General features: G+C 63.6%; 46 protein-coding genes and 3 pseudogenes (1 of these 49 running past the window's edge). 22 read left to right on the top strand and 27 right to left on the bottom strand.

What is annotated here, in order from left to right:
- The 16 genes in view from PQR08_RS30580 to PQR08_RS30505 are tightly spaced (at most 20 nt apart) and all read right to left on the bottom strand, a layout consistent with a single transcriptional unit that may run on beyond the window.
- A protein-coding gene (locus PQR08_RS30580; RefSeq protein ID WP_250487214.1) for a beta-ketoacyl-[acyl-carrier-protein] synthase family protein crosses the window boundary here: on the bottom strand, positions 1 to 127 show its 5' end (the start). It extends 1,109 nt beyond the left edge of the window; 127 of the gene's 1,236 nt are visible here — the first part of the coding sequence; the start codon lies at positions 125 to 127; the stop codon falls past the left edge of the window.
- Entirely contained in the window at positions 124 to 1,350 is a 1,227-nt protein-coding gene (locus PQR08_RS30575; RefSeq protein WP_250487213.1) for a beta-ketoacyl-ACP synthase, read from the bottom strand. Before PQR08_RS30575 ends, PQR08_RS30580 begins: the two co-directional genes overlap by 4 nt.
- Positions 1,350 to 2,075 (bottom strand): 3-ketoacyl-ACP reductase FabG2, encoded by a 726-nt coding sequence (locus PQR08_RS30570; protein ID WP_250487212.1) that lies wholly within the window; start codon positions 2,073 to 2,075, stop codon positions 1,350 to 1,352. Before PQR08_RS30570 ends, PQR08_RS30575 begins: the two co-directional genes overlap by 1 nt.
- Positions 2,072 to 2,554: a hotdog family protein gene (locus PQR08_RS30565; protein WP_250487211.1), complete on the bottom strand. Its 483-nt coding sequence runs from the start codon at positions 2,552 to 2,554 to the stop codon at positions 2,072 to 2,074. Before PQR08_RS30565 ends, PQR08_RS30570 begins: the two co-directional genes overlap by 4 nt.
- 20 nt (positions 2,555 to 2,574) lie before the next feature.
- On the bottom strand, positions 2,575 to 3,759 hold the full coding sequence (locus PQR08_RS30560; protein ID WP_250487210.1) for a beta-ketoacyl-[acyl-carrier-protein] synthase family protein: 1,185 nt from the start codon (positions 3,757 to 3,759) through the stop codon (positions 2,575 to 2,577).
- Positions 3,756 to 6,176, bottom strand: a complete 2,421-nt coding sequence (locus tag PQR08_RS30555) for an MMPL family transporter (RefSeq protein WP_408163385.1) — start codon at positions 6,174 to 6,176, stop codon at positions 3,756 to 3,758. Before PQR08_RS30555 ends, PQR08_RS30560 begins: the two co-directional genes overlap by 4 nt.
- A complete protein-coding gene (locus PQR08_RS30550; RefSeq protein WP_250487208.1) occupies positions 6,173 to 6,808 on the bottom strand; it encodes a LolA family protein in 636 nt (211 codons plus the stop codon). The genes PQR08_RS30555 and PQR08_RS30550 overlap by 4 nt, the downstream gene beginning before the upstream one ends.
- Positions 6,796 to 7,233 (bottom strand): acyl-CoA thioesterase, encoded by a 438-nt coding sequence (locus PQR08_RS30545; protein ID WP_250487207.1) that lies wholly within the window; start codon positions 7,231 to 7,233, stop codon positions 6,796 to 6,798. Before PQR08_RS30545 ends, PQR08_RS30550 begins: the two co-directional genes overlap by 13 nt.
- Positions 7,226 to 8,818 (bottom strand): HAL/PAL/TAL family ammonia-lyase, encoded by a 1,593-nt coding sequence (locus PQR08_RS30540; protein ID WP_250487206.1) that lies wholly within the window; start codon positions 8,816 to 8,818, stop codon positions 7,226 to 7,228. Before PQR08_RS30540 ends, PQR08_RS30545 begins: the two co-directional genes overlap by 8 nt.
- Entirely contained in the window at positions 8,805 to 10,568 is a 1,764-nt protein-coding gene (locus PQR08_RS30535) for a glycosyltransferase family 2 protein (RefSeq protein ID WP_250487205.1), read from the bottom strand. The genes PQR08_RS30540 and PQR08_RS30535 overlap by 14 nt, the downstream gene beginning before the upstream one ends.
- Positions 10,565 to 12,292: an ApeI family dehydratase gene (locus PQR08_RS30530; RefSeq protein ID WP_250487204.1), complete on the bottom strand. Its 1,728-nt coding sequence runs from the start codon at positions 12,290 to 12,292 to the stop codon at positions 10,565 to 10,567. The genes PQR08_RS30535 and PQR08_RS30530 overlap by 4 nt, the downstream gene beginning before the upstream one ends.
- Positions 12,289 to 12,939: a COG4648 family protein gene (locus tag PQR08_RS30525; protein WP_250487203.1), complete on the bottom strand. Its 651-nt coding sequence runs from the start codon at positions 12,937 to 12,939 to the stop codon at positions 12,289 to 12,291. Before PQR08_RS30525 ends, PQR08_RS30530 begins: the two co-directional genes overlap by 4 nt.
- Positions 12,936 to 13,187, bottom strand: a complete 252-nt coding sequence (locus PQR08_RS30520) for an acyl carrier protein (protein ID WP_238211965.1) — start codon at positions 13,185 to 13,187, stop codon at positions 12,936 to 12,938. Before PQR08_RS30520 ends, PQR08_RS30525 begins: the two co-directional genes overlap by 4 nt.
- Positions 13,188 to 13,189: 2 nt before the next feature.
- Positions 13,190 to 13,489 carry a phosphopantetheine-binding protein gene (locus tag PQR08_RS30515; RefSeq protein WP_238211916.1) on the bottom strand — a complete coding sequence of 100 codons (300 nt, stop codon included), beginning with the start codon at positions 13,487 to 13,489 and terminating at the stop codon, positions 13,190 to 13,192.
- On the bottom strand, positions 13,470 to 14,261 hold the full coding sequence (locus PQR08_RS30510) for a lysophospholipid acyltransferase family protein (protein ID WP_250487202.1): 792 nt from the start codon (positions 14,259 to 14,261) through the stop codon (positions 13,470 to 13,472). Before PQR08_RS30510 ends, PQR08_RS30515 begins: the two co-directional genes overlap by 20 nt.
- The gene (locus PQR08_RS30505) at positions 14,248 to 14,949 is read right to left on the bottom strand and encodes a beta-ketoacyl synthase chain length factor (protein WP_250487201.1); all 702 of its coding nucleotides are present in this window, start codon (positions 14,947 to 14,949) and stop codon (positions 14,248 to 14,250) included. The genes PQR08_RS30510 and PQR08_RS30505 overlap by 14 nt, the downstream gene beginning before the upstream one ends.
- A gap of 333 nt (positions 14,950 to 15,282) precedes the next feature.
- Between PQR08_RS30505 and PQR08_RS30500 the strand changes: the two are divergent.
- Positions 15,283 to 15,563, top strand: a pseudogene (locus PQR08_RS30500) (tyrosine-type recombinase/integrase); the annotation flags it as partial.
- A 291-nt stretch (positions 15,564 to 15,854) separates the two neighbouring features.
- Here the strand turns inward: PQR08_RS30500 and PQR08_RS30495 are convergent.
- The 4 genes and pseudogenes from PQR08_RS30495 to PQR08_RS30480 all read right to left on the bottom strand — a co-directional run bounded on the left by PQR08_RS30495 (position 15,855) and on the right by PQR08_RS30480 (position 18,024).
- The gene (locus tag PQR08_RS30495; RefSeq protein ID WP_250487200.1) at positions 15,855 to 16,358 is read right to left on the bottom strand and encodes a hypothetical protein; all 504 of its coding nucleotides are present in this window, start codon (positions 16,356 to 16,358) and stop codon (positions 15,855 to 15,857) included.
- 56 nt (positions 16,359 to 16,414) lie between these two features.
- Entirely contained in the window at positions 16,415 to 16,609 is a 195-nt protein-coding gene (locus PQR08_RS30490) for a CPBP family glutamic-type intramembrane protease (protein ID WP_284509212.1), read from the bottom strand.
- A 69-nt stretch (positions 16,610 to 16,678) separates the two neighbouring features.
- Positions 16,679 to 17,113 (bottom strand): annotated as a pseudogene (locus PQR08_RS30485) (LysE family translocator); the annotation flags it as partial.
- A 128-nt stretch (positions 17,114 to 17,241) separates the two neighbouring features.
- The gene (locus tag PQR08_RS30480) at positions 17,242 to 18,024 is read right to left on the bottom strand and encodes a hypothetical protein (protein ID WP_250487198.1); all 783 of its coding nucleotides are present in this window, start codon (positions 18,022 to 18,024) and stop codon (positions 17,242 to 17,244) included.
- 205 nt (positions 18,025 to 18,229) lie between these two features.
- Here PQR08_RS30480 and PQR08_RS30475 point away from each other — a divergent pair, with 205 nt between their 5' ends.
- From PQR08_RS30475 to PQR08_RS30440, 8 genes are all read left to right on the top strand, one after another.
- Complete coding sequence (locus PQR08_RS30475; RefSeq protein ID WP_250487197.1) at positions 18,230 to 18,715, top strand: hypothetical protein; 486 nt, start codon at positions 18,230 to 18,232, stop codon at positions 18,713 to 18,715.
- 367 nt (positions 18,716 to 19,082) lie between these two features.
- Positions 19,083 to 19,472 (top strand): hypothetical protein, encoded by a 390-nt coding sequence (locus PQR08_RS38840; RefSeq protein ID WP_456264723.1) that lies wholly within the window; start codon positions 19,083 to 19,085, stop codon positions 19,470 to 19,472.
- A gap of 48 nt (positions 19,473 to 19,520) precedes the next feature.
- A complete protein-coding gene (locus PQR08_RS30465; RefSeq protein ID WP_250487195.1) occupies positions 19,521 to 19,877 on the top strand; it encodes a hypothetical protein in 357 nt (118 codons plus the stop codon).
- A 92-nt stretch (positions 19,878 to 19,969) separates the two neighbouring features.
- Positions 19,970 to 21,277, top strand: a complete 1,308-nt coding sequence (locus PQR08_RS30460; protein ID WP_250487194.1) for a TolC family protein — start codon at positions 19,970 to 19,972, stop codon at positions 21,275 to 21,277.
- Between the two features lie 11 nt (positions 21,278 to 21,288).
- Entirely contained in the window at positions 21,289 to 22,839 is a 1,551-nt protein-coding gene (locus tag PQR08_RS30455; protein WP_250487193.1) for an efflux RND transporter periplasmic adaptor subunit, read from the top strand.
- Positions 22,836 to 26,042, top strand: coding sequence for an efflux RND transporter permease subunit (locus PQR08_RS30450; protein WP_250487192.1), 3,207 nt, complete (start codon positions 22,836 to 22,838; stop codon positions 26,040 to 26,042). The genes PQR08_RS30455 and PQR08_RS30450 overlap by 4 nt, the downstream gene beginning before the upstream one ends.
- Complete coding sequence (locus tag PQR08_RS30445; RefSeq protein WP_250487191.1) at positions 26,039 to 26,389, top strand: copper-binding protein; 351 nt, start codon at positions 26,039 to 26,041, stop codon at positions 26,387 to 26,389. The genes PQR08_RS30450 and PQR08_RS30445 overlap by 4 nt, the downstream gene beginning before the upstream one ends.
- A gap of 346 nt (positions 26,390 to 26,735) precedes the next feature.
- Positions 26,736 to 28,400 (top strand): alpha-amylase family protein, encoded by a 1,665-nt coding sequence (locus PQR08_RS30440; protein WP_250487190.1) that lies wholly within the window; start codon positions 26,736 to 26,738, stop codon positions 28,398 to 28,400.
- Between the two features lie 6 nt (positions 28,401 to 28,406).
- Here PQR08_RS30440 and PQR08_RS30435 read toward each other — a convergent pair whose 3' ends face one another.
- The 4 genes from PQR08_RS30435 to PQR08_RS30420 form a co-directional block, all read right to left on the bottom strand.
- Positions 28,407 to 28,838 carry an RDD family protein gene (locus PQR08_RS30435; protein WP_250487189.1) on the bottom strand — a complete coding sequence of 144 codons (432 nt, stop codon included), beginning with the start codon at positions 28,836 to 28,838 and terminating at the stop codon, positions 28,407 to 28,409.
- Between the two features lie 52 nt (positions 28,839 to 28,890).
- Positions 28,891 to 29,103 (bottom strand): Sec-independent protein translocase subunit TatA, encoded by a 213-nt coding sequence (gene tatA / locus PQR08_RS30430; RefSeq protein WP_187603725.1) that lies wholly within the window; start codon positions 29,101 to 29,103, stop codon positions 28,891 to 28,893.
- 194 nt (positions 29,104 to 29,297) lie between these two features.
- A complete protein-coding gene (locus PQR08_RS30425; RefSeq protein ID WP_250487188.1) occupies positions 29,298 to 30,026 on the bottom strand; it encodes an SIR2 family NAD-dependent protein deacylase in 729 nt (242 codons plus the stop codon).
- A 106-nt stretch (positions 30,027 to 30,132) separates the two neighbouring features.
- Positions 30,133 to 30,513, bottom strand: coding sequence for a nuclear transport factor 2 family protein (locus tag PQR08_RS30420; protein ID WP_250487187.1), 381 nt, complete (start codon positions 30,511 to 30,513; stop codon positions 30,133 to 30,135).
- A gap of 339 nt (positions 30,514 to 30,852) precedes the next feature.
- Here PQR08_RS30420 and PQR08_RS30415 point away from each other — a divergent pair, with 339 nt between their 5' ends.
- Positions 30,853 to 32,844: an AAA family ATPase gene (locus tag PQR08_RS30415; RefSeq protein WP_250487186.1), complete on the top strand. Its 1,992-nt coding sequence runs from the start codon at positions 30,853 to 30,855 to the stop codon at positions 32,842 to 32,844.
- On the opposite strand, the gene PQR08_RS30410 is transcribed toward PQR08_RS30415, so the two are convergent.
- Entirely contained in the window at positions 32,828 to 39,034 is a 6,207-nt protein-coding gene (locus tag PQR08_RS30410) for an autotransporter outer membrane beta-barrel domain-containing protein (protein WP_313761217.1), read from the bottom strand. The two genes, PQR08_RS30415 and PQR08_RS30410, sit on opposite strands and share 17 nt — an antisense overlap.
- A 648-nt stretch (positions 39,035 to 39,682) precedes the next feature.
- On the opposite strand from PQR08_RS30410, the gene PQR08_RS30405 reads away from it, so the two are divergent.
- Entirely contained in the window at positions 39,683 to 39,862 is a 180-nt protein-coding gene (locus PQR08_RS30405) for an antitoxin PaaA2 family protein (RefSeq protein WP_408163377.1), read from the top strand.
- A 119-nt stretch (positions 39,863 to 39,981) separates the two neighbouring features.
- Here PQR08_RS30405 and PQR08_RS30400 read toward each other — a convergent pair whose 3' ends face one another.
- On the bottom strand, positions 39,982 to 40,941 hold the full coding sequence (locus PQR08_RS30400) for an alpha/beta hydrolase (RefSeq protein WP_250487185.1): 960 nt from the start codon (positions 40,939 to 40,941) through the stop codon (positions 39,982 to 39,984).
- 191 nt (positions 40,942 to 41,132) lie between these two features.
- Here PQR08_RS30400 and PQR08_RS30395 point away from each other — a divergent pair, with 191 nt between their 5' ends.
- The 6 genes from PQR08_RS30395 (at position 41,133) to PQR08_RS30370 (ending at position 49,179) form a co-directional block, all read left to right on the top strand.
- Positions 41,133 to 43,502, top strand: coding sequence for an ATP-binding protein (locus tag PQR08_RS30395; protein ID WP_250487184.1), 2,370 nt, complete (start codon positions 41,133 to 41,135; stop codon positions 43,500 to 43,502).
- Between the two features lie 90 nt (positions 43,503 to 43,592).
- Positions 43,593 to 44,870: an acetyl-CoA hydrolase/transferase family protein gene (locus tag PQR08_RS30390; RefSeq protein WP_250487183.1), complete on the top strand. Its 1,278-nt coding sequence runs from the start codon at positions 43,593 to 43,595 to the stop codon at positions 44,868 to 44,870.
- Positions 44,871 to 44,929: 59 nt separating this feature from the next.
- Positions 44,930 to 46,201, top strand: a complete 1,272-nt coding sequence (locus tag PQR08_RS30385) for a CaiB/BaiF CoA transferase family protein (RefSeq protein ID WP_250487182.1) — start codon at positions 44,930 to 44,932, stop codon at positions 46,199 to 46,201.
- On the top strand, positions 46,198 to 47,307 hold the full coding sequence (locus PQR08_RS30380; protein ID WP_250487181.1) for an NAD-dependent epimerase/dehydratase family protein: 1,110 nt from the start codon (positions 46,198 to 46,200) through the stop codon (positions 47,305 to 47,307). The genes PQR08_RS30385 and PQR08_RS30380 overlap by 4 nt, the downstream gene beginning before the upstream one ends.
- Before the next feature lie 209 nt (positions 47,308 to 47,516).
- Complete coding sequence (locus PQR08_RS30375) at positions 47,517 to 48,272, top strand: DUF4118 domain-containing protein (RefSeq protein WP_250487180.1); 756 nt, start codon at positions 47,517 to 47,519, stop codon at positions 48,270 to 48,272.
- Positions 48,273 to 48,342: 70 nt separating this feature from the next.
- A complete protein-coding gene (locus PQR08_RS30370; RefSeq protein ID WP_284509214.1) occupies positions 48,343 to 49,179 on the top strand; it encodes an alpha/beta hydrolase in 837 nt (278 codons plus the stop codon).
- Positions 49,180 to 49,245: 66 nt separating this feature from the next.
- Here PQR08_RS30370 and PQR08_RS30365 read toward each other — a convergent pair.
- Positions 49,246 to 49,338: pseudogene (locus PQR08_RS30365) on the bottom strand (H-NS family nucleoid-associated regulatory protein); the annotation flags it as partial.
- Between the two features lie 118 nt (positions 49,339 to 49,456).
- On the opposite strand from PQR08_RS30365, the gene PQR08_RS30360 reads away from it, so the two are divergent.
- The 5 genes from PQR08_RS30360 (at position 49,457) to PQR08_RS30340 (ending at position 57,654) form a co-directional block, all read left to right on the top strand.
- A complete protein-coding gene (locus PQR08_RS30360; RefSeq protein WP_250487178.1) occupies positions 49,457 to 49,858 on the top strand; it encodes a hypothetical protein in 402 nt (133 codons plus the stop codon).
- 1,047 nt (positions 49,859 to 50,905) lie between these two features.
- Positions 50,906 to 52,285: a DUF1329 domain-containing protein gene (locus PQR08_RS30355; RefSeq protein ID WP_238211883.1), complete on the top strand. Its 1,380-nt coding sequence runs from the start codon at positions 50,906 to 50,908 to the stop codon at positions 52,283 to 52,285.
- Between the two features lie 115 nt (positions 52,286 to 52,400).
- On the top strand, positions 52,401 to 54,218 hold the full coding sequence (locus tag PQR08_RS30350) for a DUF1302 domain-containing protein (RefSeq protein WP_250487940.1): 1,818 nt from the start codon (positions 52,401 to 52,403) through the stop codon (positions 54,216 to 54,218).
- A gap of 67 nt (positions 54,219 to 54,285) precedes the next feature.
- A complete protein-coding gene (locus tag PQR08_RS30345; protein ID WP_250486553.1) occupies positions 54,286 to 56,646 on the top strand; it encodes an efflux RND transporter permease subunit in 2,361 nt (786 codons plus the stop codon).
- Positions 56,647 to 56,658: 12 nt separating this feature from the next.
- Positions 56,659 to 57,654, top strand: a complete 996-nt coding sequence (locus PQR08_RS30340) for a WD40/YVTN/BNR-like repeat-containing protein (RefSeq protein ID WP_250486552.1) — start codon at positions 56,659 to 56,661, stop codon at positions 57,652 to 57,654.
- Positions 57,655 to 57,671 lie beyond the last annotated feature (17 nt).

The following is a 57,671-nucleotide window of genomic DNA, read 5'->3' as shown; positions in this document are numbered from 1 at the left end:
CGATACGCGTCACGCCGCTCCTGCCTTCGCGAAGGGCACGGCTCACCGCATCGAGCGAATTGCCGAGACACGAGACGATACCCATGCCCGTCACGACGACGCGCTGCATGACCCGCGCTGCGTTCATCGAACGTTCCGGAAAATCAGCGACGTATTGATGCCGCCGAACGCGAAGTTGTTGCTCATCACGTATTCGGCGTCGATAGCGCGCGCATCGCCGATGATGTAATCGAGCGGCGCGCACGCGGGATCGACCTCGGTGAGATTGAGTGTCGGCGCATACCAGTTGCGCTTCATCATCTCGATGGTCCACCACGCCTCGATCGCGCCGCACGCACCGAGCGTGTGGCCGATGTAGCTCTTGAGCGAACTGATCGGCATGCGCTCGCCGAAGGTCTGCGCGGTCGCCTGACTTTCCGCGACGTCGCCGCGATCCGTCGATGTGCCGTGCGCATTCACGTAGGCGATGGCCTGCGGGTCGAGCCGTGCATCATCGAGTGCAAGCTGCATCGCGCGCGCCATCGTGCTCGCGGTCGGTTGCGTGATATGCGCGCCGTCCGAGTTGCAGCTGAAGCCGACGATCTCCGCGTGAATCGTCGCGCCGCGCGCCTTCGCGTGTTCATACTCTTCGAGCACGAGCGTGGCTGCGCCCTCGCCGACCACGAGACCGTCGCGCTTCGCATCGAACGGGCGCGGCGTGAGCTGCGGCTCGTCATTGCGCGTGCTCGTCGCGTAGAGCGTGTCGAACACGGCGACGGCCGGCCCCGAGAGCTCTTCCGCGCCGCCCGCGAGCATCATCGTCTGCTTGCCTGTCGCGATGGCTTCGTACGCGAAGCCGATCGCCTGGCTGCCCGACGCGCACGCCGACGACGCCGGAATCACGCGTCCCTTCAGATCCCAGAACAGGCTCACGTTGACGGCGGTCGTGTGCGGCATCATCTGCACATAGCTGTTCGATGTGACCTCGGTCATCGAGCCGGTGTTGAGCATCGTGCCGAACGCGCGAATAGGCTCGACGGAACCCGACGACGATCCGTACGCCACGCCCATGCGTCCGTCGCCGATCGATGTGTCGCCGGCAAGCCCTGCATCCGCGAGTGCGAGTTCGCTCGCGCGCACGGCGTACATCGAGACGATGCCCATCGAACGCGTCTTCTTGCGCGGCCAGCCGGCGGGCTGTTCGAACGCGGGCAGCGGACACGCGAGACGCGTATGCAGCGCCTGAAAGAAGTCCCATTCGTCGATGCGGCGCACCGCGTTGCGGCCCGTCTTCAGCGCGGTCTCGACATCGCTCCAGCGATCGCCGAGCGCCGTGACGCCGCCCATGCCTGTAATGACGACTCGTTTCATCAGATCATCCCGCCGTTCACGCCGATCACCTGACGCGTCACATACGACGCCGCATCGGACATCAGGAAGCTGACGACCGCGGCCACTTCGCCCGGCTGACCGACGCGGTTCATCGGAATGGTCTTCAGCGCATGCTCGACGGGCGCGTTATCCAGCATGCCCGTCTCGATCAGCCCCGGCGCCACGCAGTTCACCGTGACGTTGCGCGACGCCAGCTCGACGGCGAGCGCCTTGGTCGCGCCGATCAGTCCGGCCTTCGCGGCGCTGTAGTTCACCTGCCCGCGATTGCCGATCACACCCGACACCGATGCGATCGTCACGATGCGGCCGCCCTGCTTCGCGCGGACCATCGGCATCGTCAGCGGATGGATCACGTTGTAGAACGCGTCGAGACCGGTTTCGATCACGACGTCCCAGTCTTCTTCCGTGAGCGCTGGGAACGCGGCGTCGCGCGTGACGCCGGCGCTGCACACGACGCCGTAGTAAGGGCCGTGCGCGGCGACATCGGTTTCGAGCTCCCCGCGGCACGCGGCGCGGTCGCGCACGTCGAACTGGATGACGCGCGCCGAACCGCCCTGTGCGGCGATGCCCGCGGTCACGGCTTCGGCTTCCGTGCGGCCCGTGCGGCAATGCACGGAAACAGCGAAGCCGTCTGCGGCAAGTTGATACGCAATGGCGCGGCCGATGCCGCGGCTTGCGCCCGTTACGAGAACTCGACGGTTCATGCGCTCACGCTCCCTTCGATGAACGTCTGAAAATCATGGGGTTGATATACCTTGATGATGGCCTCGGCATAACGTTCGCCGTTATGCCCGATCGTGCATTCGTACGCGCCGTGGCCCTCTTCGCCGCGCAGCACTTCGCGCACGCCGATGTCGAGTTGCGCATCACGCGCGAACGCGCTCACGTGCGCCTGATAGCTGCGCGAGCCGAGCAGCACGCCGGGGCGCGCCTGCTCGCCCGCGCGCATCGCGAGCAGCGAGATATGCGCCGCGATGCACTGCGCCATCAACTCGATGCCGATCCACGCGGGCATCGCGCCGTGCTCGTCCGCGTACCACGCGCCGGGGCGCACGCTCGCGCGGGCCGTCAGCGTTTCGTCGTCGCACGATGTCACCGCGTCGATCAGCAGCATCGTGCCGCGATGAGGAATGATCGATTCGATTGCTGGAAAGGTGCCGGTTAGCGCGTCGCTGAGGTACATGGTTTCGCCGTTCATCGTCGTCAGCCCGCCAGAATCAGGCTGACATTGCTGCCGCCGAATGCGAACGAATTGCTCATGACATGGCGCGCGCCCGCTGCGCGGGAAAGGTGGCGCTTCGTCTGCACGAGATCGAGCGCGGGCAACGCGGTGTCGGCTTCGCCGTCCCACGCATGCAGCGGCAACGGGACGTCGTCGCGTGCGAGCGTGAGCCATGCAAAGCCGAGTTCCGTCGCGCCCGCCGCGCCGAGCAGATGCCCGGTGAACGGCTTGGTGCCGCTCGCGGGCACGCCGTCCGGGAATACGCGTTCCATCAGACGCGCTTCCATTTCATCGTTCTTGCGCGTGGCGGTCGCGTGCATGTTCACATAGCCGATGTCGCCGGGCATCACGCCGGCATCCGCAAACGCCGCACGCAGCGCCATTTCGCCACCGACGCCTTGCGGATCGGGCGCCGATACATGATGCGCGTCGCTGGATTCGCCCACGCCGGCGAGACGCACGGCGCTTTCGTCGCGCGTCATCAGAAACACGGCCGCACCTTCGCCGATGTTGATCCCGTTGCGGTTGCGGCTCATCGGATTGGTGCGCACGGGGCTGACCGAATCGAGCGACGCGAAGCCCTGCACGGTCAGTTCGCATAACGTATCGATGCCGCCAACGATCAGCGCGTCGCACAGATTCAGTTGCAGCAGACGCCGCGCCGACGCGAATGCTTTCGCGCTCGACGTGCAGGCCGTCGAGATCGTGAACGCCGGGCCTTGCAGGTTCAGCGCGGCCGCCGCGAACGGCGCGGCCGTGCCGATCTCCATCTGCCGGTAGTCGAAGTGCGCCGGCAACGCACCCGTTTTCGTGCGATGCGCGAACGCTTCTTCCGCTGCACCGACGCCCGACGTGCTCGTGCCGAGCACCACGCCGATGCGCGCCGAGCCATAGCGTTCGCGAGCCGTTTCGATCTCCGGTCGAATCCGTTCGAGTGCCGCGAGCAGCAAGCGGTTGTTGCGGCAATCGAAGCGTTCGAGCGCGGCGGGCGGCGCGATATCGAGCGGCGCGAGCACACGGCCGACGAACGCATCGCCGTTTTTCATGGACACAGGTCCCATGCCGGGCGATTGCGATTCCGCGAGCGCGGACGCGATTGCAGCGGTCTCGTCGCCGAGTGCGTTGATCATGCCGAGCGCATGCAGATAAACAGGCGGCAGCGTCATGCGTGTTGTCTCCCTTCGTTTGGCATGGCGATGGGCGCGAGCAGCACCGCCACCAGAATGCCGAGCGTGAGCGTGACGCCGAAGCTCTTCAGCGCGGGCATGCCGCTCATGCCGAGCATGCCGAACGACAGTAGCGTCGTCGCCGCCGACAGCAGCACGCCGGTCCAGACCGCGCCGAGATCGGCGCCGTCGCGCAGGCATCCCTCGCGCAGGAACACCGCGTAATTCGCGCCGACGCCGAGCACCAGCATCAGCGCGAGGCAGTTGAACAGATTGAGCGGCACGCGCGCATAGCCGAACGCCGCGAGCGTCACGCCGACCGCCAGCAGCACGGGCAACGTCGTCGCGATACCGCCGCGCAGCCGATAGCGCGTCATCACCAGCACGAGCACGAGCAGCAGCGCGCCGGCGAGCCAGATGGCGCTATCGACGCGATATTCGCCGAACAGCTTCGACACGCTCGCGGCCTTGTCGACGAACACGACGCCTTCGGTCGCGCTCGCCGTTGCGATCAGCGCGTGCAGGTTCTGCGGCGTCACGCGGCGCGGCATCACGATGGCCGCGTAGCCGCGCTGACCGTTGGCATCGACGGCGCCGAGCCACAAATGAGAAAACGGCTTCGACCAGTTCGTCGCGAGCCAGCGCTCGACCGTCAGCGGTTGCGTTTGCGCTTGCGCGAACGAGTCGATCCACGCATCGGCGATGTCGTCACGGAAGCCCGCTTGCAGCAGCGTTGCGCGCAACGCGGCGGGATCGGCGAAGACATGTCGCGCGAGCAGTGCGCGGTCATCGGCCTGACGCCGCGCCGACGGCACGAACTGCGTGATCGAGCGCCATCCGTCCACCGACTGATCGCCCGAAAGCGCATCGAGTTTCGCGCCCAGCGCTTCGGCACGTTCCAGCACGACGTCCTGCGTCGCGCCCTGTACCACGAAAAACTGCGCGGTATTGTCGATGCCGACCGCGTCGCGCACCTGATTCTCCTGCGCGACGAGCGCCGGATCGCGCTGGATCAGCAAGTGGATATCGTCGTCGCTCCTGAGCAGCAGCCAGCCCGGCGCGCAAACGACGACCAGCGCGACGACGACGGCCCACGAACGCTTCCCGCCGATCGCACGCTGCCAGCGTTGCAGCAGCACGGCCGCGCGCGCAAAGAGACGCCGCTGAGTGGCCTTCGGCCCGTTCGACAACATCGCGGGCAGCAGCCACATGACCGACGCGAAGGCGACGCAGATACCCGTCATCGCGAAGCACGCGATCTGCTTGAGCGCGGGAAACGGCGCCCACGCGAGAATCGCATAGCCGAGCAGGCTCGTCGCGAGCGCCACGGAAAGCGCGGGCCGCACCGAACGCGCGCCTTCTTTCGCATCCCAGTTGCGCGGCGCGCCGAGATAGACGACGAAGTACTGAATCGAATAATCGACGGCCTCTCCGATCAGGCTTGCGCCGAACACGAGCGTCAGCAGATGCAGCTTGCCGAACACGGCCATCGTGACGGCCAGTGCGACAACGATGCCGAGCGCAGTCGACATGAATCCGAGCAGCAACAGACGCGGCGAGCGAAACACCCACAGCATCAGCAACGCGATGCCGCATGCGGACGCGATGCCGATCAGATGCACTTCGCGCTCCGACGCACGCCGCGCCGATTCCGCGTAGAACACGGCGCCCGCGCGCGCGACGGACGCATCGGGCCATGCGGCGTGCAACGACGTTTCCGCCTGCGCCGCCGCCGACAGCACCGCACGCTGCACGCGCGATTCGTAGGCGGAGCCGTTGAGCGTCGTGACGACGAGCACGCTCGTCGTGTCGCCGCGATGCGCGACGAGCATGTTGTCTTCGAGATCGAGGTTCGACGTCGCGAGCGGCAGGTCGGACAGCCAGTGTTCGAGCCACCCGAACGGATCGACGGCGAGCTGCGTTGCGAGTGGGCCGCGCACGGGATTGTAGATGCGCTGCATCAGCGCGTCGTGCAGCGATGCAGCGCTTTTTTTGGACGAGTGCGTGAGAGCATCGCGGTCGTCGCGTGTCAGCATGCCGAAGCGATACGGCGTGTAGAGCGCGCCGATCCGCCCGATATCGAATGGCGGCAGCTCCGCCGTCACCGACGCGAACGCGCCGCTCGCCTGCAGCGTCGCGCCGAGCCTTTTCGCGGCGGCCTTCGCGTGCTCCGCGTCGCGGCTCGACACGAGGAACACGGTGCGATCGCCGAGCGCGTTCGCGAGCTGATCGACGGCCTTTTCGGCGACGGGATTCGCTTCGGTCGCGGGCAGCAGTGCGAGCAGATTCGTCTCCAGCGGCGACGGCCCGCTGAAACGATGCACGCAATACAGCACCGCGACGAGCGCGAGCGCGATCCATGCGGCGCGGACGCGCCATAGCGACGTCGTCGTGCGAGGCCAGTGCGCCAGGCTCATGGCGCGCTCAACAAGGTACGTTCCGCGGAAGGCAGATCGTCGGCCGCTTCGCTCTTCGTGAACTCGATGCGCGTAGTATCGCCGTTCGCAAGATCGATCCGCAGGCTGCGCAGAAACGCGCCGCCCGTCATGTGCAGGCCGCGAATCGCCTGCGCGAGTTGCGGCTGGTTCGGCGTGAGGTCGAGCGTCCAGTCCGGTGCCGAGCCGTGCGCATCGACATCGAACTGCGAGTACAGCGCGGAGAGATCGCCGCCGAGCATCGCGCGCATCATCTTCGAGACCTGCGCCAGGCCGCGCATGCCTTGCGAGCTCTTCGTGCGGATAGGCTTGCCGTTCGCGTCGACTTCAGTGACGCCTGCATCGGTGATGACGAACGTCGCCGCATAAGGCGTTTCCACGCGCCAGATCACGCCGCGATCGCGCATGAACACTAGCGTGCCCGTGCTCACGAGCGGCTGCTTCATCGCGGAGAGCGTCTGCGTCTGCGTGAACTGTGCGCGCACGCCTTTCATCTGCGCGAGCCGCGATGTCACCTGCGCGACGAGCGCCTGATTGCCGGATGCAGCATGCAATGGCGCTGCCGTGCACAGCAACACAACAAGCAGCGCACGAAACATGCTCAACGCGCCCATACGCGCTCCAGCTTTTCGAACAAGACAGGCGGCGACACGAACTGCAATTCCTGCGTGGCCGCATCGACGGCGACCTGAATCGTATAGCCCTTGGTCAGACGCTGGCCGGTTTCGCAATCGACGATTTCATAGCCGATCTTCAGGCGGTTCTCGTATTCGAGCAGTTCCGTGCGCACTTCGATGCGCTGTCCGTAGGTCGCGGGCCGCACGTACTTCAGATGCGCCTCGACGACCGGCCACACATAGCCCGACGCCTGCATCTCGCGATAGTCGTAGTCGAACGCGCGCTGCAGCGTCGAGCGTCCCGCTTCGAAATACTTCAGATAGTGGCCGTGCCAGCACACGTTCATCGCATCGACATCGTGAAACGGCACTTCGATGATCGCGCTCGCCTTGAGCGTGCGAGCCTGCGCGACTTCAGCCATGACGCGGTTCCTTTGCATCGGCATCGACCAGAGCGCACGCCGCGATGCGCGCCGTCAACGCGCGCAGATCGCGCTCCAGCGCACGGTCTTCGGCGACGAACCGCGAAACCGATGCGATCGTCGTTGCGAACTCGCGCAGCGGCGCGGGCACGGGCGTTTCCGGATCGAGACGCAGACGCAGATTCAACGCCTGCACGGCGGCGAGCGTGTGCGCGGCCGCGACCTGCTCCGTCAGTTCGAGCACGCGCAGACAGTCGCGCGCGGCGATCGTGCCCATGCTGACCTTGTCCTGGTTGTGCGCTTCGGTCGAGCGCGAGAACACGCTCGCGGGCATCGTGTGCTTGAGCGCCTCGGCGGTCCACGCGGACGCCGAAATCTGCACGGCCTTGAAGCCGTGATTGATCGGCGCGCGCCCATGCGTTGCGCCGGTCAGATTGCGCGGCAGGCCGTTGTTGAACTTGTCGTCGACGATCAGCGCGAGCTGGCGATCCATCAAATCCGCGAGATTGGCGACGGCGGTCTTCAGTGCGTCCATCGCGAACGCGATATGGCCGCCGTAGAAGTTGCCGCCGTGCAGCACGCGCTCCTCGTCCGGATCGATCAGCGGGTTGTCGTTCGCGCTGTTGAGCTCGTTCTCGATGTCGCGGCGCATCCACGTGAGCGCGTCGGCCGCTACGCCGATCACGTGCGGCGCGCAACGGATCGAATAGCGATCCTGCAGACGATGCCCCGGCGTGTCGTTGCGGCCCGCGAGATCGGCGCGGATCCACGCGGCGGCTTCGGCCTGGCCGGCGTGCGGCTTGACTGTGAAGATCGTCGCGTCGAAGTGCGCGGCGCGGCCGTCGAGCGCAACCGTGGAGAGCGCCGTGAGACGCGCGGCAAGACGCGTCAGATGACGCGCGCGCGCGAACGCGAGGCATGCGAGGCCGGTCATCACGGCCGTGCCGTTCATCAGTGCGAGCCCTTCCTTCGGCGCGAGCGTGAGCGGCGTCACGCCGAGCGCGGACCACACGCCGGCGGCATCGCGCAAGGTACCGTCGAACATCACTTCGCGTTCACCGACCAAAGCCGCCGCCACATACGACAGCGGCGTCAGATCGCCGCTCGCGCCAACCGAGCCTTCCGACGGAATGCGCGGCAGCACGCGATGATTGATCAGGTCCGCGAGCCGTTCGAGCAGCACGAGACGCACGCCGGAAAACCCGTACGCCAGCGAATTCAGACGCGCGGCGATCACGGCGAGCGTCGCTTCGTCATCGAGATACGCGCCCATGCCGCAGCCGTGATAGCGCGTGAGTTGCAGCGGCAGCGCCTCGACGAGTTCCATCGGCACATCGACGACGCATGCATCGCCATAGCCGGTGTTCACGCCATACACGGTCTTGCCGGCCGCGAGATGGCGGCGCAGAAAGTCCGCGCCGCGCTCGATGCGCGCGCGCCAGCCGGCGTCGCCGTTCAGGGCCACGGGCGTGCGGCGCGTCGCGATCGATACGACCTCTTCGATCGTCAGATGCCGCCCGCCGAAGGTTACTGCGGACGCCGTGCGCGGCGCGCGCACGGCGTCGATCAGATCATGCTCGGACATCGTTTCCTCTGGGCGTGGAGCCTTCCGTCATCGTTTTGCCGGGGCGCGCCCAGAAATCGAAGAAATTGAACCATTGATAAGGAGCCTTGCGGCAATAGTGTTCGAGCCGCGACGCGTAGCGCTGCGCCCATGTCGCGATGTGCTGTGCGCGTTCACGTCGCGGCAATGCGATGCGTTCCGCGAACGGCTCGAAATACAGCCGATGGCGCGTGCCGCCTTCCGCGCCGCGCTCTTTCAGGCAGAAAAACAGATAGACGGGACAGCGGAGCGCGTGCGCGAGCACATACGGCCCTTGCGCGAACGGCGCTGTCGCACCGAGGAAGCGCGCGTCCGTCGTGCGGCCCGACTCGTGCGCGGGCACGCGATCGCCGACGATCACGAGCAATTCGCCCGCGTCGATGCGTTGCTTCATCATCATCGACGTCTCGGGACCGAAGTCGCTCACCTGCATGAGCCGGCTGGCGAAGTCGGCGTTGGCCGTCGACAACACGCTGTTGAAGCGCTTCGCGTGCTCCGTATAGATGACGGCCGTTACTTTTGCGCGGCCATTGCGCACCGCGAGCGCGCGCGTCATTTCGAGATTGCCGAGATGCGCGCCGATGACGAGCGCGCCACGCCCGCTCTCGACGAGCGCTTCGAACGCGGCGGAATCGTCGAATACGACGTCGTCTTCGGCGATCCGGCCCGACCACGCGGCGAACCGGTCCAGCCCCGACTGCGCGAACGCGAGCATCTGCCGATACGCGGAACGCCAGCCAGGACGCGGCGTGCCCTCGCCCGGAGCGGCGTGCTCCAGATGCGCGAAGTATCGATGCGATGCGGCGCGCGCATCGCGTCCCGTCAGCAGAAAATAGCCGACGACGGGATGCAGCCACAGCCCCGTGAAGCGCACGCCGAACAGACGGCAACTGAGCGCGAGCAGTGCCATGCCGAGCCGGCTGCCGCGCTCGGCGACGCGCCACCAGCCGCCCTCGGCGCGCGTGGCGGCGGAGGTCTTGCGCGGCATCGCTTTGTGCGCGAGGAGCATCGGCAGACGCAGCAGCATGCCGCACACGAGCCGCGTATGACTCGCGCTGATGCGCACGTTGTCCCACAGCACGTCGAAGTGCGACACGCCATCCGTCGCGTAGACGACGCGCGTCGGCACGGTACGGAACGCGAGACGCCGCCAGTACAGGCGCACCAGAATTTCGATGTCGAAGTCCATGCGCGTGCCGAGCCGCACGCTGTCGATGAGCGCGCAGACCGGATCGAGCGGATACAGGCGAAAGCCGCACATCGAATCGCGAATCGTGAAGGAGAGCGTCTCGATCCACACCCACACGTGCGTCAGGTAGCGGCCATAGAGGCGCGACTTCGGCACGCTTTCGTCGTAGACGGGACGCCCGAGAATCACCGCGCCGGGTTCGGCGCGCGCGGCTGAGAGAAAGCGCGGGACGTCGTTCGCGTCGTGCTGGCCGTCGGCATCGATCTGCAACGCGTGCGTATGGCCCGCGCGCCGCGCCGCCCGCAAACCCGCCATCACGGCCGCGCCCTTGCCGCCGTTGACGGGCAAGCGCAGCAGCGTCATCTGTTCGACGTACTGCCGGCCGAGCCGCGCGAGGACGGCTTGCGTGGCCTCGTCGCTGCCGTCGTCGACGACGAACATCGGCAGGCCGTGCACGGCGAGGCGCGCGACGGTGCCGCCGATCGCGTCCTTGTGGTTGTAGATCGGAATGACGATGCATGTCCGCAGGTTCGCATCGCTCATGCACGCTCCCGGTACACGACCACGCCCGACGAACAGTCGCGGCCATTCAGCCGATAGGCGAACTGCACGCGGCGGCGCGCCGCATCGTGCGCGAGCCGCAGATCGAGCAGCGCGCCGGGCGGCACGGGCGCCATGAACTTGAGACGATCGACGGATGCCGCGTCGCGCGTGCCCGCGATGTGCTCCGACGCGAGCCGGATCGCCCAGTCGACCTGCACGACGCCTGGCAGGATCGGCAGATTCGGGAAATGTCCGTCGAAGTGAACGAGCGTGGAAGGCACGCGCAACTCGTAGTGCAGATTGTCGCCGTCGCGCGTTTCGGAGAGCACTTCGAAGCCTTCGGCGCGCGTGCCGAACGACGCCGCGACCGTCGCGACGGGCAGCTTGCCGCGCGCATCGAACGGCAGTGCGATGCGAAAGCGCCAGCGGCGCGGCAAGAGAACGACGTCGAAATACGCGGCGAGATGACGGCGCAGCGCTTTCGCGAGCGCGACGCGGCCTTCGTTGCGCAACACTGCGCTGCCTGCATCGCTCAGCGCGACGACGGCGCCCACGCGCTCCCGCGACGCACCCGCGAGCGGCACGACGCACGCCTGCGTCACATACGGATGCAGCGCGAGCCGCGCTTCCATTTCCGGCAGCGACACGCGCTTGCCGTCGAGCTTGATCACGCGGTCGAGACGGCCTTGCAGGCTGAAGCGGCCGTCATCGTCGAAGGCAATCGCATCGTCGGTGCGATGCCAGTCGCCGTGGCCCAGATGCGGCGAGCGCACTTCGAGCGCGCCGTCGTCTGCGCGACGCACATCGACGCCGGAGAGCGGCTGCCACGCCGGCGTTACGTTCTGCCTGCGCCACGCGATGCCGCCGGTTTCCGTGCTGCCGTAGATTTCGACGGGCGCGTCGCCGAACACGCGCGCGTAGTCGTACGCGGCGTCCGCCGCGAGCGGCCCGCCCGACGAAAAGAACACGCGCGGCGCGGGCGTCAGTTCATCGAAACCGGTCAGCGCGGCCCAGCGCGCGAGTTGCGCCGGCGACGACACCATCACGGTCGCGCCGCAGCACGCGATGCGCAACTGCACTTGCCGCGGTTCGGCGCACAACGCGCGATCGAATGCGCGGCCCGCTGCGAGCGGCCACATCACGCGAAACAGCAGCCCGTAAATGTGCCGGTGTGCCACGCTCGCGAGCATCGTCGCATCGCCGATGAGCGCGCCCCATTCGCGTTCGAGCGTGCGCACTTCGGCATCGAACTGTGCAAGGGTCTTGTGGATCGGCTTCGGGCTACCGCTGCTGCCCGACGTGTAGAGCGTGAGCGGTGCGTGCGGGTCGATCGGCATCGGCATCGGCATCGGCATCGGCATCGGCGGCGCGGCGGCCCTGATCGATTCCGTCGCGGCCAGCGCGCGAATGTCGTCATCGGTCAGCATGGCGTCGTACGCGTGGGCGAGATCGGCGAGATAGCCGGGCGCCGAGCTCGCGGGAATTACCGGCTCCTTGCCGCACGCGAACAGCGCGAAGAGCGCGCAGGCGAAGTCGTACGGATCGTCGATGCACAGCGCGTAGCGGCGCGCCGACTGCTCGCGCAGCCACCACGCGAGGACCGCCACGCGCGTACGGAAAGCCGCGTGCGTGATGATCGCGTTCGCGCTTGCCGCGCGATCGTCGCGGCAGACGGGTCTCTGCGCATCGCTCGCCGCGCACAGCAAATCGTGCAGCGCGATCATGCCGCCTCCGCTCGCCGCGCGCGCGGCAGGATCACGAGATAGCGCCACACGATTTCACCCACGAGCAGCACACCGACGAGTCCATACGAGATCGCGCCGTTGTACAGCGACCATGCCTCGCGCTGCCAGTACAACGCCGTATAGAGCGCGAACAGGCCGTTCGCGGCGAAGAACACGCACCAGATTTGCGTGACGCGGTGCGTGTGACGCACGGCGGCGGCGCTCAGATCGGGCGTGCCGATGCGCGCGAATTTTTCGATCATCGACGGGCCGCGCACGAGCGTCGCACCGAACGCGATCAGCAAGCCGAGGTTCACGAGCGACGGATAGATATGCAACAGGCGTTCGCTATCGGTCCACACGATCGCGGCGGACGCGGCGCTCAGCATGAAGGCGACGATCCAGTCGACGCGCGTGAGCCTGCGCAGCGACACGCTGACGACACCCGTGCCAATGCAGCGCTGCAGCCAGATCAGCGCGAACAGCACGCAGCCGGCGTAGCGCGGCGCGTTCCAGAACCACGCGGCCAGGATCACGGCCGGATAGGCGAGCTTGAACGCGACGTTCAGCGCGAATCCGGCCCAGCCGCGCGCCTTTGCATCGGTGGCCTGCCCGCCTGGCGCGTGCGCGGTCTGCGGCTGCATCATTCCTGCTCGACGAGCAATGACTCGACGGCGGCGACCACGTCCGCGACCGTGCGCACCGACTTGAATTCTTCCGGCTTGATACGGCGGCCCGTCATTTCCTGCAGCTTGATCGCGAGATCGACGGCGTCGATGCTGTCCAGATCGAGCTCTTCGAACAGGGACGCCTCGGGCGTCACGCGCTCCGGCGCAATGCCGAAGTTCTCTTCGAAGATGGCGCGGATGCGCTCAAGGATTTCATTCTCGGTCACGGTCATTCCCCTTCTTTCGTGGCTTCGTCCGCAGCATGCGCAAGCTCGCGCTGGCTCGCCACCAGCGCGACGAGCGTGTTGATCGAACGGAAATGTTCTCGCGCATGCTCGTCATTGGCCGCGATGTTCAGTTGGTAGTGTTCGCGCAGCACGATGCCGATTTCGAGCGCATCGATCGAATCGAGACCGACGCCGTCGGTCTCGAAAAGCGGCGCGTCGTCGTCGATGTCATCGGGCTGCATGTCTTCGAGATCAAGCGCTTCGATCAGAAGCCGTTTGATTTCAAGCTTTAAAGAATCCATAGTCGATCAGATGCCGGGTAATGTGGGCTTCGATCGCGCTCGTCACCGTGCGTGCGGCGAGCGCGGGTGTCTCGTCGCGTGCGGCGAGTTCGTCGGCACGCAGGGGCTCGAGCACGTTCACCTGCATGTGGAATGCACGTTCGGGTATGTCGTGCCAGCGCATGTCTTTCGTGAACGCGGGTGGATCGCAGTCCATCAGCACGGGCAGAATGGGCGCGCCCGACTGCAAGGCCATGTGGGCGAACCCGCGCGAGAACGCGTGCATGCGGTTGCGTGTCGGACTGCGCGTGCCTTCGGGGAAGATGATCATCGTGTAGCCGCGCGCGAGTTGCCGTGCGCCCGCTTCGACGAACTCGACGGGGTTCGCATTGCTCACGTATTCGGCCGCGCGCATCACGCCCCAGAAGAAGGGGTTGCTCCAGTGCGCGCTCTTCACAACGCAACATGCGCGCGGCGTGAGCGAGAGCAGCACCACCACGTCGATCCACGTCGGGTGATTCGCGACGACGATGGCCGCGCGCGGCGCGTCGCGTCTGAGCGCGCGGGCGCCATGCACGTCGAGCTTCATCACGCCGACCCGCACGAGCACGGCGACGAGCGCGCGAACGAACGCGTGAATGATGGCGACGATAATGCGTTGCTTCGAGTCGCGATGCGGCCAGATCGAAGCGAGCGGGCACACGATCAGCGAGAAAGCCAGCCCGCAGACGCCGAACGCGGCGAATGCGAGAGCCGTCGCAACGAGGCGCCAGTAGTAATCAAGCGGCTTCATGCCAGGACCATTGCCAGGTCGAGTTCTTGCAGCGCCATGCGCTCGCCGTGCGCGTGTCGAGACAGTGCTGCACGGCATGGCTCTGTGAAGAGAACGTCGTGCCTAGAAGAGCGGCATCGGTCTCGTCGCTGACCGTTGCGCGCGCGCATTCCAGGCGACCCGTTTGCGCGGATGAGTCGAGCAATATCGCGAGCGCCCCGCCATCGACTTCATCTTCGACGGTGCCGTATGCGGGATCGGCGGGTTCGTCGGCATAGACGAGCAGCACCGGAGCCGAAGGGTCCGTTACGTATTGCGCGTACGCTTCGAGCAAGGCATAGCCGAGGGTTTCAGTGCCCGCGGACAGGGCGCTGGCCGGAGCGCGGTCGCCGCGCACGATGCCGAAAACGCCGGTCATCGTGTTGAGCACGGAAAGACTGAACGACGTGGGCGAGACCGTCTTGCCCGCATCGATGGTGTGCAGGATCTCGGTCGTGCGGCCCAGTTCGCCATGACGCGAAGCGAAGACCAGACGCACTGCAGGCACATGCGCAACGCAGTCGTGCGCCACCTTCAGCGCGGCCCGCGATAGCGTGCTGAGCCGGCGTCGCGTCAAAGGTTCGATGAAGCCTAAGTCGGGAGCGGCGGAAGTGGCGGCAGGCCACAATGACCAGCGAGCAACCGGAATGGTCCAGCGCGTATCGGGCATGTCGGTGTTCGCGTGAGAATTCTTCTAACCGGGCAGAGACGACCGACGGCGGTACGCTATGACGCGCCCAACCGGGCATGGACGCACCCAGCGCTTATATATCGATTACGTTGATTAAGATCAGGTTAACGGCATGAGGGCCGGAATATTTAGGAGTCAAGCGCGCGAATCGGGCGCGCCGTCCGGCCCTTAAAACTGGAGCGCCGGATTTTACCGGCGAATGCGACTGAAAGCAGCATAAATAACTTGCTGATCATCATCCGTCTCAGTTTCGCGACGCGTCTTACCGATCGGCGCCACCACAGCCACTCAAGCACAGAAACCTGTTCGCAGTTGACTCGCGCCGCCTTGGACGCGATCGTCAAATTCTGTGTTTGCAGGCGCAGCGGCGAGACTTCGCGAGCACAACCCGTCCACTGCCGCATGCGCTGACCTGCGAAAAAAGGCCTCCGCTCACTAACTGCGGCACAGCGCGCGCTCCCAGATGGTGAATCAGCAGGTCGATTTGCTACTCGTGCGCGACAACCTTGGACACGCATCATTGACCTTACCTCCACGCCGATGAAGACCGACGCCATCGTGAAACCGACGAGAAGCATCGCATCGACTGGTGACCGATCTTGGAGGCACGACGGTGTTGTAAGCAATCGAGCGAGATGTTTCGCGTGCGTGATTACGCGCGCCGCGCTGGAGTCTTTTTCTTGCTGCCGATCGATGCGGACGCGGTCAAGATGCTCAAGACTTTTCACGATGGCGCCGTACCTATGCCGTCGCTCATGGCGAGCTGCTTGCGCACCCTGTGGCGCGGCTTTCAAGGGAACCGACGAACTAGACGATTAGTTGCAGATTCACCGAGGCGAAGAGCGACCATCCGACGCCGATTACGGTCTCGGAAATTCTCCGAATCAAATCTGAGCTTGCTGCGCACCGCCCCTCGTCTTATTTTCGAGTGTGCCCCTCTCATTTTGCCCGCCCCGTTGGACGGGCATTTTTTTTGTTCGAACCGCGGACGTCGTCGCGAGGCCGTACGCTTTGCTCTCGACCTCACCGAGCTTTTTGCACTTGCGCCTTGAGCTTTTGATCTTGTCCTTCAAATGAGGGATTCGTTCATCCGGCAGGCTCGCCAGATCCCGATCAGCGCGGTTCAGCTCATTCATGTAGCGAGCGATACTATGCTCGAGTTGTTGCGTGCGAGCTTGACGCTTGCGCTTCGTAAAGTTCTTGTCGCCATTGTTGAGCGCTTTAAATTCGCTGTCGCCGATCGCAGCCGTAGCATCCGAGAACAGCTTTAGCCGCCGGCAAAGCACAACAAAGTCGCGGTAGACTTTACGTATTGCAACGCCATTATCCCTTCGGAAGTCAGCGATGGTCTTGAAGTCAGGCGACAGCCGACCTGGCAACCAGATCAACTCGAGGTTCCGTTCAGTGGCCAATCGAATGTCGACGTTCGATCAGCACCCAACCGTCACGACGGGTAATGGAGAAGTGCTATCGAATTGGCGTTTCGCAACGCATGAATCGTGGTGACAATCCAGAAAGCTCGGCGCGGACGCGCTTGCTCAACGACATAGACGTAACCGAGTACTAGGCCAACTGGAAGCGTACTGATCACATACCTCCAGCTATAGAAATGCAATGATGCGAACAGCACTGCAGACAACGCGATTGCTATCTAAGGTCCGACTCCGAGTTTGTTACGAAGTAGTGTGATGCATTCCTACTGGTTAAATGAAACGTGGGCGGGTGCCGCTGACGAAAACACCGCTGCATAAAAAGCGATGGACTCCGGGTTCGCAATATTTGTCGCAACACCCTGACGAAAAGCGGCACGAAACAGCGGAGTCTTCCGAGGCTGCGCTGTTGCTATGTCGTTCGCTTGCGCCCTTGTAATGAGCCGTAGCCCAAACCATACGAGATAGGCAGCACCGGCAAGCCTGACGCCGACGGCGAGCCACGGGAAGACTGCGAAGACCATCCCGATACCGAGAATGGCGCAAGTGGCCCAAAACAGATTGATCGTCACTATCCCCGCGACGAGCGCGAGCGTGTCGGAGCGGCCGCCCGAAACCGCCCTGTGAACTACCGCGACGAAGTTCGGTCCCGGTATGACGACACCTACGGCATAGACCGAAAAGACCGTTGCAACTGCAGATAAGTCGATCATTGGTAGCCTCGGTGATTGTCTCGCGGAGCATTGGCGGTCAGCATTTTGATGCAGTTTGCGATATGCCGCTCTCGTTCGGCTCCCGCCTGCTCCCCGTTCAAAGAAAAGTCGGCGCGAGATGCGATGAGTTATTCAGCGGCAACGACGACTCGCGTGCGTCTGCGTGCTGCTACGCGCTTCGTGCACCACTGAACGACTATGGCGAGCAATGCCGCTTCGAAGAAGGCCAAGGTGGGTCGTTGGTATGGAAGCGTGATACTCAACAGTAGACAGAATGCTGCGAACGAAAAACGCCCTAGCACCATGCCTCGCAACAACGAGATTACAAAAGCAGGCCCGTGCGCGCGTTGGGACGACACTGAAAGGATGATCCCGAGCAGCGGGAAGACTGCAAGCAACCCACTCCACGTTGGGCCAGCCCAAGCTGATAACGATGTAACACAGAAAGTCAGGATAGCGCCGGCGATCATTCTGCCTGGCAAGTCGAACCGGGAAAGCGGCGCTCCGGCCGCAACGCTTGAAGTTTTCGGCAAGAACGACTGCCCAATGGACACTGCTGCGACAGCAACGATCGACGCCCACAGAGGCGAAGTCGGCAGGAACGAGAGACCACACGCGCATAGGAACCAGACGACGAGACCGGCGACTAGAGCGACTGGCCAGGAGCGCGACCGACAAGTCCACGCATAAGCGAAGTTGAACCCTTCCGACGCAAGGATTGCCGCCAGCGATAGGGTTGCCGCGCGTGCTCCGAACACGCCTCCGTGCGATAGCGTCAAGAGGTACAGAATCGGCCCGGCTACGACGGGCAATCCAGCCAGCCAACCAGCGATCGAGGGTCCCCACCACTTACCCGACATCGAAACGACAAGCACAAACAGGGGAACCAGTGTCAGCTTGAGCGCGAGCATGATGGTACCGAGGCACTTAAAGCCGCATTCTACTGTGTGACGCTGGGTGAAGTCTGCAAGTGCCGGGGTCGACCGGATCGGATTCGCTTCTCGAGCCACAAGTGACGTTCGAATTCGCGCGAAGCGGTCACTCGCGTTCTATCGGCGACCGGCTTACGTGAGGTATTCTGCTGGTTGCGGAAGAGGTTCCTATCAAGCTCCGTTTATGACGAAGAAAATGAAAACAGGTATGAAAGGAGCTAGCTTCCCCACAGCAGAACGCGTGTTGGGAAGTTATCTGCTTAGCGTAACTGTCGGAGTAGCTTTCCTAACATTGGTTTTCCTCGTAGCCTTGCCGGCCGGAGGACACGGCGCCATACAAGTCATGGTCATGACAGTAATGGCGTTCTTATTCACGTGGCTGACGGGAGTGATCGTTGCAGCCCTACCTTGCGCACTTCTCGCGTTTTTAGCGCGCCGCTTCGCAATCAGGAACTTGCTTTTCTACCTGATTGCCGGTGTCGGTATTGGACTGCTTCTGGTGCCGGTGTTTCTCGGCATCACCAACTCGTTCTCCTGGTACACCGATCCGCCTGACCGAACGGACCTGACGATGCTCCAAGGCATGAGGCAGGTAGGGGTAGGCTTTGCCATCGCGGGCGGCCTCGCTGGTCTGACGTTCTGGAAGCGCGCAGGCCTGCATTATCGCTAGGGTCGGTTCTTCGCTTCAGGCATGTGACCAGTACCACCGCGCACGTTTTTCTGCGATTCGGAGAACGCTCCTCAATGTCTGAAACTGAACGAGAGTACGCATCTTCCGATGCGTAAGCCCAACATTCACGGTCGGAAACATTTGAACGACTGGAAACGATCTTGAGGCTGCATACCTCGGCACAATAAAATTTTTGACAGGCTATTCGCTGCGCTAATCCGCGCACCAACTCGGCGACCGCCGGAAGCCGCTGCGGATACCGTATAGCGACGTAGCGCTGAGTCTCGACAGCTACTGCCTCGCCTGACCTATCGGCAGCGAGTGTGACGCCCGAATAGACATCAAGCGGATTCAGGAATCACAGCAAATGTCATTCTTGCGCGGCCAAATCAGGGCTTTCATCTTTCTCGCCCCGGCAACGATAGCTAAACAATCACTTCCCAAATTCCCCTTCCGAGCGCTCTTGCTTTGCGACCAGCGTGAGCCTTTCATCGCTCGCCTTTTCTTCTTCCAGGGTCTCAAGGAGGAGCTTCATGCCGTCGTGATATCCAAGCTTCTTTGCGAGCGTGGCGAGGCTTCCCTAAGCTGCAATCTCATAGTGCGCGACCTTCTGAGCCGCCGCGATGCGCGCCGCATCGAGGATGGGTCCTTTTTGGATTTTTCGATCTGTTCTTGCCCATCTTCGACAACACCAGTCGCAATGTTGTCGCGGGTAGTAGACAGTAAGCCAATCGATGCTGCCTTTTGGGTTACCTGACCGTCATCGCAATAACAGGAGAAAACTAGGTCCGCTATAATCCTTGCCATGAAATTTCTCCGGACAATACTCCTTCTGCTGCTTTGCGCCATGCTGCCCATCAGTGGGCTGGCAGCCAGCGGCCTGACCGGAGAATGTCCGATGAGCATGGGTTCCGACGAAGGCAGCACAATGTCGTCGGAGATGCCCGGCTGCGAAACGATGAAATCGTCTCAGCCCGAAAAAGCCAAAGGGTTTTTTTGCAAGGTAACCGCGCATTGTCAGCTCGGTAGCCTCTATCACCCGGTGTCGCACATCGAGATAACGCGTCCCGCCGGGTTGTCAACCTCCGTCGTGTTTCACTATGCGCAGTCACTCACCGTCCGTGAACCGGCCGGTCTCTGGCGACCTCCGCGCACCACCTAATCCCTCACTGACAGGTTCGCCGCATGTGCGGCGAGGTCGTCCTGCGTCCAGGACGTGGAGTTCCTATGGAACTCCGCCGTTGGGGTTAGAACATGCCTTCAATCATTGGCACGCCGTCACACCGGTGTGCGCCACTGCGCGCGCGTGCGCTTTTTGCCGCGCTCCTGCTCGCAAGCATGGCCACGCACGCTCAGGAAACACCCATCACGCTTGAGGCGGCACTGCAAGCCGCGACCGACCACTCTGCCGCGATGGGCGCGGCGCAGGCCTCGGTACGAGCCAGCTCGGAAGCGGCCGTGCGAGCAGCTCAGTTGCCCGACCCGATGCTCAGGGCGGGGGTCGACAATCTGCCCGTGACAGGCCAGCAGAAGTTCACGATTGGCCAGGATTTCATGACGATGCGCCGCATCGGCATCGAGCAGGAGTGGGTGTCGAGCGAGAAGCGTCGACTGCGCTCCGCATTGGCGGACGATGTGGTCGACCGCGAGCGAGCAGGCTATCTCAGACAACTTGCAAACACTCGCCAACAGACTGCAACAGCCTGGCTCAACGCGACTTATGCAAAGAAAGCCGTCGTGTTGCAGCAGGAACTCGCCGAGCACATGAACCATGAGCTCGAGGCGATCAAAGCCACTTATCGCGCTGCGAAATCGACTGCCGCCGATGTCATCCAGGCCAGGGCTATGCTCGCGCAGACGCAGGACCAATTGCTCAGGGCTCGACAGAGCTTGCAAACCGCGCTTATCGGTTTGTCGCGCTGGACCGCCACACCGGTTCTGGACGTAAGCGGAGAGCCGCCCGCGCCGCTGTCATATGTGACGATTCTGCCGCCTGAAGAGTTGCGCGAGGTTCAGCCGGTGCTCGTCGCCGCATCCCGGGAGATTGCCGTCGCCGATGCCGACACCTCCGTCGCGAACAGTAATCGCAGTCCGAACTGGTCCTGGGAAGTCGCCTACCAGCAACGCGGCGGGGCGTACTCGAACATGGTGTCGATTGGCGTCAGCATTCCACTTCCGATCGATCGAAAAGACCGCCAGGACCGGGATGTTAGCGAGAAAGCGGAACTGGCGACCCGGGCGCGGCTGATGTACGAGGACGCGCAGCGTCAGGTGGAAGCGGACATCCGCGCACAGTCGGCCACGCTCGCGAGCGGTCGCGAACGCATTGCCAGTCTCTCCAAGTCCCTGCTGCCGGCAGCCGACCAGCGCGTACAGCTCGCGGCAGGCGCGTACAGGGCAGGCACGGGCTCGCTTGCCGACACCTTTGCTGCCAGACGTGCGCAACTCGACGCTGAACTTCAGGTGCTCGACCTGCAGCGTGACGTGTCGCAGACCTGGGCCCAGCTCGAATACCAGGTCGTGCCCGCCTCGGTATCGGCTTCCATGCCCGTCAGTCAGTGAAGAGGAACAGCATGCAAAAGAAACAACTGGCACGCGCGGCCCTGATGGTGTTTGCCGCAGCGGCGCTGCTCGGTGTCGGCTATATCGTCGGGACGCATCGTACGGCAGCGACGAATACGCCCGCCACCACGGCGGCTTCCGCTCCGGGCGACAAACTTGACTCAAAGACGGGGCGGAAGGTGCTGTACTGGCACGACCCGATGGTGCCCAACCAGCACTTCGACAAGCCGGGCAAGTCCCCTTTCATGAACATGCAGCTAGAGCCCGTCTATGCGGACGAAGGCGGCGGCGCCACAGGCATCAGGATCGACCCGGGCCTCCAGCAGAATCTCGGCATCCGCTACGCGACAGTGCGCCGGCAGGAAACGCCGGAAGGGTTCGATGCCGTCGGCACCACGCAGTTCGACGAATCACGGTCCGACGTCGTGCAATCACGCGTCACGTGCTACATCGACCACCTTTACGCCAGTGCACCGATGCAGCGGATTGCAAAGGGCGCACCGATTGCGTCGCTGTTCGTACCCGACTGGCTGGCACCCCAGGAGGAATATCTCGCGCTCAGGCGCGGCGCAACGGACAGCAGCATGCTCGAAGCGTCACGTGCGCGCATGCGGGCGCTCTCGATTCCGGACGGTGTCATCGCGGCCCTCGACAGGACCGGCAAGGCGCAGACCCATGTCGTGCTGTCGTCGCCTGAAACCGGCGTCGTGAGCGAACTGAACGTCAGGAATGGCGCGATGGTCACGCCGGGGCAGACGCTCGCCAAAATCGCGGGGCTCTCGAAGTTGTGGCTGGTCGTCGAAATCCCGGAGACGCTTGCCTTGAACGTGCAACCCGGGATGACCGTCGATGCCACGTTCAGCGGCGATGCGTCCGAGCACTTCAAAGGTCAGATTCGGGAAATCCTGCCCGGCATCAGCACGACGAGCCGGACGTTGCAGGCGCGCCTCGAACTCGACAACTCAGCGCTCAAGCTGACGCCGGGCATGCTGATGCGTGTGCGCGTCGCTGGCCAGAAAGCAGTGCCGCGGCTGCTGGTGCCTTCAGAAGCCATCATCACAACCGGCAAACGCTCGGTCGTCATCGTGAAGAGCGGCGACGGACGACTGCGACCTGTGAGCGTCACCCCAGGCAACGATGTTGGCAACGAGACCGAGGTACTCAGCGGTCTGAACGACCGCGAGACTGTCGTCGCTTCCGGCCAATTCCTTATCGATTCCGAGGCCAGCCTCAAATCAGTGCTTCCGAGGCTGGAAGGTGGCTCCGCATCCGAAGCCGTGGGCGCCGCACCCGCGACGAGTGCAGCTCCAGTCTCGGTCCCCGCGGCGACTCCGACGTACGAGACCACCGGCAAGGTCGAGAAAGTGACGGCTGGCGAGATCACCTTTTCGCACCAGCCCGTACCGGCCCTGAACTGGCCCGCCATGACGATGTCGTTCAGCAAGCCAGCGCCCGATGCGTTTCCCGATGTGAAACCGGGAGAGATCATGCACTTCGTTTTCCGGCAGTCTGGCGACGACTACCAACTGACAAAGGTCGAACCGATTGGAGGCGCAAGATGATTGCGCGTCTCATCCGCTGGTCCATTCACAACCGCTTCCTCGTATTGCTGGTCACCGCGCTGGTCACGGCGTGGGGCGTCTACTCGGCGACGGAAACCCCCATCGATGCGTTGCCCGACCTCTCCGACACGCAGGTCATCATCAAGGCTTCGTACCCTGGCAAGGCGCCGCAGGTCATTGAGGACCAGGTCACCTATCCGCTCACCACCACGCTGCTTGGCGTGCCGGGTGCGAAGACCATCCGCGCCTATTCGTCGTTCGGCGACGCGTTCGTGTACGTGCTCTTCGACGATAAGACCGACCAGTACTGGGCACGCTCGCGCGTGCTCGAATACCTGAACCAGGTGCAAAGCCGCCTGCCCTCGGGCGCGACCGTCTCGCTCGGCCCGGACGCAACCGGCGTGGGCTGGGTGTACGAGTACGCGCTCGTCGACAGAACCGGGCAGCACGACCTCGGGCAACTGCGCGCGCTGAACGACTGGTTCCTGAAGTTCGAACTGAAGGCGGTGCCGGACGTGTCGGAGGTGGCCAGCATCGGCGGCATGGTGCGCCAATATCAGGTTGTCCTCGACCCGGACAAACTGCGCGCATATGGCATCACCCAGGCGACGGTGATCGATGCGCTGGGTAAGGCAAATCAGGAATCGGGCGGTTCGGTGGTCGAGATGGCGGAGTCCGAATACATGGTCCGCTCATCCGGTTACCTTCGCTCGCTGGATGATTTCCGCAACATCGTGCTGCGCACGAATGATGCGGGCACGCCGGTGCTACTCGGCGATGTGGCGCGCATCCAGATCGGACCCGAGATGCGGCGCGGAATCGCGGAGCTGAACGGACAGGGCGAAGTCGCAGGCGGGGTCATCGTGATGCGCTCGGGCAAGAACGCGCTGACGACCATCGACGCGGTCAAAGCGAAGCTCGCCGACCTGAAACGGTCCCTGCCACCTGGCGTCGAGGTGGTAACGACTTACGATCGATCTCAGCTCATCGAGCGCGCGGTGAACAACCTCAAGGACAAGCTTCTCGAGGAGTTCATCGTCGTCGGGATTGTCTGTGCAGTCTTTCTGTTTCATCTGCGCAGCGCTTTCGTGGCGATTCTGTCGTTACCGCTCGGTGTCCTCGCAGCGTTCATCGTGATGCGCTATCAGGGCGTCAACGCAAACCTGATGTCGCTCGGCGGCATCGCGATTGCCATCGGCGCGATGGTTGATGCAGCCATCGTGATGATCGAGAACGCTCACAAGCACCTGGAGGCTTTTGAGCACGAGTTCCCCGGCACGCGGATTTCTGCCGCGCAACGCTGGGAACTCATTGCGACGTCCGCCGCGGAAGTAGGACCAGCCCTCTTCTTCTCCCTGCTCATCATTACGCTGTCTTTTATTCCAGTGTTCTCGCTGGAGGGCCAGGAAGGGAAGCTGTTTTCGCCGCTCGCATTCACGAAGACCTACACGATCGCGGCAGCAGCCGGTTTGTCGGTCACGCTTGTGCCCGTCCTGATGGGTTATCTCATCCGAGGCCGCATTCCGCATGAGAACGCCAACCCCATCAACCGCGTGCTAATCCGGCTCTACAAGCCGCTGCTCGAAGCGACGCTTCGACGCCCGTGGTTTGTGATCGGGCTCGCCGTGATTGCGCTGGCTGTCACGATCATTCCGATCTCGCGCCTCGGCGGAGAATTCCTGCCGCCGCTCGACGAGGGCGACCTGCTGTACATGCCGACGGCGCTTCCTGGCATCTCGGTTGAGAAAGCGTCCGAACTGCTTCAGCAGACCGACCGGCTCATCAAGACGGTTCCGGAAGTGGCAACCGTGTTCGGCAAGTCGGGCCGCGCCGACACGGCCACAGACCCCGCACCGCTCGAGATGTTCGAGACCACGATCCAGTTCAAGCCGCGAAGCCAGTGGCGTCCAGGAATGACACCCGCGAAGCTGGTCGACGAACTGGATGCGACAGTCAAGGTGCCAGGGTTATCGAACGTGTGGGTGCCGCCCATCCGTAATCGCCTTGACATGCTGTCGACGGGCATCAAGACGCCCGTTGGGATCAAGATCTCCGGCGCGGACCTCTCGCAAATCGACCGCATCGCGACACGGGTCGAAGCGACGGTGAAGGAGCTGCCCGGCGTGAACTCCGCACTCGCTGAACGTCTCAACGGTGGACGGTACATCGATGTCGATATCGACCGGTCGGCGGCGGCGCGTTACGGGCTTGGCGTGGGGGATATCCAGGCAGTCGTATCCTCCGCTGTTGGCGGCGAGAACGTCGGCGAGGTGATTGCCGGCCGGGAGCGCTTCCCCATCAACATCCGCTATCCACGCGAAGTTCGGGACTCTCTCGAGAAGCTGCGACAACTGCCCGTCCTCACAGACCGCGGCGCGCAAATCCAGCTTGGCGACGTTGCGCACATCATGATCGCCGACGGTCCACCGATGATTCGCAGCGAGAACGCGCGTCTTTCTGGCTACGTCTATGTCGACATCCGCAATACGGACCTGCAGTCGGCGGTGAAAGCGATGCAGCGTGCGGTCGCAGAAAAGGTCGTTCTCTCTCCAGGCTACTCGATTGCCTGGTCCGGGCAGTTCGAGTACTTGGAGCGCGCGACGGCCAGGCTCCGAACCGTCATTCCCGTGACGCTGGTCGTCATTTTCGTGCTGCTTTTCCTGACGTTCAACTCGACGGCCGACGCGTTGTTGCTTATGTCGACGGTACCGTTCGCGCTAATCGGCGGGCTCTGGTTCATCTGGGTACTGGGTCATGCCGTGTCGGTCGCGACATCGGTGGGATTTATCGCGCTCGCGGGTGTGGCCGCGGAATTCGGCGTCGTGATGTTGTTGTACCTGAAAGGCGCGCTCAACCGACGTCTCGACGATGGCGAGCCGCTGACCGAGGCGCTCTTGTTCGATGCGATCCGCGAAGGCGCCGTGCTGCGGGTGAGGCCGAAAGCGATGACCGTTGCGGTCGTGCTGGCCGGTCTCATTCCGATCATGGTCGGCCACGGCACAGGATCGGAGGTCATGCAGCGTATCGCCGCGCCGATGGTCGGTGGCATGGTCACGGCGCCAATTCTTTCGATGTTCGTGATTCCCGCCGCCTGGTTTCTGCTACAGCGCCGTCGCGCACGGCAGGCCGGCGCGACCCAACTTCACCATGCAGTAGCTTCCGGCGCGCGAGTGCCATCCACCCAACCAGGAGAAATTCAATGAAGAAACTGATCGTTGCATCTGCCGCTTGTGCAACCGTGTTTGCGGCCCCCGCGTTTGCGGGCGATGACATGGCCGGCATGAACATGACAGCGAAGCCGTCGGCTGCGAAGGCCTCGTCGAAGACCGCGCTCACCGATGCGGAAGTCAAAAAGGTCGACGCGGCGACCGGTATGGTCACGCTTAAACATGCCGCGCTGGAAAATGTGGGCATGCCGCCGATGACGATGGCGTTCAAAGCAAAGGATGCCGCGTTGCTCAAGCAGGTTCACGAGGGTGACAAAGTCAAGGTCCGCGTCGAGAACGTTGACGGAAACCTGACTATTGTGAAGCTCGAAAAGCAGTCTTGATGAGACCGTTCGGTATCCGCATAGTGTGGCTCCAGGAGGCAGAACAACGGGGCCGGTGGATCACGGCCACGATGATTGCCTTTTCAAGTCGGCCTGCGATCTTGACGCGCGAAGCGGATTCCGAACAGGTGAGCATTCCCGCGTTCCTTTTTCATCCGATCGGTCCCTTGACGAAGAATATGCTGTGCTGTCTCGCCTATTTCGTCATGATGGAGGGCTCATTGAACCGCAGAACGGTCTGCGAACGCTGCCGGAACACTTCTTGCTCAATGCACGGGCAACAACCCGTTCGATTCCCCCGTCCAATCCACGGAAGCCTTCGTAAGCCGGACTTCATTCAAGGCCTATGGTCAACGATCTCTGGTACAAAAACGCGATCATCTACTGCCTGTCCGTCGGCACGTTCATGGACGCGAACGGCGATGGCGTCGGTGACTTCCGGGGCCTGCTGCGGCGGCTCGACTACCTTCAGGGGCTCGGCATCACCACCATCTGGCTGATGCCCTTCCAGCCGTCGCCCGGCCGCGACAATGGCTACGACATCACCGACTACTACAACGTCGATCCGCGCTACGGCTCGCTCGGCGACTTCACGGAGTTCACGCACGCGTGTCATCAGCGCGGCCTGCGCGTGATGATCGATCTCGTAGTGAATCACACGTCGGACCAGCATCCGTGGTTCCGGGAAGCGCGGCGCGATCCCGAATCGAAATATCGTGACTGGTATGTCTGGTCGAAGAAGCGGCCGGCCAACGCGGAGGATGGGGTGGTCTTCCCCGGCGTGCAAAAATCGACATGGACCTACGACAAGGAAGCGGCCATGTGGTACTTCCATCGCTTCTACGAGTTCCAGCCCGACCTGAACACGGCCAACCCTCTCGTGCAGGCCGAGTTGCTCAAGATCATGGGCTTCTGGATCCAGCTCGGCGTCTCGGGCTTCCGCATGGACGCCGTGCCGTTTGTCATCGCCACCAAGGGCGCGCAGGTGAAAAGACCGGTCGAACAATACGACATGCTGCGAACGTTTCGCGAGTTCCTGCAATGGCGCAAGGGCGACGCGATCATTCTTGCGGAGGCGAACGTACTGCCCGACACCGACATGAAGTACTTCGGCGACGCCGGCGAACGATTGCAGATGATGTTCAACTTCCAGGTCAATCAGAACACGTTCTATGCGCTCGCGAGCGCGGACGTCGCGCCTCTCAAGAACGCGCTGGAGGCGACGAAGTCACGCGCCGCAACGGCTCAATGGGGCGTATTCCTGAGAAATCACGACGAACTCGATCTCGGCCGGCTCTCGCCCAGGCAGCGTGAAACCGTGTTCGCGGCGTTCGGCTCCGATCCCGCCATGCAGCTCTACGATCGCGGCATCCGTCGCCGCCTTGCGCCGATGCTCGATGGCGATCGTCGTCGGCTGGAACTTGCGTACAGCCTGATGCTGACGCTGCCGGGAACGCCCGTCGTGCGTTACGGCGATGAAATCGGCATGGGCGACGACCTGCGCCTGCCCGAGCGCGAAAGCGTGCGCACGCCGATGCAATGGTCCACCGAGCCGCATGCCGGCTTCACGAAGCATGATCGCCCCGTCTGTCCGGTGATCTCCGGCGGACCGTACGGCTTCGAACGCGTGAATGTCGCGAACCAGCGCCGCGACCCGAACTCGCTGCTGAATTGGATCGAGCGAATGATCCGCATGCGCAAGGAGGTGCCTGAGATAAGCTGGGGCGATTTCGCGATTCTGAAGGCATCGCGCGATGACGTGCTCGCAATGCTTTACCACTGGCGCAACAACTCGGTGGTCTGCGTGCATAACTTCAGCGCCGCCGCGTGCACGGTGAAGTTCCGCGTCGGCTCTAAAGCTGGCGAAAACGACGTACTCGTGAACCTGCTCTCCGACGACCACAGCCAGGGCAACGCGAAGGGGCAGCACACGGTCGTGCTCGAGCCTTACGGCTATCGATGGTTCCGGGTAGGCGGTCTCGACTATCTCCTGAAGCGCAGCGAAGTGTGACGTACATCAGGACGATTTTTGCAGTCCACTGACGACGACAGTGTTTGCGATTCGGTCATGGAGGGCTTGCCTGCGCGGATTGAAGAATACCCAGAGAAAGCCCGCTCCACACGTGGTGAACGTGAGGACGTAGCCCACCGTGCGCAAGACGGCTTGCCTGCGGGTGATCGGCTCGTGACTATCGGCGTCCACAATCCGCAATCGCACCACGCGCTTTCCCGGTGACGTCCCCCACACGACCCATAAAACACCGGTTATGAGTAGTGGGATGCATTGGGCCACGATCAGCCACAGGATGAAAGTCGCCGCGAGCGCATCGGGCGACAGCAGGATTTCTTCGGAGGACGGCCCTAACGGGATAAACAGAAGGATAACCGTCCACCAGATCGAATCGATGAACAAAGCGCGGGCGCGCTCGGAATACGTGGCGAGGCGCATCTTGGGCTGCGGCGTGAAATCGTCTCACCGGTAGTGCGGCCGCCTTGCGTCTTTACCGTGCAGTGACATCCCTGGCTTGAACATCAACGGTCGCCGGGATCGAGTTTGCCGTGGAGGCCGACGTTGAGGCATCGCCCACGCCGTCCTTGAAAGACTTGACGGCACCGCCCAAGTCGGAGCCGACACTACGCAACTTCTTGGTGCCGAAAACAAGCGCAACGATCGCCAAAACGATAAGCCAATGCCCGATGCTGAGACTTCCCATATCACCCATCCATAAAGAAAAACGCTTAAATTCGAGCGGAATGCGCAATATTTACTTCACGCCCCGCCCCACTCGTCTCGTATTCTGTCATAAAAATCAATGGCTTATGTGACCCCGTTTCGCATCGAGACGCGGCAGGCGACAGGCTCCGGTGGCAACCCGTTTGCCTTGCGAGTGCAGAGAGAGTCGGCAGGCTATCCCATGAGACCCGCAATTTGTTCCTCGAGATGCTGTAGCCCGGTTGTCGCAGGCTGCGCCTCTACAACGCCGAACATCTCGCTTCGGTTCGGCGACGGGTCTACGAGGAAGTTTCTCGGATGCTCGTTTTGTCGGTCCCAAGGGAGCATTGCCTCGGGCGGAACGACTTCGAAAGCGCTCCCGATGGCGAGAAACAGATCGCACGCGCGCATCTCTGCCCGAAGCCGATGGAGACTTTGATAGGCAGGGGCCGCCTCGCCGAAGAATACGACTCCCGGTTTGACGCCTTCGTGGTTTCCGCAAATCGGGCAGGCAGCCGCAGCGTCGAAATACAGCCCTTCTTTCGGAAACGCGAGATCGCACGCGGTGCACAACAACGAGTTCAAATCGCCGTGGAGGTGGATGACGGAGGTGGCGCCGGCTTTCTCGAGCAGGTCATCGACGTTCTGAGTCAGCAACTGGACGCGCTCGGCTCCCCACTTGGTCTGCCACTTGGCGAGCAGCTTGTGCGCGGCATTCGGCTCGGCACCATGCTTCTCGCGAATGCGGTCGTTGTAGAACCGGAAGACGGCCTGACGGTTCTTGCGCCATGTGTGGATATTGCAGACCTCGTCGACGCTGTTGCGAGTCCAGATACCGTCGCCTGTACGGAACGTCGATAGGCCACTTTCAGCGGACAATCCCGCGCCGGAAAACACATAGAGCCTGGGCGTCCTGTTATCCATATCTCGATGCTTGCGCCTTGCGCGATTCCATCAGTTTCTTTGTGCGTCCGCCCTTAAAGCGTCGCTCCGAATCCAATCGACTGCAGAATTCGCGTCGTCATTTGATTCAGCCGTGCGCAGCCGTATCGAAAAATTCGAGCCATCGGCTCACCCGACCGTCCTCGACTGTGAAGATGTGCACCCATTCCGTCTCGAACGGTCTGCCCGTCGCCTTGACGACAGCGGCGACGAAGCCGATCACGACGATACGGTTGCCAGCATCAATGAATTCGCGGGGCTCGAATCGGGTGATCTCTTCCGCATCGAGCAGGTCCTTGAAGAAGCGTTCAACCTCCTCGCGTGTTCGACAGCAGGTCGCGTAAGGCAGGCTCGACGGTCCGACGACTCGCCAGTCAACGACGTCCGGAATCAAAGCCAACACGCCAGCCACATCGCCACAGGCAAAGGCGGAATACGCTTTCTTGACCACGTCTATCGCATTGGGCATGTCAACCTCCGAGCGGCTGTCTCATGTTTGAAGTGAGGCAACTCGGACTTGACGTCGACGCTCTGCCCCTCGAAATCATAGAAGCTGCCAATGCGCGATTCACGCTGCACTGCGACGCATGATAAGCCACGAAAACCCCCGGATCACGTGCCGCGCCGTCCCAAAGCGGTCACGCGCACGGACGCGAATCTTCAGCGCGTGCAACATTCGTAGCCTGCGCTCCCGCGTTGCCGCCTTGAAAAAATGCGCGCAAACATGACACGCGCAAGGGCCGGAGCATGAGAGGCAAGTCTCCGCATGAGAGAGACGCACACGTACGCGATACGAGGAAGAACCCCCATGAAACCGGGAAAGAATGGACCGTGGACTCGGCTGCGTGGCCGACGGCGACTGCTGATCTCCGTCGTTGCGTTCGTCGCCGTACTGATCGCGATCGGCTCAGCCGTAGTGCGGCACCGCATGGCGGACCAGCATCACGATCCGCTTCAGACGACGAGCATCGTCTATCAGATGCGGCAGGATCCGTCGCCATGGGCACGCACCGAGAACGACGCCTCGCGCATGCTCACGGATATCCGCGAGAAGCGTGTGGCCGCGATCGGCGTGACGCTCGATGCCATCCTCGTGTCGACAAAAAGCGGCCTGCAGTACTTCGTCAGCGACCGGTTCGCGGTGTTCTCGCAGTCGTTGCTGCTCAATGCAATCAAGGGCGAAAGCGCGCCGGACTACCAGATCGCGTGGCTGCCGAACGTGTCCATCGGCGCACAGGCGGGCATAGGTCCGTTGCTCGCCGTCTTGCGTGATTCGGTCGTCATGCTGGTGTACGTGCTGATGCTGGCCCTTATCCTCTGGTACGTGCGCCGCGAAATGAAGGGTGACGCCACGCTGATCACCGCGCCACCCGACACGAGTTTCGACGACGTGATCGGCGCGGTCGAGGCAAAGGCCGCGCTCGAGGACATCAAGGCCTATCTGCGCGATCCGAAGTCGTTCTCGAAGCTGGGCATCCGTCCGCCATGCGGCGTGCTGATGACGGGCGGTCCGGGGGTCGGCAAAACGCGGCTTGCGCAGGCGCTGGCGGGTGAGTGCGGCGCGCGCTTCATCGCGATCACGGGGAGCTTTTTCAGCGCGAAGTACTACGGCGTCGGCATTCAGAAGGTCAAGCATCTGTTCAAGACGGCGCGCAAGCATGGCCCGGTAGTGATCTTCATCGATGAAGCCGACGGGCTCGCCGCACGCACCAGCGGCGCGTCCGGTTCCGCCGACGCCGAAAGCAACCGCATCATCAATCAACTGCTCGCGGAGATGGACGGCTTCGAGAAGAACGAAGGCGTGATTCTCGTCGCCGCGACCAACTTCCCCGAGAATCTCGACGAAGCGCTCCGCCGTCCGGGCCGCTTCGATCGCATCGTGCCGGTGCGTCTGCCGGACGTATCGGATCGCGTGAAGATTTTCGAGTATTACCTGGGCAAGCTGCCGTCGTGTTCGACCGATATCGACTGCAATCAACTGGCGCGGCTGACGGTCGGTTTGTCGCCCGCGTCGCTGTCGATGATTGTCAACCAGGCCGGCTTGATCGCGCGCAGGCAAGGCGCGGGCATGGTGTGCGCGGAGCATCTGCGCGAGGCGGTCAAAGTCGCGCGCATCGGCGACGTGAGTCGTGCGGAGAAGGCGCTCGACGCGGACGAAGTGCGTCGCGTCGGCGTACATGAAGCGGGGCACGGCATTGTCGCTGCGCTGCTGGGCGCCGGCGTGCTGGAGGAACTGACGGTGCTGCCGCGCGGCGGTGCGTTGGGCATGGCGCTCATCACGAAGCCGCAGGACAAACACCTGTATCGCCGCAGCGAGCTGGAGAAGGAACTGATGGTGCTGCTCGGCGGACGCAATGCGGAGTTGCTGGTGTTCGGCGAGGCATCGAGCGGCGCGGCGCAGGACTTGCAGGAAGCATCGCGCATCAGTCTGGAGATGGTGTCGCGGCTCGGCTTCGGACGCGAAGGCAATCTGTTCAGTCTCGCCGCGCTACCGCGCGAGAGCGCCGGACGGCAACTCGACGGTGCGATCGAACAGGCCAATGCGCTATTGAACGAGATGAACGAGCGCTGCTTCGACCTGCTCGCGCGAAACGAATCGATCCTGCGCGATGTCACTCTTGCGCTGACCAGGACCGAGACGGTGCCCGGCGCATATGTCTATGATCTCATCCGCGAGAGCGAAGTCACGCGGCCGCCCAAGCTGGAAGCGGTGTATTTCAGTGCCTCGACCAGCGAGCGGGCTGCCGATGACTTGATGCCTTTCGCGGCTCCCGACGATGCCGTCAGAATCTGTACTTAAGCCGGACCTGTCCGCCGTTCTCAACCTCGTGCGCGGCAACGACTCCGTCGTACTCCAGACGCACATCGAGGCGCTTGGTCGTATACACCTCCACCCCGGCGGAGAACTTGCCTGCGACGTGCGCATTGGTGAGCGTATTGGTGAAGTTGCCGTAACCCGGGGCAGCGGCAAAGGACGCGTCGGTCGTGTAGCTATTGCCTGCAATGAAGCTGACCCCGGCGCCGACATAGGCGTCGACTGTCGCTGACCCGATCTGCGCACGCGTCCCGATCCGCAGATTCGGTGTGCCGGTCGCAATGAGGCTGTTCGCGCTCTTCACCTTCAGGTTCAGCGCACCCGCACCGCTCTCCGTGTAGCCGGGGAGATTGACGTCGTTCAGATCGGCGTCGAGTGCCGGCTCCAGGTAGAAGCGGTCGAACGGGATCTGGTAGGCCGCGCGCAAGTGCAGTCCGAGCGTGTACGAATCGGGCGAGGCGGTCGCCACCGCGTTGGCGCCCGGGATGACGCGCGAGCTGTTCATCCAGCCGTAGCTGGCGTCCGCCGCACCGGTGAAAGTCCACGGCCCGACCTCGTGCTTCAGCGCGACGACGCCCAGAAGCGCATTGCCGTTGGCGCTCGTCAGATTGTCGTTGCCGGTGAAGCGGTCGGTCTCGTAGCCGATGGCGCCGCCGAGGAACCAGCCGGGCTGCAGTTCGACCTGACCGCCGACCTTCATCGTCGAACCTTGCCAGCCGTAGCCCGGGAAGGAAGCGTCGGCGCTGCGATTTTCCCACATGCCCGAGGCGCGGAACCACACGCAGGAGCCCTGCTTTCTCACGGCGGTGTCGTCATCGGCGAACACCGGGCAACTGAAGACGGAGCGCGCGAATGCCTGGCTCGCCTGGTAGCGCGCCGCAGCGATGCCGAGCAGTTCCTGGCCGGAGACGGCGGTCAGCGTCTGCGCATAGCCCGACGCGCTACCGACGTTGCCGAAGGCGCCGAAGATGGGTGCGAAGGCGGGATCGGCACTGTTCCACAGCCGGTCCAGGTTGGCTGCGACGCTCTGCTGTGTGGCCGAAGTACCCTTGCTCGCACCCACGAAATCCGCATCGGTCTTGATGGCGACGGTGTTGCCCTGCATCACTGGCGTGAAGCGGTAGACGGGCGTCGAGGTACCCGCGAGCGTCGCATCGGGCTGGATGCCGCCGGCTGCCGTCAGCACAGTGCTCGTACTCTTCAGATAGCTCACCGGGTCGACCTGCACCTTGCCGGCAAGCGCGGCGCTACCGGTAACATCGAGCAGATCGGATCGTTTGTTGGCCGGGTCGATCTGGACGTTCAGCGCGCCAGTCGGACTCTGCACGAGATTGCCGGTGAGCACCGTCTTGCCGACCGAGTTGGCGCCGCCGACTTTGAGCGTGCCGGCGTTGTTCACCGTGCCGCCTCCGACGGCCAGCTTGGTAGGTGTGTCGATCACGCCTCCGGCCAGATTGTTGACGACACCGCCGCTACCAATGTCGATGTCGCCGGTGATCGTGCCGGAGTTGTTGACCGTGGTGCTGGCAGGCCCGCCCCCGTACACCGTGGGGTACGCCAGGATCGCGTATTGGCCTAGCGTCTGTATGGTGCCCTGGTTGGTGATGACGTTGTTATTGCCCCCAAGCAGACGGATTGCGGCAGCATCGCGATACTCCGGGTCCTGGCCCACCATCTTGCCCGTCGGGAAATTGGGATCGGTCGTGCCGCCTACGACTTTCGAGCCGGGCGCCAGGTTGATCGAGATGCGCCCGCCTGTCTGGCCGTCGCTCTGCGCCAGGATGCCGGCGGACCCGACGCCTGTCGCCATGACCGTGTCGTTATTCCTGACGTTGACGAAGACCGGGCCGCCCCCGCCCGCGCCACCCGCGCTGCCCTCTCCCATCACATTCGGCAAGTTGATTGCGTTGAAGTTGGAGACCACCAGACCACCGCCGCCGCCGATCGATTGCGCGAAGATCGCCGGCGCGTACCGGCCGGTCGTCACGACCTTCCCGCCGTTTGCCACGATGACGTTGACGGTGCCGCCATTGCCGCTGTTGGCAAATACCGCGTTGTTCGTAGCGCCACCGTAGCCCTGTGGGGCGGACGGGTCTCCGGCAAAGCCCCCGCCACCGCCGACCGATTGTGCGACGATCCCATACGCGCCGTCACCGCTGGTGGCGACAGTGTTATTGGTGTCGACGACAAGAACGTTGCCGCCATCGCCCTTCGCGCTACCGGCGCCGGAGGTCGTGTTCGCGATCTGTCCGCCCACCACGAAGCCGCCCCCGCCGCCGATCGACTGCGCGAGGATACCGTGCGCGTCGAGTCCGCTCGTCGTCACGTTGCCTTCCGTGTTGACAGTGACGTCGCCGCCCTTTCCCGAGCTGCCGTTCTGACCGCCGAAGCTCAATGTCACCCCGTAGACGTCGGCAAGCCGTCCCTGAGGATTCACGATGATTTTGGAGGGATCGAACGTTTCATCGCTGCTCGCGGTCGTCACGACACCGCCGCCGCCGCCGATGCTTTGCGCGAAGATGCCGACGCTGTGCTTGCCAAGTGTCGTGACCGTGCCGTCGTTGTCGACGCTCACGGTGCCGCCATTCCCGGCGCCTCCGCCATTGCCGCCCACGGCGACCGACAGGCTTTTCAGCGAACCGCTGATCGCCCCCGACATCGCGCCGTTGCCGCCACCGCCGCCTACGCTCTGCGCGTACACGCCAAACGCTTCCACCCCTTGCGTCTCGACTGCGCCATTCGCATTCTGCACGACGCTCACCGCACCGCCAGAGCCGGCCGCGCCGCCGCTGCCGCCCACGGCGACCGCGGCCTGCACTTTCGAATCATTGTTCGACTTGCCGACCGAACTCGCCGCGCCCCCGCTGCCGCCGCCGCCGCCGACGCTCTGCGCGAAGATGCCGTGGGATTGCGCGCCATAGGTGCCGATCGCGCCGGTGTTGCTGGTGTTCACTGCGCCGCCCTGGCCACCCGCGCCGCCGCTGCCGCCGACCGACACGCCAACGCTGATCTGTGACACGGTGCCCAGAACTTTCGATACCCCATCCGGCTGCGTGAGGAGCTTTTCCAGATCGCCGTAAGTCGCCTTGATTTTTTCGCCGACCACGCCGACCTGCAGGATGTTGTTGCCCAGGTTCTGCACATCCTGGTTGAGGCCGAGGCCCTGACCCAGAATGCCGAACAGGGTCTGGGCATTGGAGATCGTATCGAGGCCGCCGCTGCCGCCCGCGGCCGCCGCGCCCTTGCCGCCTTTGCCCCCGCCGCCGCCGACGCTTTGCGCGAAGATGCCGGTCGAGGCCGCGCCGCGGGTGACGATGTTGCCGTTGTTGGTCGTCGTCACCGTGTTGCCGTCGCCGCCGACGCCACCCTTGCCGCCGACACCCACGGCGATAGCATCCTTGCCGCCGCTGGCCGCAGCGGTACCCCCGCCGCCTGCGCCGCCGCCGCCGCCCACGCTCTGGGCGAACACGGCGTCCGAGCCGTCGCCGCGCGTCGCGATCGAACCGTCGTTGGTCAGGCCGACCGTGCCGCCCGTCCCCCCCGTTCCACCCGTTCCGCCCACCGCGATCGACGCGCTGAAGCTGGCTTTGGCGTTAGCCGCCGTTGCCGAGGCATCGCCCGTGCCGCCATTGCCGCCTCCACCGCCAATCGACTGTGCGAACACGCCGTGGGCGTCCTGGCCCAGGGTGGCGATCAGCCCGGAGTTTTCCAGCTTGACGGCGCCGCCCGTGCCGCCGCTGCCGCCGCTCCCGCCGAGAGCCACGGAGACCGACAGGGCCGCGCCCTTGGCAGGCGACGCGGAGTAGGACGCGGCGGTTGCGTCGCCGCCCGTACCACCGCCGCCACCGACGGATTGCGCGAAAACGCCGGTCGCGCTGTCGCCCGCCGTGGTGATCAAGCCGGAATTATCGAGCGTGACATTGCCGCCGGTGTTACCGGTCCCGCCGGCGCCGCCGATCGCGACGCTGACACTGATTGCAGGAACGTTGGGGCTGCCCGATGCGGCAACGGCACGCGCCGTGGCGCTGCCGCCGGAGCCGCCGCCGCCGCCGATGCTTTGCAGCACAACTCCTTCGGCATCCGAACCATACGTGGCAACCTGTCCCGTGTTGGTCAGCGAAACCGCGCCGGCCGCGCCGCCTCCGCCGCCTTGTCCGCCAATGGCAACCGAACTCGACAGAGGGCCGCCGACCGTGAACGCTGTAGCGTTGCCGCCATTGCCGCCACCGCCGCCGATCGACTGGGCCTTGATGCCGGCGGCGTGGTCGCCGTGGGTCGTGACGAGCGCGCCGTTGTCGACCGTGACCTGGCCACCCGAGCCGCCACCGTGGGCATCCCCGCCGATCACCATGGTGATGAGCCCTCCGCCGGCCGACGTCGCGCTGCCGGCGTTGCCGCCCGAACCGCCGATGCTTTGCGCGAGTATCCCCGCGCCACCGCTCTGGTCGAGGCTGCCAAATACGCTGTTCTGGCCCAGCGTGAGTTTCACCGCGCCGCCGTTGCCGCCCTGGCCGCCGTTGCCGCCGATCTGGAAACCCGCACCAACGGTGACGCCGCTGGCGTCGCCGCCGCTTCCGCCGCCACCGCCGATGCTCTGGGCGATCAGCGGAATGCTGCCTTCGCCCGATGTGCTGCCGGTCGTGACGAAGGCGTGGTCCGAGTTCACCGTGACCGCACCGCCATCGCCGCCCGCGGCACCTCCACCGCCCGAGCCGTTCAGCACGAAGCTGACACTGCCGCCATTGCCCCCGCCGCCGCCGATACTCTGCACCAGGGCGCCATGCGTATAGGGGCCGTTCGTTTTGATTGTCGCCGTGTTCGTCGCGTCTCCGAGGGCCAGCGAAGCGCTCCCGCCGGCGCCTGCCTTACCGCCATTGCCGCCTTCACCCACGGTAGTGTGCTGGGCGCCGTCACCGACACCGCCGGCGCCTCCATTGGCCTGTACCAGCACCCCCTCGCCCCCGATCAACCCGCCAGCAGACTGCCCTGCCGGAACACTCGCGGTGTAATCGATGGAACCAAGGACGGTGGCGCTCGCGCTGCCCCCATTCCCGCCGTTGCCGCCCGCACCACCTTCATTGCGGACGTTGCCGTCGATGGCGGTGCCACCTTCCCCGCCCGCTCCGCCATTGGCCTTGGCGGTTACGCCGCTGCCCGGCTGATTCTGACTGTTCACCGGTTGCATCTGATCGGAGAAAGCGATCTGGCCACCGCTGCCGAGTTCCGCGCTGGCTGTGCCGCCGTTACCTCCGTCGCCGCCGGTCCCGCCAAAACTGCCACTTCCACCGAACGCGCCGCCAGCGTAGCCGCCCTTACCGCCATCGGCATTGGCCTGCATCGGAAAGATCTGGCCTGTAGGGGTGCTGGCGGTCAGACTGCCGTTCTGATACGCAAGTGTCGCGGTACCGCCGGCGCCGCCATTGCCGCCCTTGCCTCCATGGCCTTCCACGACAAGATCGGCCGGAGTGGGCGAGTTACCACCTTCCCCGCCGGCCCCGCCCACGGCGGACGCTCGCAGGCCGACGCCATAGAACTGGATATTGCCGGAGGCGGTAAGCGTCGCCTGACCACCCCGCCCCCCTTGTCCCCCGTTGCCGCCATAGAGCGGCTGTCCGCCTTGGGTATTGGACTCGGCACCCGCTCCGCCGGTACCGCCATTGGCTTCCACGTCGAGCGCAACTTCCGGAAGGACACCTTTCGAGTCGGGACCAACCGTGCCGCTGAACTGCACGGAGACCGCGCCGCCATTGCCAGCCGCTCCGCCGTCTCCAGTGTGGGCCGAGCCATTGGCGTCAAAACCGCCTTGTCCGCCGGCACCGCCGGCACCACCGTTGACGGACCATCCCGCGCCTATCGTGGGGCTGATGAAGGTCGGCGCGAAGCCCCCCTTCACCGTGATTCCGCTATTGACGCTGTTGAAGGAACCACCCGACTGACCAGCGAAGCCATCCTGGCCCCTTCCGTTCCAGGAGCCGTCGTCAGCGCCTTTGCATCCCATCTGCCCTGAGGCGTTCAGGTAATACTGGGGAAGCGGCGCTGCGCCAAACGACTGATTGGAGAAGTTGGTCTGTGCAGGCGCCGTCGGCAGCGCGGGATTGGCGCTGCTGTTGCACTGGGCGCGCGCCGCGACCGGAACCAGCAGCGTAGCAAGCGACGCCACGGCCAACGCAACCACTGTCCGACGCCTGGCTCCGCAGCCATCCTCTACACAAAGCGCCGACGTCACTGCCCGCGCAGACTCACAATTCGATGAATGCTTGAATATGTACACGATCTTCCCCAAACTGGTTTCAGTCTTTTTAAAAAAGACATCGAATTTGTCTGCGAGTCGCGCAGAGACTGGTTTTGCTAGCGATCCAGATCGATCGAAAAAACTTTGATTTCTGGATGCTTCGAATAACCGGAAGTCGGCACTGGCAAGTGACCCTTATGAAATTGAGTCTCGCCCAGTGTGATTAATCTTTAAATGTCGTCAAAATATTGTCGGCGGCGGTTTTCTACTTGATACAGGCTGTTGGAATAAGCTGATCCGCATTCTCAAGCGTCTTTGCCGCGAAGCCCTACGTGGACCTGATCAGACTTGAGTCAATCAGCAGACGCCATGCTGCTATACGTTGCATCAGGCCGATGCACCCAATGCGCATTTGAAAAACACCAATCAATTGCGCTTATTCTGGATAGTGCTCGCGGTGAATTAGAAATTTATTAGTAGGATGGAACGGCAGGTATCGCGAGCCGTTCTTTGTTCAATTTAAGGCACTAGAGGCGAACCGTCAGTCCAGCACGAAAGCCGAGCACGAGACGAGCCGATCGCGCGGACGCAATGACTCGGACGTACTCAACTGAGGTCGCCTATAAAAAGTGTTTTGGTGAAATGGTGCGGGCATCGTTGGACGATCCGCGACCGAACGTGCCGCATGCATCGGTTCAAACGGAACGCAATCAATTGCCCGGATCGTACAGGTGCAACGCGAACTGTACTACGCAAAAGTTGTGCTTCTGACGCCGAGAGCGGTGGGAGCAGATCAGACGGCGAAGTATTCCTCTCGGCTAACCCCGCCCCAACCCGCGAGAGAACAGACCGGACCCGCTCCCCGCCCACGATTCCTCTTTCAACATCGCTCAGTTCGGATGAGGTTCCACAGGCCAGGCAAGCTCGGTGCGCGGATCATGCCCCCGCACCGTGTAGCAGGAACGCACGAAACTGCGGTAGGCGTCGACGATGCCGGTGCCGTGCGTCTCGCCCCGGATCACCTCGGCCGTCGCGCGCAGCCCCGGCAGCGGGGTTCGGCGGATACGGTCGACGAGCGCCAGGTAGTTGTGCGAAAGGTCTCGGTAGAGGGCGAACTCGCTGCTCGTCTCGCTGTCGTTGATCGTCAGGTGCAGCCGGGGCGGCAACGTGCTGTCGCCCTCGGCGATGCGGCGATCGTAGCGCCGGAACACTTCACTCTGCGCCGACAGTATGCCGGGGCTGCTCGCTCCGATCACCGTGAACAGCGGGCTGGCCGTCGCGAACACGTACATGGCGAAGAGGCCGCCGTAAGAGTAGCCGAACAGGCCAACGTCATCGGCATCCACCCGCCAGCGCTCGGCGATCCGAGGGTGCAGTTCGCGCTCGATGAAGGCGAGGAACCGATCGCCGGCGGAGTGGCTGAGATCAGCGAGGATCGCGGCGTACTGCTCCTCGCTGAGTGTTCCCCGTTCGACGCGCGGGCGCAGATGAGCCGCCATCTGATGAGGGAACGGCTCGCCCGGCGGCACGAGGTCACGATTGCGCACCTTCAGGAAGTTTCGCGCGTCATCGCCCAGGTATCCGATTGTCACCTGAATGAACGGCCGGATCGGGCTGGTCTCGTGCATCATCATCAGCGAGCCAGTGGGGGCGGTGATCGCAAGTTGCGTGTTGCCGTCCGCGACGTAGAGGACGGGCAGTGCAGCATCTCCCGCGCCATATCCCGGCGGTACCGTCACCCAGACCGCAAAGGCGCCGCCGACGATCTCCGAGCGCAGGGTGAACGATCGTGTGGTCGCGATCACCTCGCGCAATTCCGGTTGCCAGGCTTCGAGCGCGGGTGCTGTCATTCAATACTCCTTTCGTCACTCCCCATGGGAGAAAACCGTGCGTGGCTGGATCTCGGCTACGAGCGTCTCGTAATATAAAGTATTTTATGGTGCTGGATAAATGACGACTCGCAGTTCGGCCACTGGCCAAAGGAAGCAACAGATGCGGCATCCGCACCGACACTTGCAGTGCCACCGGCGCCGGAGCGGGCATGCCTTCGCCTGACCAGGGCAATCTGCCGGCCGAGGTATCGAGCTTCATCGGTCGTACAGCCGAGCTTGAGGAGGCGCGCGCCCTGCTGGTCTCGACTCGCCTGCTGACCCTGATCGGCTCTGGCGGGGTCGGCAAGACTCGCCTTGCCAAACAGATCGCCGCCGAGCACCAGAAGGCCTTTCGCGAGGGCGTATGGTTCGTCGACCTCACGGATATCATCGACGGCGACCTGCTCCCATCGGTGATCGGTGCGAGGCTCGGCCTCTTTCACACTCCGATCGAGACCGCCGGCGATCTCGCCGGGCACCTGCGCGGACAGCGCCTGCTGCTCGTCGTCGACAACTGCGAGCATCTGATCGAGCCGGTCGCCGTACTGCTCCACGATCTGCTTGCTGCCGCCCCCGGGCTTCGCGTGCTCGCGACGAGTCGGCAAGTGCTGGGCGTGACCGGCGAACGCGTGCTTCCGATACCCCCGCTCGCAGCACCGCCGGCCGACGAAGCGGCCGCGAACCGCGACGGTGCTGCTCTCGCGGGAGCAGCATCCCCGGCGATCCCCGACGCGGTCTCGCTGTTCGCGGACCGCGCGGCGGCGGCGCTGCCCGGGTTCGTCGTCGACCACTCCAACCGGGATCTGCTGTACCGGATCTGCCACCGCCTGGAGGGGATTCCCCTCGCGATCGAGCTCGCGGCAGCGCGGCTGCGTGCCTTCTCGCTCGACATGATCCTCGAGCGACTCGACGGCTCCCTCCGGGCGCTCGCAAGCACGCTGCGAACGACGCCCGAGCGTCACCGCACCCTCGAGTCGACGGTGGCCTGGAGCTATGAGCTGTGCTCCGCGCCCGAGCAGGTGCTGTGGGCTCGTCTCTCGGTGTTCGCCGATGGCTTCACCGTCGATGCGGTCGAAGACGTCTGCAGCGGCGGGCCGATCCTGCGCGAGCAGATCTTCGACCTGCTCACCGGGCTGGTCGACAAGTCCGTCCTGACCCGTGAGGGAGGCTCGGGCGGCGGACCGTCACGGCTGAAGATGCTCGGCCTGCTTCGCGAATTCGGGATCGAGCGGCTGCGCAAAGCGGGCGAGGAGGCGCAGTTCAGGCGGCATCACCGCGACTATTTCTGCGCGCTGGCCGGGCATGGCCAGACAGCGTACTTCAGCCCCCGCGAGATGGAGTGGGCGCGGCGCGTGCGAGACGAGCACGCGAACCTGCGAGCGGCCGCCGAGTACTGCGCCGAATTGCGCGATCACGCCTCGGTGATGGCGATCGTCGCGCCCCTCCAGTTGTACCGGGTCGGCGCCAGCTACGTCGTCGAGGAGTATCGCTGGCTCGCCTCTGCGCTCGAGCACGACCGCACCCCGAACGAGACCCGCGCACGCGCGCTCGTGGCGTGTAGCTATGCGGCGTCGCTCATGGGCAACGGCGACGAAGCCGAGCAGCGCGCGCGAGAGGCCGCCGACCTCGCCGACGCCCTGAATCTGCCCGGTGTTGCGGCCGACGCCGCGTGCGGCATCGCGCGCGCAAGCTTCCACGGCGGAGATCGCGCGCGTACGTTGCGCCTCTCTGAAGCAGCGGTTGCCCTCTGCACCGCCTCGGGCAATCTCGCGGGCGCGTGCGACGCGCTTTACCGCGCAGCGGTCACCGCACTCGGCATGCACGACGACCGAGCCGCCGAGTTCGCCCGGGCGTCTCTTGCCCTCGCGCAAGAGCATGGATCCCCCTATCGCATCGCGAGCGGGCTGTGGATCGACGGCTTCTGCCTCTGGCGCGCCGGCGATCATCAGTTCGCCTCGGCCCGCCTGCGGGAAGCGCTGCCGCTCTACGAAGCCCGAGGCTTCATAGAGGGCATCGCGATGTGCTGCGAAGGACTGGCGCTGACCGCCGCCGCACTCGGACAGGCCGAGCACGCGGCGACCCTGAAGGGAGCCGCCCACGCCGCGTGGCGCAGAGCCGCGGCTCCGTTTCCGCAGGCCGTCGTGCGCAGTCTCGGCACCGACATCGTCGACGAGCAGATCCGGAAGGCACTCGGCGAGGCGCGCTACCGCGCCGCATTCAACCACGGCGCCGCGTTCTCGGTGGCCGAGGCGGCTCGCTATGCCGTCGGCGACGCACCCGCCCTCGCCCCGACCGAAGCGCCCGCGCGCCGGCCGGCCGACGCCGCCAAAGCACTCGTTGCCGAGGGACTCACCCGACGCGAGGCCGAAGTCGCAGCCCTCATCGCCGAGGGGCTCAGCAACCGGCAGATCGCTGAGCGGCTCGTGATCGCCCAGCGTACCGCCGAGGGGCATGTGGAGCGGATCCTCGCCAAGCTCGGCTTCCGATCCCGCGCAAGTGTGGCCTCGTGGGTCGTCAAGCGGCAGCGAATACCCGAATGAGCAACGGGGAGCGATTCAGGTATTTCTCCCGGCGCGCGCGGCAACACGCATGGGTAACATGCATGCATCATCGCTCCGACGCACGCATCCATGACCGCCCCGACGCACGCCTCTTCCGGATTCTCACTGGCCGATTACCTGCGACCGCATGACACCGTGCTGGTCGGTCAGGCCGCTGCCGAGCCGCACGAACTCGTCGCGCAGCTCATCGACGCATCGCAGCAGATCGCGAATCTCACCGTGGTATGCGGGTACGCGCTCTCGGACGACTGGAAGCGCGTGACGCGCGGCAAGCCGCGAGTGGCCACCTACTCTGCGCACGGCCCGCTGCGTGGCCTGGCGCGCTCGGGCGAGATCGACATCCTTCCCAACCACTACAGCCACTTCGAGCGTCTTGTCACCACTGGCGCGTTTCAGCCCGACGTGATCCTGCTACAGCTGCCCCCGCCCGATCCGGACGGGTACCACAGCTTCGGCACCTCGGTCGATTACGTCGCGAAGGCCGCGCAAGCGGTTCCGGCAGCCGCAACGGCAGGATCCGACCGTCGCGGTCCCATCGTCATCGCCGAGATCAACGAGAACATGCCCTCTACGCGCACGAAGTGGCGACTGCACCACTCACAGATCACCGCTTCGTTTACGACAGATCGACCGCTGGAGGGCACCCCCGCCCGCGCACTCTCGGACACCGATCACGCGATCGCGCGCAACGTCGCATCCGTCGTGCCCGACGGCGCCTCGATACAGCTCGGCATCGGCGCACTTGCGACAGCGATCGGGCGCGCACTCCGCGAGCATCGCGAGCTGCGCGTGCGATCCGGCCTCGTCGGAGACTGGCTGCTCGACCTCGATGCTTGGGGGGCACTGGCAAGCGGTGAGGACGCCTGCGTCGCGGGCATGGCACTTGGCAGTCCTGAACTCTACGATTTCGTCGCGCGGCACGACCGGATCCGTTTCATGCCCATCACCGATCTGACCGCATCGGAGGCCCTCGCGTCCTGCGATCCCTACATCGCGGTGAACTCCGCCCTCGAAGTCGACCTGCTCGGGCAGGTGAACGCCGAAGTCGTCGGCGGCCAGTACATCGGCGCGCTCGGCAGCCAGGTCGACACCTTCCGCGCGACCCGCATCGCGCCATCAGGCCTCGCAATCGTTGCACTGCCGGCTCGCAGCCCCAAAGGCGCCACCCAGATCGTCTCCGCGCTCAGCGGACCCGTCACCTCGTTGCAAAGCGACATCGACATGGTGATCACCGAATACGGTGTCGCCGATCTGCAGGGCACCACCGCCGCAGAACGTGCGGAGCGCCTGATCGAGATTGCCGCCCCTGAGCACCGCGACGCGCTGCGCGAGGCGCGTCGATTCTGACCCCGACTGCGCACCAGCGCACACCAAGCGCATTGATCACACACGACGAGGAGCCCGATATGCCCAACATCCCCTTCACTATCGGAGGCGCCGAACGCGGCGCACTGCCTCTAAGCGGCGTTCGCGTAGTCGATCTCACGCAGGTGGGCGCCGGCCCATACTGCACCTCGCTGCTGGGCGATCTCGGCGCCGATGTCATCAAGGTCGAGCCGCTCGAAGGAGACAGTTTCCGCTACGTCGACGACGCATTCGGCGAGGGCGAAAGCGCCTACTTCTACGGCGTGAATCGCAGCAAGCGCTCCATCGCGCTGAACCTCAAGAGCGAACGCGGCTTCGAGGTGCTCACCCGGCTCGTCAAGGAAGCCGACGTGTTCGTCGTCGCATTCAGGCCCGACGCCGTGCGGCGCATGGGCATCGACTACGAGTCCCTGCGCAAGATCAACGGCCGCCTCATCTACTGCTCCATCACCGCATTCGGTGAGACCGGACCGCGTGCGCACCTGCCCGGCATGGACATCCTCGCGCAAGCGATGAGCGGAATCATGGGCGTCACCGGCGAGATCGGCGGAGGCCCCGTGAAGGTCGGCGTGCCGATCGCCGACTTCGCCGCCTCCTACCTGCTCGGCTTCGGCGTCTGCGCCGCGCTGCGCCTGCGCGAGCAGACCGGTCATGGCGACAAGGTCACGGTCAACCTGCTCGACGGCCTGATCGCCAGCTTCGCGAACTACCTGACGGTGTACGACAAGACTCGCGTGCCGTTTCGCCGTCAGGGCGGCGGGCACCCGCAGCTCGTGCCCTATCAGCCGTTCCTCGGCTCCGACCAGCGGCACTTCATCCTCGCCTGCATGAACGACAAGTTCTGGCAGAAGATGCTGCCGCTGCTCGATCGCTACGGCGACTTCCATGATCCGCGCTTCGCCACGAACACCGGCCGCGTCACCCATCGCTCGGAGCTGTGCGGTCGACTCGAAGCGATCTTCGCGACGCAGCCCGCCGATTACTGGCTCGCGGAGCTCGAAGCCGCCGGCGTGCCCTGCGGCCCGATCCACGCGCTCGAAGACGCGATCGAAGATCCACAAGCCATCGCCAACGAATCCCTCACCACGCTCAATCACCCGATCCACGGCGAGTACCGCGTGCCCAACAACCCGATCCGTTTCGCGGAAGCTGCCACCGGCCCTCGCGGCTACGCGCCCGCGCTCGGTGAGCACACCGCCGAGATCTTGCGCGAAGCCGGGTTCGACGACACGGAGATTGCATCGCTAACGCGCGCCGGCATCGCCCGAGAAGCATCGACACAGCAGCAGAACCACACGGAGACAGCATCATGAAGGCACTCGTCATCGGGGGCACCGGCCCCACAGGTCCGTTCATCGTCGAGGGGCTGCGGCAGCGCGGCTACGAGACCACCATCCTGCACACGGGGTGGCACGAGATCGACCTGCCCGCCGACGTGCCGCACATCCACACCGATCCGAACTTTCTCGAAGGCCTGACCGAGGCGCTCAAGGGCCGTCGCTACGACCTCGTCGTGGCGACCTACGGGCGCCTGCGCCTCTTCGTCGATGCGCTCGCGGGTGTGAGCGAACGGCTGATCACCATCGGCGGCGCGGCCTACGGCGACAACCTGGCGCGCCCCTCCGCCGAGGACGGCCCACGCAAGACGGGGCACAAGCTCAGCGAGAAGATCGTGCAGACCGAGCAGATCCTCATGGACGCCCACGCGGCCGGACGCTACAACATCACTCACCTTCGCTATCCCTGCCTGTTCGGGCCTCGCCAGCTCGCACCCCGCGAGTGGAGCATCATCCGACGCCTGCGTGATGGGCGCACCCACGTCCCCGTCATCAATGGCGGCCTGACCCTGGAGACCAAGGCGTACGTCGAGAACGCTGCGAACGCGATCCTGCTCTGCGTCGATCGACCTGAAGCATCGTCGGGACAGGTCTATAACGTTGCGGACGCCTACACGCCATCCGACGCGACCCTGGTGCGCACCATCGCGAAGGTGATGGGCGTGGAAGTCGAACTCGCGAACTTCACGCCCGAAATGGGCCGACCGGCCTACTTCTGGGGCGCCAACCGGGATCTCAACTTCACCAGGACCGGCCTCCCGCCCACGACCCACCATCTGCTGATCGACAGCGGCAAGATCCGCAGCGAGCTCGGCTACACCGACCTCGTCGGCTTCGAGGAAGGCATCGAGCGCACCGTCGAGCACTACCTCGAACATCCTCTCGAGAGCGCAGCTGAACAGCAGATCGGGGACCCCTTCGACTACGCGGCAGAGGACACGTTCATCGCGATGCTCAACGAGATGAACGCGCGCGCCGCGGAGCTGCCGTTCGCGGGTGTGCGGTACCAGCACCCCTACGCGCATCCCAAGGCTCCGGGCGAGGCCGGGGCTGGAGAGACTGGCGCTGCGTCGCAAAGCTGAAGATCCGAGGCGCTCCGGCTGACGATTCGACGGTGGTTACGCGAGCCGTCGAATGGCGACCGTACGCGCCGACGAGCAGCATTCAAATTCAGCAAAAGACGATGTTTGACGAAGAACACGGCTGATACGATTCGCGCCTTTGCTGCGCATCTGTCCCCAAGTTGGCTGCTCGGCAAAGCTCCTCGGAACGACGGCCCACAGTCAGACACATGCAAGTCCAAAATGCCCGTCGCTGGGCGCCTCGCGGGGCACGGAGATGGATTATCGCGCTCGTCGCGCTAGGTATCGCGAGCGCAGTACGGCTGCTATTGCATCCGCTGCTCGGTCCGGTGATGCCGGGCACGGCCTTCAGCATCGCAGCCGTTCTCATCGAGTATTACTTTGGCCTCGCGCCCGCGCTGACAGTGCTGCTGGCGGGACTGTGCATCGCCGATTTTCTGTTCGTGCCACCCTACGAGGCGCTGGGAATCATCGATCGGTCGGATGTGATGTTCGCGGTCTCGTATCCGCTGGTGGCGCTCGTCGTCATCACGCTGCTTGAACGGTTGCGGCGCGCCCAGTTTCGAGCCGAGCTGATCGCGTCCGTCGCGCAGTCGCGCTACGAGATGCTGCTGCGGCTCGACAACGAGCGCGCGCTCGCGCGCCGCGCCGTCGACGAGACGCATCGGCTGCTGCGTCATCTGTCGCAGCATCACGAGCGGTTCGTGCTGATACAGGCGATCGAGCGCCCGTCCGCAGGCGCTGGCGTGGCGCCGCGTCAACCCATCGGGATTGCACCCGGCCCGCGCTTCGACGATGTTGATCCGGACGACATCCGCCGTTTCTCGAATGCGCTCGTGCCGGGAAGCCATCGCGTGCGCCTGCGCTCGGCGAATGCATCCGTTGCGGCGCAGCTCGTCGACTGCATCTGCGAACGATTCGTCACGCACGCGGGCGATTTCCTCGTGCTACGCATCGGCGACTGACGGAGGGCATGCCGTGAACAACAACGTCGAGCGCACCATTTTCAACGAGGGCGACGGCCATGCCGTGCTGATGCTGCACGGGCTTTCCAGCTCGCCGCTCGAAATGCGCTACCTCGCCCGCTTCCTTAACAAAGAAGGCTTCACGACATGCGCGCCCGTGCTCGACGGTTACAGCGCGGGCACGCGCGAACAGGCGATGGAACATTGGCTCGACGCCGCGACGCGCGAATACGACGCCCTCGCCGCACGCTACGAACGCGTGTCGATCTGCGGACTGTCGATCGGCGCGGCACTTGCCCTTGCGCTCGTGCATCGGCGGCCGCAAGCACAGGCCGTCGCACTGCTGTCACTCACGCTCGCCTATGACGGCTGGGCGATCCCCTGGTATCGCTTCCTGCTGAACCTGGCCTATTACTCGCCGATGCGCTTTCGCTACCGCTATCGCGAATCGACGCCATATGGCCTGCGCAACGAAGCGTTGCGCGCCAAGATCGCCCGCGCGATGCAACGGGACGATCTCAGCGAAGTCGGTCCGTCCACGATCTCGTTGCCGGCGCTTCATCAGGCGAACCGGCTCGCAGCGCACGTGCGCGCGCGCACGCGGTCAATCCGCAACGACTGCCTGATCGTCCACGCAATCGACGACGAGACGTCGAGTCCGCACAACGCGCGCATCGTCGCAGGCTCGATCGGCTCGGCCGTCCTGCGCACAATCTGGCTCGACGACTCGTACCACATGATCACATCCGATAACGAGCGCGAGATCGTCGCGCGTGAAACCGCGCTCTTTCTGCGCGATAGCGAAATGGCGAGCCGCACGGGTCATGCCAGTGGACAGCCGGTAGCATCGAAAGCGTTGACGCGGCGTCTGCGGCAACTGGCGGCGGTCGGAAAGAAGAGCGCGTGAAAGACGGGTAGCACACGTCACACACACCGCCCCGCCCGGGTGGTGACTGCCGCGTCAAAAGAAACATTAGCCCACGATCTCGAACCTCTCGCGCTTCTCGCCCTTGATCCATAATGGCTCACGACCGCGCCCACTCCACGTCGCGCCCGTCTTCGGATCAGCCTTCCATCGGGTCAGCGCGCAGTTATGAAACGTATGTTGCCGATCCGTACGGTGCGCTTTTCCTGAACGGGCGTCTGGTAAGCTGCCGCGAGATACGTCTTCGTGGGCATCCATAATGCATCGAGCATCGATCGCAATCCGAACATTCTTCGCGCTGTGCTTACTCGGGGCAACATTTAATCATCTCGCGGCGATCTTCCAGCACGGGTTGCTTTGGGACTACGGCTATGGAGCCGCAATCTCGCCGGCCAGTAAGGTCTATTGGGATACTCTGGCGTTCCTCGATCCGTTGGGCGCAATGCTTTTATTTCTCAAACCACGAGCCGGTGTGTGGCTAACGGTGCTCATCATCGTAAGCGACGTGCTGCACAATACCTACTACGTGGCAATGCACGATCAGTGGTCAGTTCCGTTCTATCTGGCACAAGCTGGATTCCTTGTTGTTGTGCTATGCCTCGCGCCGGTCGCAATGCGAGGGCTGTCGTCGCGGAGACCAGCGATGAGAAGTGCGGCGTAATCGTCAGCGGTTGCAGCGATAGGCAACTTCGCGAACAGCCATACGAGTTAGCGAACCGCGTGGCCGGGAGCTCTGGCGTGCGCGCTGCGTTCGGCACGGTCTCTTCCGCTTTGATGAGGCCACAGCGTACGTGCGCGCAGCATCCAGATCACCGCGCCGCCATCGCAAGCGTCTGCTGAGAGAAAGAAGGCTCAGACACACATCGAATGGACGTAAAACCAATCCAATGGGCGAGTCAGGGACTTCATATTAACGCTGTGCATAGCATCAATATGAATACTTCGCTCTTGCTTATGCGACAGGACCAAGTTCCAATGTCGCCATAAATTAGCTAGTTGAGACGAAGTATGAGAGGTACAGTATCCCTTACAAAGAACGCCAGCCTGGATTTCAGTTGACGGTGGCCTGACCCGCCGAAGCCGCTGAAGACTTACATGAGGACGCGTGGCCAGCGCGCCGATGACTCGGCCCGCACAGACCCTCCAAAGGCTTGGCGTTGATCGCGGATAAGCACGGCCCACGGTGACCGAGGCGAGCGAACCAAGTATCTAGATCATGCTTCCTTATCGGTATACATACCTATTCATCCTATTACTAAGGGTATGTCCCACGCTTTTTGATGCTCTCCTACGACCCGAAGTTCTTGCTTTATAGGCTGCTATACCTACAATATATCTTCGAGGTGACCTATAAATTTGTTGACGCCGGAAATATGCATGGTTACCGTCGCTTTCCATGACAGCCCACTCGAAAAGAAATTCATGACAGCCGCTCGGTCCGGGATCGGATGATCGCTTCCCGCGGAAGAATCGTCAGTCTCGACGCTTGATACATGACGAAGCAGCCGTAATGGACTGTTTCATTTCGACAGATATATTTCGTTATCCGAATTTTTATTCAATGCTCGATTCGATAACTGGAAAAGTCCGCATTGCCCGGTAACTCGTTCTCGACGAAACCACGCACTACGATCGCCCGCATCGATTGTGTCGGATTTTGCTTTGGTCAGACGCAATTCCAAGTCCTGTTACACGAGGAGTCAACACCGTGAATTTCAGTCAAGCTGTCATCGCCCTCGCAGTCCTGGGCACGCTCTCCAATGCGTCGTACCCGGCGACGCAGGCCGATGCTGACCGGCTAGGCAATGACCTGACTCCGGTCGGCGCGGAAAAGAGCGCCAGCAAGGACAACGCCATTCCTGCCTTCACCGGCCCGAGCAAGCCGACGGGAGACTGGTCATACGGCAAGGTCCGCGAAGACTTCTGGAAGTACAAGGATGAGAAGGCCACGTTCATCATCGACGCCTCGAATGTCGACAAGTACGCGAACAACCTCTCGGCGGGGCAGATCGCCCTGATCAAGCAAGTCAAGGGCTACACGATGCCGGTGTATCCGACTCATCGTGAATGCAGCGTGCCCGATTTCGTCGCGCAGAACACGAAAGACGGAATACTGAAGTCCTCCATTGCGAAGGACGGATGGTCGCTCGAGAACGCCACCCTGCCGGGCGTGCCGTTTCCGGTCCCGACAACCGGCATACAAGTGATGTGGAACTGGATGATGCGGTATCAGGGCGTCGGCGTGGAGTGGCCGGACGGGTACACCTATGTGTCGCCACGCCCCGGCGCGGCGCCCATCATCGTCCGCTGGAACCAGCAGACGTACTACCCGTGGGCGAAGAAGGGGCAGCACACGCCGGAGGACGAGCAAGGCCTGCACACGGGCATTTTCTACGGCTATTCGGAACCGGCGGCGCTTGCAGGACAAGGCATCGTGCAGCGCTACTACTACAAGAAAGATACCGACTCTTTCTACTATTTCACCGGCCAGCGGCGCGTCCGCCGTCTGCCCGCCTACGCCTACGACGCGCCTGCCATCGGGTATGACAATCAGTACCCCTATGATATGAATTACGTCTTTACGGGCAATCCGGATCGTTTCGACTGGAAGCTCGTCGGCAAGAAGGAAATCTACATCCCGTACAACGAGCTTGCGATGCAACGATTCAACAGCAAGCTGAGCGATGCGACACAACCGGATCTCGTGAATCCCGCGTTGAGACGCTATGAATTGCATCGAGTCTGGGAAATCCAGGGCACCGTCAAGGCCGGCTTCCGCCATACGACGCCGACCAAGACACTCTATGTCGACGAGGATAGCTGGCTCGTCGCCATCGGCGATGATTTCGACGCCCAAGGGAAGATCTGGAAGGTCAAGGAAAACTACATCGCTCCCGAATGGGAAATCGGCGCCTGCTCGCTTGCCGGCGCCAGCTACACCGACCTGATCAGCGGCCGCTATATCTTCGATATGACCGTCATCGGCACCGGCAAGGACCTCAAGTTCTACTCTCCCGGCGCGACAGATCCGCGATTCACCAGCAGCTACTACACCGGCGAAAACCTGAGCGCGATCAGCAGTCGATAAGCAGCCCGAACTTCCCACAACCCGGCGACAGAAACGCACGGTACGACGCCACGGAGCGTCGTGCCGTGCTGCGTCACGCGTATCGCCGCTCACGACATCAGCCCAGGAGGCAGACATGGCACGGCTTGCAACAAAGGCATTGCTCTCCGTCGTATGCGGCGCTTGCGCGTCCGACGCGGCCCAAGCATACGAGTTCGATACCGGCATCAAGGATATGCACGCTTCATGGGTAACGAACCTGACGGCCGGCATGGGGATTCGCACCAAGAACCCCAGTTGCTCATTGACGGGCGACCCGACCGCGAACGGTTGCGGCGCGGGCGCGAACACCGCGCAATGGGCCAACGGCGATGACGGCGATCTCAACTATAAAAAGGGCAGGCCATTTACCACCTCGTTCAGCGTGACGAGCGAACTGCTCCTCACGATGCCCGCCGATGGCTGGAAGGCCATGATCCGCGGCACGGCAATGTACGACTTCATGGCCGCCAACACCCAGCGCACCGAGTTGAGCCAGGCGGCGCAGAACCAGGTCGTGCGTGACGCGCAACTGCTCGACCTGTGGGTCCAGAAGGACTTCACGATCGCCGACCAGACCGCACACATTCGAGTCGGCAATCAGGTCATCAACTGGGGCGAGAGCTACTTCGCGCCGGGCGGCATCAACGCGACGAACTCGCTCGACATTCAGAAGCTCCTCGTTCCGGGCACGCAACTGAAGCAGGCCATTCTCCCCGCGCCGATGATCAGTTTCGCCACGGGCCTGCCCGCCGGGTTCTCGACCGAGGCCTACTATCAGGCGTTCTGGAACGGCAACCGCTTTCCTCCGGTCGGCTCGTACTGGTCGGTCACCGACGTTTTTGGGCGCGGCGCTCAGCCATTCTCGCTCAACACGAAGAACTTCAACGTCAGCGGATACGACGCCGCGACCATCGCGGGCGCCGGGGCCAAGAATTCTGCATTCCTAAACGGTGTCAACCAGAATCTCGTCAACGGTATGTACGCGGGGCCGCCTTTCAACTCGCTGGGTTCGCCTTCGAACGTCTATCTTCCGGGCAACAAACCGCAGTTCGGCGTGAAGCTGGGTTACAAGCCGCCGGCCATCGACGCGAGCTTCGCCTTCTACTACATAAACTATACCGACAAGTCGCCGGTGCTGACGTATCTCGCCAACGGCGGTACACGGTGGGACAACCAGACGAACCGGCAGCTCTTTGGTGTTAGCAGTAATTTCTCGCTGGGCGACTGGTCGATCGGAACGGAGCTGTCCTACCGCCCGCGTGATGCCGTCACTTTCTCGGGCTGCTATGCGGCGGGCGGCCCGGCCGACGCGAACACCAACTTCGGCGGTGTCGACTGCAAGGCGTACATGGACGCCAAGAAACTGCAGTTCGACATCAACGCCCAGTTGAGTCTCACGCGGTCCACCTATCCGATTCTGAATCTCATGAAAGCGGATATGGCGCTCTTCACGGCCGAACTGACCTGGATCAAGTACCCCGGCCTCAGCTCCGACTCCCAATACTTTCGCACGGTGAACGGGAAGACCGTCTATCAGTTGGCGGACGCGGGATATCTACCGTGGCTGAACAACAATTCCGGTCTTGGCTATCCGATCGCCGCGGGTAAAGGCACGTCGAATTCCGTCGGCTTGACGGTCGATTTCAACTGGACCTATGACGGCACGCTGGTCCCCGGCTGGCAGGTCACGCCGGGCATCACGTTCTATGACGCGCTCACGGGCTACACGCCGACGCTGCAAGCGAACTACATGCAGGGCGCGAAATCGGTCAACGTCTATGTGCTCTTCAACCATAACCCGACGACGTGGCAAGGCGGCATCAACTTCACGGCATTCTTCGGCGGCAACTCGCTTTCGCAGCCGTATGCCGATCGCAATTTCGTCGGCCTTTTCGCGACTCGCAATTTCTAGGCGTTTCGTGGGCATCCGGACTCCGCGCCCGGATGCACCGCCCAGTCCAAATAAATGAGGACGTCTCATGCTAAACAGGTTGATCGGTCACCTGGAGAACCAGCTTTTTCGCCATCGCTTCGTCGTGTTGCTGGCCCTTGCGCTGCTGACGGCAACCATGGGATGGTTCGCGGTCCAACTTCGGATGGACGCGGGGTTCGAAAAGCAGATTCCCGTGGGGCACGAATACGTCAAGACCTTCCAGCAATATCGCAACGAACTCTTCGGCGCGAACCGTCTGACCGTGGTGGTCAAGGCGCGTCACGGAACGATCTGGACCAAGGCTGCGCTGACGCGCCTTTACAAGGTCACGCAGGCGGTGATCCTGCTGCCCAACGTCGATCGTCTGGGCGTCCAGTCGCTCTGGACGCCCAACTCGTTCGTCAATGAAATCACCGAGGAAGGCTTCCGCAGTCAGCCGATCATCTCCGGCACCCTCACCGACGATACGCTGACTCCTGACGATGTCGCGAACATCCGGCGCTCAACGTCGGATGGCGGCTTTATAGGGTCTCTCGTCTCACGCGACCAGACCGCCGCGATGATCACCGCGGAGATCAATGAAACGGGCGCGGATGGCAAGAAGATCGACTATGTGGCGTACAACCACATGCTCGAAAAGCTGCTGCGCCAGCCCTACGAGGACGGCGACTATGAAATACAGATCATCGGCTTTGCCAAGCAGATCGGCGATATCGCCGACGGCGCGAGTTCGGTGCTGGTGTTCTGCGGAGTGGCGCTCCTTCTGACCGCGCTCGCGGTCTACTGGTATTGCCATTCGGCGCGCTTCACGATTCTTCCTGTCATGTGTTCGCTCACCTCGCTCGTCTGGCAGTTCGGCGCGCTGCGCCTGCTGGGCTACGGACTGGATCCGCTCGGCGTGCTGGTTCCCTTTCTCGTCTTCGCGATCGGCGTATCGCACGGCGTGCAGCAGATCAACTACATGACGCGCGAGCTCGGTCACGGCAAGTCGTCGATGGAGGCGGCCAGGCTCAGCTTTTCGGGCCTGTTCGTTCCCGGCACGCTTGCCCTCCTCACCGCGCTGGTCTCGTTCGTCACGCTGCTGCGCATACCCATTCCGATGATTCGCGAACTCGCGATCACCGCCTCGCTCGGTGTGGGCTTCAAGATCGTCACCAATCTCGTCATGCTGCCGCTCGTCGCGTCGTACTTCACCTTTTCGCGCGATTACGCCGCCAAGGTGTTGAAGAAGCGCGAGCAGCGCGTCGGATGGCTGCGCACCCTGGCGCGCGTGGCGGAGCCGCGCAATGCGGTGATCGTGCTGGTGGCGGTCGGCGCCCTGTTTGCGACGGCGGTCTGGGAAAGCCGCGACCGCGTCGTCGGGACGCTTCAGCCCGGCGCGCCGGAACTGCGGCCCGAGTCGCGCTTCAACCGCGATGCGGTAGCGATCGCGAGCGGCTTCGACGTCGGGCTCGACTGGTTGTCCGTCGCCGTGGAGGCCCCGGCTGACTCGTGCGACAACCCCGCCGTCGGGACCTTCGACGATCAGCTCGCCGATTCCCTCAGACGTGTACCGGGCGTGGTGTCGGTCGCGTCCTACCCGGCGATGCTCCGTCAGTACAACGAAGGTTATAACGAGGGCAATCCGCGCATGAGCGTCGTGCCGATCGACCCGGTGAACTACGCGGGGCTCTCCGCCGAGATCGGGCGCGTGCGCGGCTATCTGAACAAGGATTGCAGCATGACGGCGATCCATGCGTATCTCAGCGACCACAAGGCCACCACCATCAACGCCGTTATCGCGGCCGTCGTGAAGTATCGCGACAGTCATCCGACGCCCGGCATCAAGGTGCGGCTCGCGGCCGGCAATGCCGGCTTGCTGGCGGCAATCGACGACGAAGTCGAGAAAAGCGAGCTGCCCATGATGCTGTATGTCTACGCGGCGATCGTCCTGCTCGTGTTCTTCGCGTATCGCGACCTGCGCGCGGTCATCGCGTGCTGTCTGCCGCTCACGGTGGGAACCTTCATCGGCTACTGGTTCATGAAGAAGTTCGAGATCGGCCTGACCGTGGCGACCTTGCCCGTGATGGTGCTGGCGGTCGGTATCGGCGTGGATTACGCGTTCTATATCTATAACCGGCTGCAGGCTCATCTCGGCGCCGGCGAGGAGATCGTCCGGGCGCTCGAACATTCCATTCTCGAAGTGGGTATGGCGACGATATTCACGGCCATCACGCTCGCCATCGGCGTCGCGACGTGGAGCTTCTCCGCGCTCAAGTTTCAGGCCGACATGGGCAAGCTGCTCGCCTTCATGTTCATCGTCAATCTGGTCATGGCGATGACCGCGTTACCGGCACTCGCTGTCGTGCTGGACAGGCTGTGTCCGCGCCGCAAGCCGGTTCGGCCGCCCAGCGTATTCAGTCATTGACAGGAGGCGAACGTGAAGAGATTCCCTTTCGGCAAGAGGTTCGCGGCGTGCTGTATTGCGTCGGCTTTTCCGGCGCTCGCGACAGTGGCCGCAGCAACCGCCGGCACGGACCAGGGCGGCCCTGAACTGCGCGTCCAGCCCGCCGAGCAACTGATGACCGCGACGCGAACGCAGATCCTCGCGGCCACGCGGGCCGGCAAGCGCATCGTCGCGGTGGGTGATTTCGGCGTGGTGCTGCTGTCCGACGACGATGGCGCCACGTTTCGGCAGGCGCGCTCGGTACGCGCGCGCTCGACGCTCACGTCGGTCACGTTCGTCGACGACCGTACCGGCTGGGCCGTGGGTCACTGGGGCACCATCCTGAAGACGGTCGACGGCGGAGAAACCTGGGCGCTCGAGCGCTCCGATGTCGCGAGCGACCGGCCGCTCTTCTCCGTGTACTTCAGGAATGCGCGCGAAGGATTCGCCGTGGGCCTCTGGTCGTTGCTGCTGCACACCATCGACGGGGGCAACACCTGGACCGAGATCAAGGTTCCGCCTCCTCCGGAATCGAAGAAGGCCGACACGAACCTGTATCACATCTTCGCTAACGCGCGAGGCACGCTCTTCATCGCGGCTGAACAGGGGCGCGTCCTGCGCTCCGCCGATGGCGGCGCATCGTGGCACTACCTGAACACCGGCTACACGGGATCGTTCTGGACCGGCGCGGTCACCAGGGACGGCACGGCGATCGTCGCGGGTTTGCGCGGCACGGTCTACCGGAGCACGGATGACGGCGAGCATTGGCAGCGCGCGGCGACATCGCTGCAAGGTTCGATCACCGATATCGAGCAGCTCGAAAACGGCGACATTGTCGCCGCTGGTCTCGATGGAGATGAATACACGAGCCACGACGGCGGCGTGTCATTCCAGGGCGTGCAACGCGCCGATCGCGCCGCACTGACCGCCGTGGCGGCTGCATCGGGTTCGAAACCCGTCTGGTTTTCCAAGAATGGACCTGTCAGATAGACTTGTCGGGGGGGGGG

The sequence above is a fragment of the Caballeronia jiangsuensis genome, from assembly GCF_046030135.1.
GTDB lineage: Bacteria > Pseudomonadota > Gammaproteobacteria > Burkholderiales > Burkholderiaceae > Caballeronia > Caballeronia jiangsuensis.
The sequence above is the reverse complement of the archived record's forward strand: the minus strand, read 5'-3'. Positions and strand labels throughout refer to the sequence as shown.

Bases quoted from the DNA above. Each gene is read 5' to 3' on its own strand.
- PQR08_RS30575 (WP_250487213.1), bottom strand. From the start codon at position 1,350: ATGAAACGAGTCGTCATTACAGGCATGGGCGGCGTCACGGCGCTCGGC.
- PQR08_RS30570 (WP_250487212.1), bottom strand. From the start codon at position 2,075: ATGAACCGTCGAGTTCTCGTAACGGGCGCAAGCCGCGGCATCGGCCGC.
- PQR08_RS30565 (WP_250487211.1), bottom strand. From the start codon at position 2,554: ATGTACCTCAGCGACGCGCTAACCGGCACCTTTCCAGCAATCGAATCG.
- PQR08_RS30560 (WP_250487210.1), bottom strand. From the start codon at position 3,759: ATGACGCTGCCGCCTGTTTATCTGCATGCGCTCGGCATGATCAACGCA.
- PQR08_RS30555 (WP_408163385.1), bottom strand. From the start codon at position 6,176: ATGAGCCTGGCGCACTGGCCTCGCACGACGACGTCGCTATGGCGCGTC.
- PQR08_RS30550 (WP_250487208.1), bottom strand. From the start codon at position 6,808: ATGGGCGCGTTGAGCATGTTTCGTGCGCTGCTTGTTGTGTTGCTGTGC.
- PQR08_RS30545 (WP_250487207.1), bottom strand. From the start codon at position 7,233: ATGGCTGAAGTCGCGCAGGCTCGCACGCTCAAGGCGAGCGCGATCATC.
- PQR08_RS30540 (WP_250487206.1), bottom strand. From the start codon at position 8,818: ATGTCCGAGCATGATCTGATCGACGCCGTGCGCGCGCCGCGCACGGCG.
- PQR08_RS30535 (WP_250487205.1), bottom strand. From the start codon at position 10,568: ATGAGCGATGCGAACCTGCGGACATGCATCGTCATTCCGATCTACAAC.
- PQR08_RS30530 (WP_250487204.1), bottom strand. From the start codon at position 12,292: ATGATCGCGCTGCACGATTTGCTGTGCGCGGCGAGCGATGCGCAGAGA.
- PQR08_RS30525 (WP_250487203.1), bottom strand. From the start codon at position 12,939: ATGATGCAGCCGCAGACCGCGCACGCGCCAGGCGGGCAGGCCACCGAT.
- PQR08_RS30515 (WP_238211916.1), bottom strand. From the start codon at position 13,489: ATGGATTCTTTAAAGCTTGAAATCAAACGGCTTCTGATCGAAGCGCTT.
- PQR08_RS30510 (WP_250487202.1), bottom strand. From the start codon at position 14,261: ATGAAGCCGCTTGATTACTACTGGCGCCTCGTTGCGACGGCTCTCGCA.
- PQR08_RS30505 (WP_250487201.1), bottom strand. From the start codon at position 14,949: ATGCCCGATACGCGCTGGACCATTCCGGTTGCTCGCTGGTCATTGTGG.
- PQR08_RS30480 (WP_250487198.1), bottom strand. From the start codon at position 18,024: ATGCTCGCGCTCAAGCTGACACTGGTTCCCCTGTTTGTGCTTGTCGTT.
- PQR08_RS30475 (WP_250487197.1), top strand. From the start codon at position 18,230: ATGACGAAGAAAATGAAAACAGGTATGAAAGGAGCTAGCTTCCCCACA.
- PQR08_RS38840 (WP_456264723.1), top strand. From the start codon at position 19,083: ATGTCATTCTTGCGCGGCCAAATCAGGGCTTTCATCTTTCTCGCCCCG.
- PQR08_RS30465 (WP_250487195.1), top strand. From the start codon at position 19,521: ATGAAATTTCTCCGGACAATACTCCTTCTGCTGCTTTGCGCCATGCTG.
- PQR08_RS30460 (WP_250487194.1), top strand. From the start codon at position 19,970: ATGCCTTCAATCATTGGCACGCCGTCACACCGGTGTGCGCCACTGCGC.
- PQR08_RS30455 (WP_250487193.1), top strand. From the start codon at position 21,289: ATGCAAAAGAAACAACTGGCACGCGCGGCCCTGATGGTGTTTGCCGCA.
- PQR08_RS30450 (WP_250487192.1), top strand. From the start codon at position 22,836: ATGATTGCGCGTCTCATCCGCTGGTCCATTCACAACCGCTTCCTCGTA.
- PQR08_RS30445 (WP_250487191.1), top strand. From the start codon at position 26,039: ATGAAGAAACTGATCGTTGCATCTGCCGCTTGTGCAACCGTGTTTGCG.
- PQR08_RS30440 (WP_250487190.1), top strand. From the start codon at position 26,736: ATGGTCAACGATCTCTGGTACAAAAACGCGATCATCTACTGCCTGTCC.
- PQR08_RS30435 (WP_250487189.1), bottom strand. From the start codon at position 28,838: ATGCGCCTCGCCACGTATTCCGAGCGCGCCCGCGCTTTGTTCATCGAT.
- tatA (WP_187603725.1), bottom strand. From the start codon at position 29,103: ATGGGAAGTCTCAGCATCGGGCATTGGCTTATCGTTTTGGCGATCGTT.
- PQR08_RS30425 (WP_250487188.1), bottom strand. From the start codon at position 30,026: ATGGATAACAGGACGCCCAGGCTCTATGTGTTTTCCGGCGCGGGATTG.
- PQR08_RS30420 (WP_250487187.1), bottom strand. From the start codon at position 30,513: ATGCCCAATGCGATAGACGTGGTCAAGAAAGCGTATTCCGCCTTTGCC.
- PQR08_RS30415 (WP_250487186.1), top strand. From the start codon at position 30,853: ATGAAACCGGGAAAGAATGGACCGTGGACTCGGCTGCGTGGCCGACGG.
- PQR08_RS30405 (WP_408163377.1), top strand. From the start codon at position 39,683: ATGACTCGGACGTACTCAACTGAGGTCGCCTATAAAAAGTGTTTTGGT.
- PQR08_RS30400 (WP_250487185.1), bottom strand. From the start codon at position 40,941: ATGACAGCACCCGCGCTCGAAGCCTGGCAACCGGAATTGCGCGAGGTG.
- PQR08_RS30395 (WP_250487184.1), top strand. From the start codon at position 41,133: ATGCCTTCGCCTGACCAGGGCAATCTGCCGGCCGAGGTATCGAGCTTC.
- PQR08_RS30390 (WP_250487183.1), top strand. From the start codon at position 43,593: ATGACCGCCCCGACGCACGCCTCTTCCGGATTCTCACTGGCCGATTAC.
- PQR08_RS30385 (WP_250487182.1), top strand. From the start codon at position 44,930: ATGCCCAACATCCCCTTCACTATCGGAGGCGCCGAACGCGGCGCACTG.
- PQR08_RS30380 (WP_250487181.1), top strand. From the start codon at position 46,198: ATGAAGGCACTCGTCATCGGGGGCACCGGCCCCACAGGTCCGTTCATC.
- PQR08_RS30375 (WP_250487180.1), top strand. From the start codon at position 47,517: ATGCAAGTCCAAAATGCCCGTCGCTGGGCGCCTCGCGGGGCACGGAGA.
- PQR08_RS30370 (WP_284509214.1), top strand. From the start codon at position 48,343: ATGCTGCACGGGCTTTCCAGCTCGCCGCTCGAAATGCGCTACCTCGCC.
- PQR08_RS30360 (WP_250487178.1), top strand. From the start codon at position 49,457: ATGCATCGAGCATCGATCGCAATCCGAACATTCTTCGCGCTGTGCTTA.
- PQR08_RS30350 (WP_250487940.1), top strand. From the start codon at position 52,401: ATGGCACGGCTTGCAACAAAGGCATTGCTCTCCGTCGTATGCGGCGCT.
- PQR08_RS30345 (WP_250486553.1), top strand. From the start codon at position 54,286: ATGCTAAACAGGTTGATCGGTCACCTGGAGAACCAGCTTTTTCGCCAT.